Raw genomic sequence first — 57,671 nt, forward strand, 5'->3', positions numbered from 1 at the left:
CAAGTAACGGGTAATCTATTTTTTGGCTCAATAACCTCGTTTAAAGAAGGGTTTAATCCACATAACGACCCACAAAATGTGTGTATAGATTTTGCCAATGCCAGAGTGTGCGACCAATCAGGTATTGAAGCCATACATGGTTTAAGTGAGCGTTATAAAGCATTAGATAAAACGTTGTATTTGCGCCATTTGAGCCCAGAGTCTGCCAAGTTATTACAAAAAGCCGGTGATTTAGTTGAGGTTAACATTGTTGAAGACCCTAAATACCCTGTAGCCAACGACGCTATGGCGTAACACGTCACTTAGATAACTCACTAAAAAAGCTCGGAATTTCCCGAGCTTTTTATTTTTAAGTCAATTGTTTAAATTATTTTAAGCTGGTAAGTTAGGCACGTATATGGACACCCCCACATAAAAGGATGTAACTATGCCTCTTGTACAACTTATTCTATTTATTGTTTTTGCTGTGTTAACCACACTTGGTTTAAAAAGAATAACCGTAACTTAATGCTATTTGGCTTCATTGCTATATCGTTCACATTTGTAGGGCTCGACTTTTTGATAGGCGTAGATGAAGGGAAGTCAGGCATTAATTAATCAAAAAATTTTAGCTTGAAAATTAAAGGGACTTTAATGCGCTTATACATACTGATTATTTCTTTAGTTATTTTTTTAAGTGGGTGCCAGAGCTATATTGCTTATCAAATAACTAAGCCTCCGCAGAAAGTTCTCCCTAAAGAATTTGAGAGCTCTATCGCTTTATCTGGAGTACAAACCCATTACTGTAGCAGCGAAGTAGATTGTCTTGATTTTAGGTTTATCTCACCTAAGGATATCGAAAGCTACCTACTCGATGGTAATACACTTTCGCTAAGTTTGATTGTTGAAGGAAGCACTGAAGATGAGGTTTTTGAATACCAACTTACTTCAGATAATTTATCAAACAACCAAAATAGCGGGCTTTTAATCATCTTTCCGGGGTATGGCGTAGACAGCTTGATTTACACCATGCAAGCAAGATGGCTTAGCCATGTCACTGGAAAAAATGTGATAGTGATGCCTGCAAGTAATCAATACGAGAAGTTTAGATTTGGCTTAAACTCGCTTGATGTGCTAGTCAATTATGTAAATAAAGAAAACTACACTGATATTTCCTTAATTAGTTACTCAATGGGCGCAATTGCGGGAGTTGAGTTGGCATCTAAGCTGAACATTAGTAAGCATATACTTTATGCCCCAATGATTAATTTTGAGGCCGCACTAACCACAATTGCTAACTTATCACACCCTATTTATAGCAAACTATTAGGCGATGATTATTTAAATGAAGTCGCGGCTAAGATAATTGAAAAAAGTGAAGTACCTCTTACTAAACTCGACATATTAAATAATCTAAATAAGACCCCGCATGCTAGGCAAACTTACATCTTTTCAAGTAATGCAGACAAAGTGAGTCCATATAATAGGTTGCTTACTCTTGACAACTCAAAAGTGAGCATGTATGAGGTAAAAGATTTAAATCACATTGAAATGGTTTCTTTAATTTCCACACAACAAAGGAATGTGCTCCTTTCCTTGCTTGATGGATAACTTTGCCAACATTCCTAATAATTGAGAAAAATATTGCTCGTTTTTTATCCCTAATACGTTATGGTATTTAAATAATAAATATACATAATAAAGTTAAGGAGCAGCCATGAATACCCCGCAATCAGATCATATCCCGCAAGAAGCCTTTGATTGGTACGACGAATACGCCCACGGTTTAATGGACCGACGTACATTTATGAAAAAACTAGGTGGGTTAGCTGCACTTGGTTTTTCAATGAGCGTACTAACCAGTGCCCTGTTACCTAATTATGCGTTTGCAGAGCAAGTATCATTTAACGATGATGATATTAAAGCCACCTACGAAGAATTTGATTCGCCAAACGGGCATGGTAAAGGCAAAGGCTACTTAGCTGTACCTAGCAAAATTGAAGGTAAACTGCCGGTTGTATTAGTTATTCACGAAAACCGTGGTTTAAACCCATATATTAAAGATGTAGCAAGGCGCTTAGCCAAAAAAGGCTTTATTGCCTTTGCACCCGACGCACTCTTTGCGCTTGGTGGCTACCCGGGCAATGACGATGAAGGCCGCGCCATGCAAAAAACCATGGACAGAGCTAAAATTCAAAACGATTTTGTAGCTGGGGCTCACTTTTTAAAAAATCATTCTAATAGTAACGGCAAACTGGGAGCTGTAGGCTTTTGTTTTGGTGGTTATATTGTTAATTACTTAGCGGCGGTTGAGAGTGGCTTACTGAGCGCGGGCGTGCCCTTTTATGGCACACCTGCCAGTGAGTCACTGCACAAAAATATTAAAGCGCCTTTAATGATTCAATTAGGTGAGCTTGATAAACGCGTTAACGCTACATGGCCTGATTATGAAAAAAGCTTAAAAGCTAACAATGTTGAGTACATTATGCACATGTACGAAGGCGCTAATCATGGTTTTCATAACGACTCTACTGGGCGTTATGATGAGCAAAAAGCAGAACTTGCTTGGCAGCGTACCTTAGCGTTTTTTAATGAAAAACTAAGTTAATAATAAGGTAATGCCACCAGCTTAAAATGGGTGGCATTTTTTAAGTTAATTGAGCTCTGTAATGTGTAGAAGCTCACCAGATGGTCCCCATAAATAAATCACTTTACCCCACGGCTCTTGTTTTATCCCTTCAAAGCGAATATCAAAGTGAGTTAACTTACTAATAGTGTTAAAGGCTTCGTATATATTTAATACACACACTTGCAGCATTAAATTTTCAGCAAATTCTTGGTTGTAGTAACGCTTAATACCAATCGACTTAAATATTTAATCATTCTAACGTGCTAAATAGAGCGCTAACAGCGTTATAAATTTCTTATGTAGAACAACTACATGACGATATTTATGCCTTGTTATCACGCTATTTATCTGCCGCTATAAATGCCTAATAACTTAACACGATTGGTATAAAAACAAACTACATTCACCTGATGTTGCAATACTTAAATCAGCTGATGCAGGCTCAATAGTAAAGCCATGCGCCTGATAAAAGTCGCACGATTGCTGATAATTTTTACACGGCACAAACACTCTAATAACATCAACTTGCATTATCAGTCCTTCATTAGCCAAGCACGCTTTTATCAATAATCCCTTTTGCAATAAGGGCTTTTAAAATACCGGCGCTTTTTTCTCTAAAGGCATCGCGAAGTAAGCGCACCGCCGGAGTGATTGACTGCCTACTTGGGCACACCAACCAAAGCTCTGTAGGCGTGGGTTTAAAGTTTGGCATAACACTTATGACATTACCGGCAAGTAATTCATTAGACATATCTAAGCACGATTTAACCGCCAGCCCCTTGCCCGACACACACCAGCGCCTTACTAAATCGCCATCGTTAGCCGCATGGCCACCGTGCAATTTTACTTTAAACTCTTCGCTGGCATCGCTAAATACCCATACATCTTTAATTATATCTTGCAGTTGATAAAACAGCCCTTTATGTTCTGTTAAATCATGTGGATGAGCAGGCGTGCCATGTGTATCAAGGTAGCTTTGTGCTGCGCATAAAATACGCGGTACATCGCAAATTTTAAAACCGTACATGCTGGCATCGTTAGGTTTACCATAACGCAGTGCAATGTCGACCGAGTCACGATAAAAGTCGATATTACTGTCGCTTATATTGGCGCGCAAGCTGAGCTGAGTGTGGGTTTGCATGAACTCGTCAAGCCAGGGGATCACAATGTTGCGCCCTAAATCAGAAGAAAGCGCAATACGCAGCTCACCATCAATTATATCGTCATCGCTTTTAAGTGTATTTTTGGCTTGTTCAAGCATTGCCAATGCTTGCTGGCATTGCGGAATGTAACGCTCGCCGGCTGCAGAAAGCCTTAAATGGCGAGTGGTGCGTATAAATAGTTCAAAACCTAAAGCCTGCTCTACCCTTTTAACAGCAGCACTTGCTGTGGCGGTGCGCATATCTAAATTTGATGCTGCAGCAGTAATACTTTTAAACTCTGCCACTTTTAAAATTACCTGTAAGTCTTCTAAAAGCATTGTGTTTTAATCCATTATCAACTTAATAATTTAATTATTATTTTTGGCAAAATTAAGCGCTTTAGGTTTGCTTACAGTGTATTGAGCAATCAAAAAGTGATTTATTGTCTATTTATATTTGACAATGCTTATCTATTGCGCGGTTTATCAATATAAAGGCAAATATTACACTGTACCCAACAGCTAGTCACTAACCACTATTTATTAAATTAGGACAATCTTTAAGGCGTTTATTAGTAAACCCAGCTTTTGGGCAGTAATAGTATGTTTAAAAAGAAAATTTGTTTAAAGCAATCGCTCGCTTTATCAATTGACTAATATTATTTGATAAAGATTCAATTATTACCCTATTTATCGCATAAAAATTCTCACCTATTATTCACCTCAACGAAAGCGAAGTCATTTAGGCTATTTAAATCGCTTTACTCTATTTTTTAGCATAACGGGTATCACAGTATGAAACGATTAAAAACCACCTTAGCAATAGCAACCCTGTCATTAGCCGCAAGTGCTTTTTCAAGCGCCTATGCAGCAGACGTTGGCCCTCTTGAAACGGTGACTACTTTTAATAAATATCGCGGCGCAGGTATAACTATAACACCTGCAGGGCGAATGATTGTAAGCATGCACCCGCTTGATGCACCAAAAACGCGAGTAGTTGAAATTATGGCAAACGGTGCTCAACAACCTTTCCCTAGCGAAGATTGGGCTGACGGCCCCGAGCTTGGCAAAGTTGGCCTTGCAGCCGTCATTGGCGTACATAGCGACAGCAAAGGTGTGGTGTGGATTTTAGACATGGGCAGCGAGCAAGTAGCCCCAAAACTAATTGCCTGGGACAGCGTTGCCAATACCTTAGTTAATACCATTGAATTAAATAAAGACGCTGTACTTGATAACTCGTTTTTACAAGACTTTGTTATTGATGAACGTAACGACAAAATTTACATTGCCGATATGTCTTTTGGTAACTTTATGGGCGCCACTAAACCTGCGTTTATTGTTGTTGATTTAAAAACCGGCGAATCAACGCGTGTACTTGAGGGCAATGCTAAGCTAATGCCAGAGGAACGCGATATTGTCATCGAAGCCTCTCCTGTTGCGTCTAAATCAGCAAAAGGTGAAACAACAAACCTACGTTTTGGTTTAAACCCAATTACCATTGATGATAAAAATGAATGGGTATACTTTGGCGCATTTACAGGCACAAGTGTTTACCGTATTCCGGCAAAAACGCTCGCTGATAGCACGTATTCAGATGCTAAAAAAGCAAAAAGCATTGAAGTGTTTGGCCCTAAAAACCCAAGCGATGGCATGACCTACGCGCCAGGTGGCGGTATTTTAGTAACCGACCTTGAAAACAATGCCATTGGCTTAACGACTAAAGGCCACTACGAAATAATTGTTCAAGACAAACGATTATCATGGCCTGATAGCCTAGCAGTGAGCAATGGTTGGATTTATGTAACACAAGATCAGCTCCACCAGCACCCTGCATTTAGCCAAGGCTTTGGTAATGCAAAACCACCTTACGTATTAACGCGTTTTCGCTTTAATCAAAAATAATTAATTATTTTTATAAGCCAGCCATCCCCGCTGGCTTTTTAGGAGTTAAGTTATGCTACTCGACACCCCTATTTGTGACTTTGGCTGGCAAGCGCCCAACTTTACGTTAAAAACCCCGCAAGGCGAGCCTTTTACCTTAGCCGACAACCTAGGCGAAAATGCCTTGTTAATCATGTTTATTTGTAACCATTGCCCTTATGTGCAACGTATTGCAAGGCGCTTAAGCGAAGATACCGCGTTATTAATAAACGAAGGTATAAATGTGTTAGCTATTATGTCGAACGACTATAAAAGCGTCCCTGCTGACTCCCCAGCTAATATGGAAAAATTTGCTAAGCAGCACGGCTTTTTGTTTCCCTACCTTGTTGATGAAAACCAACGCGTAGGCAAACAGTATGGCGCGGTTTGCACGCCTGATTTTTTTGGTTTCAATAAACATGGGGCACTGCAATACCGTGGCCGCTTAGACGATGCAAAAATGAATGACGATGCACATCGCACTCCTGAGTTAGTTAATGCCATGCGCCAAATTGCGGCCACAGGCAAAGGTCCTGAGCAGCAAACACCCAGCATGGGCTGCTCTATAAAATGGAGTAATTCATTATGAGTACAGTACATTTAAAATTGGGCGTAACCGATTTATCGTTTCACCATGTTACGGCCTCTTTAGTGAGCCATGTTTTAACTGATATGGGCTTTAACGTTGAGCGTATTTATGCGCCGCATCAAGATAACTTTAAAAACCTTAAATCTGGTGAAGTAGATTTACTCGCCTCAGCATGGCTACCTTCAAGCCACGGTATTTATAAAGCCGATGTTGAACAAGTTATGCCACTCGTTGAGCTTGGCTTACATTATGAGCCTTATGCACACTGGGGCGTACCAGATTACGTACCGCAAAGTGCAGTGAACGAAATTAGTGATTTGTTAAAACCAGATGTGCTTTCAAAAATGCAAAAAACAATTCAGGGCATTAATGCCGGTGCTGGTATTACCCGTTTTTCTATTAATATGATGAAAGAATATGGGCTGACGAGCGCAGGATATGAGTTTTTAACCGGCACAGAGCATGACTGTTTTAGCGCGTTTGAAAACGCCGTCGCCACCCAAACCTGGTGCGTAGTGCCGTTATGGAAACCACAATTTTTGCATTACAAGCACACAATACGTGAGCTTAAAGAACCACAAGGGTTACTTGGCGTTGTTGATAGAGCTGTTTTACTCCTACGAGAAGATAAACAAGCGCTGTTTAACCAAGCACAGTTAAACACCCTTGATAAATTACGCTTTTCAAATGAGATCATTGCCGAGCTTGACTATAAAGTATGCAAAAACTTACAACCTCTCGATGACGTAACGCGTAATTGGCTCAATAACAATCCAATTAAAAAGTAATTTGTGCTTTGTTTTTTTTAAAAAGGCTCAATATAGACACTACTTGGCTAAAATAGCCACTTAACGGAGATAACCATGACCCATCCAATTATTAATGATTTAGAAAAACGTTATACAACTAAACGCTACACAACCAAGCGTATTCCTCAAGATGATCTAGATGTAATTTACGAAGCTATGCGTCTTTCTCCTTCATCGATTAACTCGCAGCCGTGGAAATTTATTGTTATTGAATCAGACGAAGCTAAAGAGCGTATGCACTCTACGTTTGCTAATAAATTTCAATTTAATCAGCCGCATATTAAAACTGCATCACACGTTATTTTATTTGCTTACAACCCTAAATATAAACGTGATGACTACGCACAAGTCATTGATGCAGACATTAAAAATGGCCGAACTCAAAGTGAAAACCGCGAACAAGCGTTTGGCGCGTTTGCTTTTGTTGACATGAATACCGATGAGCAAGGCAACAATGCAATGTGGACCAAAGCGCAAACTTACATTGCCCTGGGCAACACAATGCACGCCGCAGCACGCTTAGGCGTTGATTCAACACCTATGGAAGGTGTAGATGCACAGCTTATTGGTGAAGTGTTTGAACAAGAGCTCGATGGCTATATTTGTGATGTAGCGTTGGTACTTGGCTACCACGATGACAGTGAAGATTATAACGCTAAGTTACCTAAATCTCGCTTAGCAAAAGAGCAAGTTATACAGGTTTTATAAAAACCTATTAAAAAAGCTTAGTGCTAATGAGTGCTAAGCTTTTATATTCATTTTATTTTTTAGCAATAGCTTGCAGTACCGACGCTAAACCTGTGTGGTATGTGCCTTCAAACACTTCTCGCTTTAGCTCTTCTAAATGTACAAAGCTAAGCTCGGCTAAGTCATCTTGTAAATCGCTTTTTGAGGTTTTAGTATCGACACTTGGGCCGCCTCCGGTATTATAATTTACTTGCTCAGGCGTATAGGCCTCAAGTAAAAATACCCCACCTAGCTTTAAACCTTTAACAGCGCGCTTATATACCGCTGAACGCACGGCACTTGGTAAAGGGCAATAAATAGACACTACCGCATCCCATTTTTCTTTTTCGAAATCAAACTTCGCTAAATCGGCGTGTACTAGCTCAATGTTTACGCTGTGCTCTTTGGCAAGCTTTGCCGCTTTTTCAAGCCCTACTTTTGAGCCATCAACCGCGGTAACGCTGTAACCCATTTTTGCCAAAAAAACCGCATTTCGCCCCTCACCTTCGGCTAAGCTAATAACATTACCTTTAGGTAATTGCTTATAGTGCTCGGCTAAAAAATCGTTTGGCTGTTTGCCATAAGCGTATTGCTGAGTGTTATACCTTTCATCCCACATAATAGCTCCTGGTATTATTTTGCGTATTCATAGCGTTGAATAAGCCTGCTTAATAATTCCACTAATAATATGTAGTGTAAATAGGTAACTAATTTTTTAATGTTGTTAATATACTACTCAGCCATGCTCACGCACACTGCTAAGTGCTGGATTAAAAGGGGTGATTTTCAGAGCTAAATAAAAAAAGCCAGTGACGAGGTCACCGGCCAAAAGAAGGCAATACGAAGGGAGTCGTACTGGCTGTTAAAACTTTTTCAGTATTCGCTATCTTAATAACGGCACATGAGATTCTAATGCCTGATAGTTCATCCATTGGTTTAATTGCTCTGGCCAGGTAATGGTTGGCTCACAATATAAACCGCGTAATATATAAAAATAAATAGCGCTATCAAGCAAGCTTAATGACGTTTTACCATTTTTAATATTGAGCTGTTTTTCGGTGCCAATTAAAAATTCATTTACTTGTAAAACGATCTCAGGAGTTGATGCTATTAGGTTTACAAAGTTAAGCTCTGTCGATTGCTTGTTATCTTCCCACGCTATGCGGCTAGATTCTGTTTTAAACTCTTTTAAATCAAGTAATGGCCAGCGCGGCAAACCAATTTGCAATAAAGGCGCAAACGAGCCACCTTGCCACTCTATAGCCCCTTGCGTTGGCTTGTTTGATTCGCTAGAACCAGCAAGTTTAATAAACAGGCTAATAATTTCGTTACTTTCACTCATAATAGTGCCGTCATCTTTTTCAAGAATAGGTACTATTTTTTTACCAATTAGTTTTGTTGGTGTTTCAGTGTCGTCGTAATCAAGTACAACGTCATCAAGCTTAATGCCTAATTTACCTGCTACATATTTAACACGCGCACAAAAAGGACAATGAGAGTAACTGTATAGTTTCATAATTAATTAAAGCCTAAAGCGGGTTAAGTACCTATGGCCGTAAGGTACCCAAATAGTCAGCGCAGAAAAACCGCATTTAGGTTGAAACTTTATCTTGTAAAAATTGATAATCACGCTTTAATACCAGTCCGCATAATTAAGTGATCTATTTTGAGGATGGATAAACGTGTTGATAGCAAGGCAAAAAATTCGCTATTTAGTCGTTCTAAATGAGAATTTTTTAACGCAGATAGCGACACGTTTAGCCCCTGAAAATGATTAAGCGTTAATGCGGATTGGTATAAGTAGTAAATAAAATAAAAAAACACGCCATAAAGGCGTGCTTAATTTACACATTATAGTTAGCGCCCTATTACGCCCTCAGCTAAAGGTTTAAATCTAAATATGTAATAGGGTGCTTTATTTTGAGCATTGCCGTTATTAAGTTGTGCCGAAAGCGGCAATTGCGCAGCGCCGGTGTACATGTAACCCTCAGGTCCAATGCTTACACCATCTGGCCAAATCATGTTTTTATCGTACGTGTAATCACGGTACGTACGTGTTTTGGCGTCAATAACGCCCACAGTACGCTCACCTACTATGGTTAAATATAAATTATCATCAGCATCAATACTTAAACCACCGTTTACTGGTTTTTGTGCGTATTGCTCTACACGTTCGCCTAGTTGTTTATCGGTTAATTGCTCGTTAGCAATATCGGCCATTTTAATACGGTAAACATACTTTTTATTAAGCGGAGCAAAGTAAAGCCATTGCTGCGCGTTATCAAGCACAATGCCATCGGCCCCAATAAAGGCATTAAGTTGCTTTTGGTTATCAGTCCCTTCATCAATCATTATTGGCATTGTGTAATCGGGTAATGCACTTTCGTGACCTTGCAGTACTCGCCGGCTCTTACCTGTTTTAGTATTAACGATAATAAGGGCGGCTTGCTTGCCATTTCCGCCATCTGCAATACCTTCATCAGCGATCACCAATGTATTGTATTTGCTCGATATAGCTAAATCATTAAGTTGAGATTGAGCAACCGATATAGGGCTAGGTAAGTAAATAATTTTATTAAGTTTATTGTTTAGCGCATCCCATGCTATCAGCTTTGGCGTAATACGCGGCTGCGCCTGGCCTGAGTCGAGTATCCATACATTACCTCTGTCATCTGCCCTTACCCCTAATACCCAATTTAAATAGTTAGCGGGATTTTTTAAGCTGCCATCACTTTTATAAGGGGTTTGCATTTGCGCATTAGGAAATGGCACCACATCACCACTTTTTAAAAGCTCCCCCACTTTTACTTTTGGGTTATAAAAAGGGTGATAACTAAAAATAAAGCGCTTGTTTTGTGTATACGTAATACCGCCCACAGCACCGTCGGTTTGTGCGTAAACCTCAGCGGGTACCGTGTCATTTGCAAAAGCCGAGGCACTTATTAGCAAGGCTATAGCGCTTAGCCCTAATTTAGATTTATTTAAAAACATAATTTGCCCTACTTTTGCTTAATGTAATTAGCTGTGCCGTCTATCCAGTCTTGTCGAGCTGGGGCAAAAAAATCAATATCTACCGTATCTTGGGTAAAGTGAAATTCGTGCGGTACATTGGCCGGAATCACCATCATGTCGCCCGCTTTCATAAGGTATTGTTTACCGCCAGAAAACACTTTAGCTTCGCCTGACATGATCCACGTTACTTGTTCATTAGGGTGTTTATGAAGCGGTACTTTTCCGCCTTTTTTAGCCACCCATTTTACAAACGTTGATTGCGTACCATGAAAATATTGGCGTGTTAAATATGGGCCCATTTGCTCTTTGGGTTGGCTATCGAGATTAAGTAAAAAAGGGGCATTGGTAATGTGCTGATTATAACTATCCATTATGCCCATTTGGGGTGCAGGCGTTATTTGCTGTTCAAGTTTACTTTGCGCTGCCCATACGCCACTGCTTGTTAAAGCAGTTGCTAATAAAAGCGTGTTAATTTTCATAGTTTCACCTAAATAATAAACTGTGTGCGGCTGCACTGACTATTTAGGTAAAGTTTACAGGCTGAGGATTTTTGAAAAAGCCGCCTAGGCAAGAAAAATTATCAAATAAAAACGAGTAATTAATTACTTATTACAAAATATAAACACAGCAATAAAGCTGGGTTTTACTTAGGTAATGCTTAAAAAACCTTAACTGACCTTTAATTCTTGCATTTGTATGTACTGTACTAAGTCTTCAATCGTTACCACTGTCATGCTGTGTTTATTAGCATAATCACTTACCTGTGGTAAACGCGCCATGGTGCCATCAGGATTAGTGAGTTCACAAATAACCCCAAACGGTTTTAAACCAGCCAGCTGCATTAAATCAACAGATGCCTCGGTGTGGCCGCGGCGAACTAAAACCCCACCTGTTTGTGCTTTTAAGCCAAATACATGGCCTGGGCGCGATAAATCACTGGGTTTGGCATTATCGGCAGTGGCGGCTTTAATCGTTGTTACTCGATCGGCGGCCGATACGCCGGTTGTAACACCGTGTTTAGCCTCTATTGTGACTGTGTAGGCTGTATTATTTTGGCTGGTGTTGTGAGTTACCATTTGCGGTAGCTCGAGCTGCTTAATACGCTCATCGCCCATACACAGGCACACAATACCGCTGCCTTCGCGGATCATTTCCGCCATTTGTTGGGTGGTTAAATGCTCGGCAGAAAAAACAAAATCACCTTCGTTTTCGCGGTTCTCGTCATCAACAACAAGTACGCCTTGGCCTTGCTGCAAAGCAGCTATGGCGCTTTCTACGCGGGTGTGGCTTTCGCCAAATTGGCTAAGTAAAGACTGAATCATTATTATATTCCACATAAAAATAAATAGATTCAGGACACTGAAAGGCATGGCAAAACACACAAACTAAATTGCGCACTTTTTGCCACTAAACAGCTTATACCAATCCGCTTAATTAAGTGATTTATTTTGAGGTTGGAAAAACGTGTCGCTCAAAATGATTAAGTATTATTGCGAATTGGTATTAAACACGCAGCCACAGGCCACGTGTTTGCATACGCTACAAGCTATATTCTCTTTCATCCGGACTATAACCGTCGGCTCTGGCATCTCACCAGATCTGCTTGACCTTTATTTAATACATTAAAAAACGATTATTAAATAAAGCGCTCGCGGGCTCGTTTTATTCAAAAACTAATGAGTAAAACATACCGCCGGTGGGGACTTTCACCCCGCCCTGAGAATGTACCGTGAACTTATCTGTTCACGGCCTGCGCATTATACGCGTGTATTTATACGTTATTCAAAAATAAATGTTAAATAAGCTCAGTATTTAGTGAGGCATTGAGTACTTTACCTTGGTTAATATCGGCCGTGAGTGAGCATTTTGCGCCATTAACTAAGTTTAAATTTGGCTGCACATGGCCAATATCAGCATCTATTATTACCGGGAATAAGCACCCACCCAATGCCACATCTAGCGCATGGCGGTAATCAAATGCATCGTGACGACTTTGTGTTATTTCACTGCGCCCTAAAATAAGGCCGTTAATATCATCAAATACACCGGCAAGTTTGAGCGACAGTAAAAATCGCGCCACGGTGGTAGGGGTAAGCTCTGAATTTTCTAGGTATAAAATTAGCCCTTCGTTCGCACTGTGTTTTTTAAAGTCGTGCAATGCTAAAAATGGCGAATCCAGCAATAATCCTACCGTATCAAGGCAGCCGCCAAATAAGCGCCCAGACATCTCTATTGTGCGCTCATCGGTGTAATTTAGGCACTGCCACTGGGTAGGCTCGCTTGGCGCTAGCAGCTCATCGGGGTTTTGTGCGTAATTGGGTTTATTTTTTTGATAATAAGCAGAAGGTCCTTGCTCAAATTTACTTCCCGACTCGTAGGTAATGGTTTCAAAAATTTGTAAGCTGTAGGGGTTTGTTTCATCAGGGTGGAGCTGCATTAGATTGGCACTATGAAGTGTTGCCCATTGGCACTTAGCCGTAAGTGCACAGGCAATTGTGCTCACATCAGAAAAACCCACCAGCCATTTAGGTTTGGCCTCTTTTATGGCATTAAAATCCAGTAGTGGCAAAATTTCCATTGCCAGCTCTCCGCCCATTGGCGGCATAATGGCGGCAACCTCATCGTCTAGCAAAAAGCCCATTAATTGCTTGGCATGCGCTTTTGCATCTAATTCATCGCGGGGTTTATTTTGGCGTAAAAACTCCCCTTCTACTACCTCGTAACCACGGTGTTTTAAACCGTCTATCACTCTATCTAATCGTGCATGGTATTTTTCTTTTAAGCCCGACGAAAGCGAGCAAATAGCAATTTTAGAGCCTACTTTTAAAGGCGCTGGATAAAGTATATTAGCCATGAATGTTCCTTTTAATAAAGTGATTCCAGTGTGTAAAAGCCGTTATGCATTTACACATTACCTATATGAATGTACCTATATCAACACGCACACTCTTTATGCAATATGAATAAGCGTAGAGTGTGTTTAGCATTTATGCAGTCACCATTTTATTTATAAATTTTTTAACGGGTAATGGCACGCGCTTTTTTAGCAATCCACTTATGCCAATCCGTTTAACTCAGCTCTTTATTTTGAGGGGTGGTGTTATATATGGGGTTTATGAGGATAAGTTGGCATTAGCTAGTTTTTAGGCATAAAAAAACCGATGCAATTGCATCGGTTTTTGCTTGTACATTACTGTGAGCTAAATATTAAAGATACTCAACGTCAATGATTTCGTACTCAACGTCGCCTTTAGGCGTTTTAATGGTCACAGCATCATCTGTTTGTTTACCAATTAAACCGCGCGCAATCGGTGAGTTAACAGAAATTAAGTTATTTTTAATATCTGCTTCGTCATCACCCACAATACGGTAGGTTACTTCGGCATCTGTTTCTACATTTACAATAGTGACAGTAGTACCAAAAATAACTTTACCTGTATTAGGCATTTTAGTTACGTCAATAATTTGCACATTTGAAAGCTTAGCTTCAATTTCTTGAATACGGCCTTCACAAAAACCCTGTTGCTCACGCGCTGCGTGGTATTCAGCGTTTTCTTTTAAGTCACCATGTTCACGTGCAATCGCAATATCATTTACGATTTTAGGACGGGTAACTGTTTTTAATTCGTTAAGCTCTTCGCGCAGTAACTCTGCGCCACGAACTGTCATCGGAATTGATTGCATACTTTTCTCACTTAACACCAAGGCCTAGTGGCCTTGGTACATTTCCTTAGTTCAATCGCTGGTGTAGCTCTTGAACTGACGTCACTTTACTACGGTCGTCCGCTTGGTTAGCAGTACAGTTAGCAAATGCCGCGTTCAAGGTTGTCGTGTAGTTGGTTTTGTTTTGCAATGCACCACGACGCAACACCTTCGAATCTTCGATCGCTTGGCGACCTTCGGTGGTATTTACGATATAGCTGTACTCTTTATTCTTGATGTTATCAAGAATATGCGGGCGGCCTTCATATACTTTGTTTACACGGCGTACTTCAATACCGGCCTCTTTTAAAGCCTCTGCTGTGCCACCTGTTGCATCAATTTCAAAACCAAGGTCTGTCATGGTTTTAGCAAGTTCTACAACACGAGACTTATCGCTGTTACGTACAGATAGTAACGCGCGACCACCGCGTGGTAAAGTGTTGCTTGCACCTAATTGTGCTTTTGCGAACGCTTCGGCGAAAGTATCGCCAACACCCATTACTTCACCTGTAGAGCGCATCTCTGGACCACGAATAGGATCCACACCTTGGAACTTAGCAAACGGTAAAACAACTTCTTTAACGCTGTAATACGGTGGAATTACTTCTTTAGTAATGCCTTGGCTTGCTAAAGACTGACCCGCCATACAACGCGCGGCTACTTTTGCAAGTGCAATACCGGTCGCTTTAGATACAAACGGTACAGTACGCGCCGCACGTGGATTCACTTCAATTAAGTACACTTTGCCATCTTTTACAGCAAATTGTGTATTCATTAAGCCCACTACGCCAAGCTCAAGTGCCATATCGGTTACTTGTTTGCGCATAACATCTTGCACTTCTTGTGATAAAGAGTGTGCAGGTAATGAACATGCTGAGTCACCCGAGTGAACACCCGCTTGCTCAATGTGCTCCATTATGCCGCCAATAATTACTTGCTCGCCGTCACAAATTGCATCAACGTCAACTTCGATTGCATTATCTAAGAAGTGATCAAGTAGTACCGGCGCTTCATTTGAAGCTTGTACCGCTTCGGTCATGTAACGACGTAAGTCTTGCTCATCGTAAACAATTTCCATTGCACGGCCACCCAGTACGTACGATGGACGCACAACCAGTGGGAAGCCAATTTCACCTGATTTAAGTAATGCTTCTTCAGTTGATGTAACTGTTGCGTTTTCTGGTTGTAGTAAATCAAGACGCTCTACTAACTGTTGGAAACGCTCACGGTCTTCTGCGCGGTCAATCGCATCTGGTGAAGTACCAATTACTGGCACACCATTCGCTTCAAGTTCACGTGCTAGTTTAAGTGGTGTTTGGCCACCGTACTGTACAATCACACCTTTTGGTTTTTCAACACGTACAATTTCTAATACGTCTTCAAGTGTAATTGGTTCAAAGAATAGACGGTCAGAGGTATCGTAATCGGTAGAAACCGTTTCAGGGTTACAGTTAACCATGATGGTTTCATAGCCGTCTTCACGTAGTGCAAGGGCTGCGTGTACACAACAGTAGTCAAACTCAATGCCTTGGCCGATACGGTTAGGACCGCCACCAATAACCATGATTTTGTCTTTGTCTGACGGGTTCGCTTCACACTCTTCATCATACGTTGAGTACATGTAAGCTGTGTCTGAGCTAAATTCAGCAGCACAGGTATCAACACGCTTGTACACAGGTACAATGTTTAACTGATGACGCTTTTTGCGAATTTCGGCTTCAGATACACCAGCAATTTCAGCAATACGTGGGTCGGCGAAGCCTTTACGTTTAAGTTTACGTAAAAACTCGGCATTTAAGCCGGCCATGCCACCTTCAGCAATTTTAGCTTCGTCTTTTAAAATGTCTTCTATTTGTACTAAGTACCAAGGGTCAACTTTGGTAAGTTCAAATACCTCTTCTACGCTCATACCGTGGCGCATTGCATCGGCAATGTACCAAATACGCTCAGCGCCTGGCTCGCGTAGTTCACGGATGATTTTTTCGCGCGCTTTCGGGTCATCAAGTGCCACAATTGGGTTAAAGCCCGTTGCGCCTACTTCAAGACCGCGTAATGCTTTGTGTAACGATTCTTGCTGGTTACGACCAATCGCCATTACTTCGCCCACTGATTTCATTTGCGTTGTTAAACGGTCGTTCGAGCCGGCAAATTTTTCAAAGTTAAAGCGAGGAATTTTTGTTACTACGTAGTCGATTGATGGTTCAAATGACGCTGGTGTTTTACCACCCGTAATGTCGTTTTGAAGTTCATCTAACGTGTAACCAATTGCTAACTTAGCGGCAATTTTAGCAATAGGGAAACCCGTTGCTTTAGATGCCAGTGCTGATGAGCGAGATACACGTGGGTTCATCTCAATGATAACCATACGGCCATCATCAGGGTTTACACCAAACTGTACGTTTGAACCACCGGTTTCAACACCAATTTCGCGCAGTACCGCCATAGAGGCATTACGCATTAATTGGTATTCTTTGTCGGTTAGGGTTTGTGCTGGTGCAACGGTGATTGAATCACCAGTGTGTACACCCATTGGGTCAAAGTTTTCGATAGAACATACAATGATACAGTTGTCTTTTTTGTCGCGAACAACTTCCATTTCATATTCTTTCCAGCCAATCAGTGATTCATCAATCAGCAACTCACTTGTTGGTGATAAATCTAGGCCGCGCTCACAGATTTCGTTAAATTCTTCCATGTTGTAAGCCACACCGCCACCAGTGCCACCCATAGTGAAAGAAGGACGAATAATACACGGAAAACCAATACGTGTTAGCGTATCGTGTGCTTCATCCATAGAGTGAGCAATTTCAGCACGTGGACATTCAAGGCCAATGTTTTTCATGGCTACGTCAAAGCGTTCACGGTTCTCTGCTTTGTCGATTGCATCGGCGGTTGCGCCAATTAGCTCAACGCCGTGTTTAGCCAGTACACCGTGCTTATCTAAATCAAGTGCACAGTTTAATGCCGTTTGACCACCCATTGTTGGTAGTACTGCATCTGGTTTTTCTTTTTCAATAATTTTTTCTACCACTTCCCAATGAATAGGTTCGATGTACGTTGCATCGGCCATTTCTGGGTCAGTCATGATAGTTGCTGGGTTTGAGTTAACTAATATAACTCTAAAGCCTTCTTCTCTAAGTGCTTTACACGCTTGAGCACCAGAGTAATCAAATTCACAAGCTTGACCAATTACAATTGGGCCTGCGCCTAAGATAAGAATGCTTTTTAAATCGGTACGTTTTGGCATTATTACTCCAGTTAAATTAGTTATTACGCGCTTGCATCAGGTCGATGAAGTGGTCAAATAATGGGGCTGCATCGTGCGGGCCTGGGCTTGCTTCTGGGTGACCTTGGAAGCTAAACGCTGGCTTATCAGTACGATGAATACCTTGTAGTGTTCCATCAAATAACGATTTGTGCGTGGCACGTAAGTTACTTGGTAGTGTGTCTTCATCGGCAGCAAAACCGTGGTTTTGTGCGGTGATCATTACTACATCGCGGTCTAAGTCTTTTACTGGGTGGTTACCACCGTGGTGGCCAAATTTCATTTTTACTGTTTTAGCACCTGAGGCCAGTGCTAATAATTGATGCCCTAAACAAATACCAAAAATTGGTGTGTCGGTTTCTAAAAAGGTTTTAATTGCATCAATAGCGTAAGTACATGGCTCTGGATCGCCAGGACCATTAGATAAGAAGATACCATCTGGGTTTAAAGCAAGTACATCGGCGGCTGAGGTTTGCGCTGGTACAACGGTTAATTTACAACCGCGATCAACTAGCATACGTAAAATATTACGTTTAACACCGAAGTCGTAGGCTACTACATGAAACTTTTCATCATCGCTGCTAAGGGTTTTAAATCCTTGGCCTAATGTCCAGCTTGGTTCGCGCCACTCAAAATTTTCCTTGGTTGAGACAACTTTTGCTAAATCCATACCTTTTAAACCTGGGAAGGTTTGCGCGGCTTGTAACGCTTTGTTTTCGTCTAACTCGTCACCTGCAATAATACAGCCGTTTTGTGCGCCTTTGTCGCGCAAAATACGGGTAAGCTTTCTGGTGTCGATGTCCGCAATACCTAAAATATTACGTTGTTTTAAGTAATCATCTAACGATTGCTCGTTACGAAAGTTACTTGCTAGCAGTGGCAAATCACGGATCACTAGGCCTTTAGCCCAAATTTGATTCGCTTCTTCGTCTTCGCTGTTGGTACCCGTATTGCCGATATGTGGGTACGTCAAAGTTACGATTTGTTCCGCGTATGATGGATCAGTCAAAATTTCTTGATAACCAGTCATAGACGTATTGAATACTACTTCACCGACTGACATGCCGTCAGCGCCGATTGCAGTACCGCGAAACACTGTGCCGTCTTCTAGGACTAACAGAGCGGATTTAGTCAAGTTAAACCTCCTAACAGTAAAAAACGGGAGTAAGCAAATGCTTAACACCCCGCCAATACCCAGAGGGATCGTCAAAACCAGATTTTTTTGTGAGCTTAAATTGTTTTACGCAGTCTTAAATGATGCCGATATAAAACGCTAAACCTTCAATCATTTTTCTTGCCTAAAACTCTTTTCATTCCCACTGAAACCCCTGGTTTTACTAGCCACTTGGGTATAATTGGAAACACGCATTTAGTAATTTTTGGCAAATTGGCTGCATTCTACATGAAGATGCTATTTAGGTCTAACGTTATTTAGATAAATACTACAAATAAGTCGCTTTAGGCAAAAATAGACCCAAACAGCTAAAAAAGTAACTAAACTACTTCAGATCTAGCACATCTTGCATATCATAAAGTCCTGCTGGTTTATTTTGTAACCACTGCGCAGCCCTTATAGCTCCTAATGCAAAGGTCATTCGCGAACTTGCTTTGTGGGTTAATTCAAGCCTTTCGCCCATAGTTGCGAAATAGGCGGTGTGTTCACCTACTATGTCCCCGCCTCTTAGTACTGAATAGCCAATTTCATTTTGTGATTTTGCGGTTTCTACTTGGCTGCGGTCGTATACCGCTACTTCATCGTGATCCCACCCTTTAGCCTGTGCAATAGATTCACCAATGGCTAATGCTGTGCCCGAGGGCGCATCTATTTTATGACGATGATGTGCTTCAAAAACTTCTATATCTAGGTCATCACCAAACTTAGTGGCCGCTGTTTGCACTAGGTTAAGTAGCACATTAACGCCAACGCTGTAGTTACGCGCAAACACAATAGGAATATGTTTAGCAGCATTTTCTAATAATGCCATGTCTTCGCTAGTTAAACCTGTGGTGCCTATAACCATAGGCAGTTTTTTATCGAGCGCTGTTTTTAAGTGATTGCGCATACCTGCTGGTAACGTGAAATCGATAAGTACATCAACATCAGCAACCTTGCTCTCGTCGCTAAAGCTAATGGATTTGTCGGCTGCACTGTTTACTTGATTTACATTAATACCCAATAACGATGAGCTGCTGCGAACATACGCACCACCAAGTTGTGTTTGCTCTTTAATTGTCGCGGCTTCTAATAGGGCTAAGCCCATTCTGCCGTTAGCACCAAAAACACCTATTCGATTCATTGTTATTGCCTTAATCTGATTTAGTTGGATCTGTTGTTGCGTACCCTGACTAATTTGCCGCCCTAAACTTGCTTTGAGCAATTATTAGCCGCATATAATCGCACACCGGTAGATATTATCTAAAAGTCGTGCAATAGTCAGGTAAGCCCTTAATTAAATAATAATAACAATACCAGTTTACTTTAGCCATCTATACATTTAAACTTCTCTTTCGCGTCGATTTGGTCTTTGGCTTGCGGGCGCTGTGGTCATCTACTTTTTTATTAAAGAGTGATCTACTAAATTCAGCTAAAAGAGGAGTTTTGGCTGTGGTTATATTAACTGGTTATGAGGAATACAATGCAGCCAACATTTAATAAAAACAAAGCAATTCTATCTTTGCTTCCCCTTCTTACCTTTGTAGCCCTTTTTTTAGGCTCAGGTTTATATTTACAATCGCAAGGGGTTGATTACGCTTTTTACCAGCTCCCAGCGCCGGTTGCTATACTACCCGCTATTATGCTTGCCTTTATTTTAAACAAAGGCACTGTAAACCAATGTGTTGAAACCTTTATTAAAGGCGCAGGACACAACAACATTATTACCATGTGTTTAATTTATTTACTTGCTGGTGCATTTTCGGCAGTAGCAAGTGCCACCGGTGGTGTGGATGCGGTTGTAAACGCTGGCTTGTCACTTATTCCCCCGTCGCTGTTATTACCTGGGCTATTTTTAATTGCTGCGGTTGTCTCTACTGCAATGGGTACATCAATGGGTACCATTGGTGCTATAGGGCCAATTGCTTATGCGGTATCCGTTAAAACAGGCATCGACCCTGCGCTAATGGCCGGTACTATAGTATCGGGCGCAATGTTTGGTGATAACCTTTCTATTATTTCAGACACAACCATTGCTGCAACGCGTACGCAAGGCTGTGAAATGAAAGACAAGTTTAAAGAAAACTTAAAAATAGCGGTTCCTGCTGCCGTATTAACCATTGCTTTGTTGCTTTATTTAACGCCTGCTCCACAAGCAGTAGAAACTAAAGATTTTGATTTATTATTAGTGCTGCCTTATGCCTTTATTTTAGTATTGGCTGTTGCCGGTATGAACGTGTTTGTGGTGCTATTTAGCGGTATTGTATTTGCTGCGCTAATGGGCTTTACCGGCAGCTACGAAGGCGCAAGCTTTGTAAAAGATATTTACAAAGGTTTTACCGATATGCAGGAAATATTTTTACTTTCTATGTTTATTGGTGGCTTATCTGAATTTATTCGTATTAACGGCGGCCTTGATTTTCTGGCACAAAAAATTCAAGCCATTACAAAAGTGATTGCCAAGTGGCACCGCAAAGTAGCTGATCAGCTTGGTATAGCTGCATTGGTATTAACCAGCAACGTGTGTATAGCCAATAACACGGTATCCATTATTGTTGCAGGTCCTATTGCTAAAAAACTTGCTGATGATGGCGAAATAAGTGGTAAACGCTCTGCAAGTTTACTTGATATTTTTGCTTGTGTTACGCAAGGCTCACTGCCCTATGGTGCTCAAGCATTACTGTTAGGTGCTACGTTTAAAATTAGCCCGTGGGAAGTGTCAACGTCATCTTACTACTGCTTTATCTTAGCCTTTACTGCCATTGCCGTTATTTGTTTGCGCCGCAATAAAGCCTAAATTTTGTGCAAAATCTTATGTTGCAGCTTAATAAATAAGCTGCAACATATGTTAAAATAATAATCTACAAATCAATACCTTGTGCTATAATGCGCGCTTTCGCGTGTCACTAAAATTATAGTTAAATACAGATTATGAAATATAAAAAAATACTTCCCCTCGTTACCCTTACGTCAATCGCTTTATCATCTTCTGCCCTTGCTGCTAATTGGAGCAGTACCGCATTACATGTTAATAATGGCGACCAAAAAAACCCATTTACCAAGCAAGAATCAGACACTACTGTTTACTCGCTGCAACATGCATCGGGCTATGATTACGGTGATAACTTTTTCTTTATTGATTACAGCAAAGACGATACAACCGACGGCTACCAAGATAGCGACTTTTACGGCGAATGGTATTCTACGGTAAGCTTATCGGCTATTAGCGGTGAGAAAATTGGCGCAGGTGCATTATTAGATGTAGGCCTTACTGGCGGAATTAACGTTGCCGGCGATGCCAAAATGATGAAATACCTACCGGGTGTTAAATTAAGCTGGGATGTACCTGGGTTCAACTTTTTTCAAACACTTGTCACTGCCTATATTGATGACAGTGAAGGCGTAGCCAAAGGCGGTGCCCCTATTGAAACTAACAGCTGGATGTTTGATGTAGCCTTTGAATACCCGTTTACCGTAGGCTCGCAAAAATTTAGCTTTAAAGGACACGCTGAGTACATTGCAGAGCGCGAAGATGAGTTTGGTAACGACGTAGAAGCGTGGATACTTGCACAGCCTATTTTAGTATGGGATATGGGGCACGCGTTAGAAATGAAAGAAAACACCCTATTACTGGGTATGGAACTGCAATACTGGCACAACAAGCTAGGCACTGAGGTCACTGAATCGGTTCCACAAATACACGTTGAGTGGACTTTTTAAGTCCATCCAGTGTAAACAGAGTCAACATTACTTTTAAACGGAGCACTTAAACAGTGCTCTTTTTTTTGCCATGAAAACTATTTAATTGAACACCCTTTAATACTTAGTTATTGTCTTACTTTAATTAAAGCCGTGTGCTTGCCTTTAATAGGAGTAAGGAAATGCCAGCGATTAAAGTTATTTGTTTGTCTGCATTATTAGCCTTTACTAATAATGCATTTGCCAGTAGTACAGAACCCTCTAAAATCCTCTCTTACGATGCACTTTTAACAGATTACCAGTATGATTTTAAAGTAAATTATTTTGATATTGCATCACAAAAGCAATCGCTAAAGATGGCGTATATTTATTTAAAACCCACGCAAAAAAATATGCCAACAGTGACGCTAATGCACGGTAAAAACTTTAATGCCGACTACTGGAGCCCCACAGCTCGTTACTTACAGTCGCTTGGGTTTGGGGTGCTGATACCCGATCAAATTGGTTTTGGTAAGTCTTCAAAGCCCACTAACTATCAATATTCATTTGCGGCGCTTGCGCATCATACACATGCATTAATGGACTCGCTAAATCTTGAAAAGTCGATTGTTGTTGGCCACTCTATGGGGGGAATGCTAGCGAGCCGTTTTGCATTAATGTACCCAGATACAACCACTAAACTGATTTTGCTTAATCCAATAGGGCTTGAAAACTACTTACACTATGTAAAATACAAAGACACCAACTTTTTTTATAAAAATGAGCTTAACAAAACGCCCGAAGGTGTTAAAAAGTACCAGCAAAAAAACTATTACGATGGTCAATGGAATGCTAAGTATTCAGCATTAACCGACTTTATTACAGGGCAAATACAAGGCCCAGATAAAGAGCAAATTGCTTGGGTTAACGCTAAAACCTACGATATGATTTTTACCCAACCGGTGATCACTGAATTTAAAGACTTAACCGTCCCCGTTAAATTAATTATTGGTACGCGTGACAGAACAGGCCCTGGCCGAAACTGGAAAAAAGACGGGATAGATTATCAGCTGGGGCGTTACGACAAATTAGGAAAACACGCTGCTGCGCTTATTCCTGATGCGCAACTGTTTGAACTTGATAATTTAGGGCATTTACCGCAAGTAGAAGATTTTGAGCGATTTAAGGCAGTGTTTAAACAAGCACTAAATAAGTAATAGCTTTATGCCTAATAAAATAAAGCCCCTGTAAGTAAACTGCTTACAGGGGCTTTTTATATAAAACTAATTTACAGCGTACATTGCGGGTTTTTACCCTGCGATTTAGCCGTACTTTGCTCGCTAAGAGCTTCGCTCATTTGTGCTTGTAAATTATTAATTCGATTGCTCGGTGCAGGGTGAGTAGATAAAAACTCAGGTGTGCTACCACTGCCTGCTGCGCTCATATTTTGCCAAAGCGTGACCGACTCTTGTGGGTTAAAGCCAGCCTGCGCCATTAAATCTAAGCCAATGGTATCGGCCTCTGATTCGTGTGAACGGCTAAACGGTAAAACTACGCCGTACTGCGCCCCTAAGCCTAAACCTTGCATAATTTCGTTGCGGTATTGTACGTTGCCCATTTCAAGCGCAGCGCTGCCTAATTGCATACCGGTATCTAAAATTGAGCTTTGTGATACACGCTCATTTGAATGCTCTGCTATAACGTGGCCCACTTCGTGCCCTAGTACAGTTGCAAGCTGATCTTGATTGGTGGCTATTTTTAATAACCCCGTATGAACACCTATGTAGCCACCAGGTAATGCAAAGGCATTTGCCGACTCATCTTCAAATACCACGACTTCCCAATTTTGTGAGGCGTATTCTTTTGGTAAAACAGCCACGACCTTTTCAGCAATACAATTTACATACGCATTGGTTTTTGCATCTTTATTGATTGGCTGTGATTCCTTCATTTGAGCAAAACTTGCGGTGCCCATTTCACTCATTTGTTGCTCTGAATACAGCGCAATTTGAGTACGCCCCGTAGGCGATGTTTTACAGCCGGCTAAAACTGCGGTTGCGAGTAAGGCAAGGGCTAGTTTTTTCATGGTGTTTCCTTCAAGTCTTTAATTTTTATTAGTTGTAGAATAGCAAACACGGTGCCAGTTTAGAATCTTTGCTCTTTATTACGCCGCTTTTTATTTTTAATAAATAAATGACCTTGCCAGACAAACTAAGTTTATACCCTTGCATAGCCCTGTTACACTATAAGCCTTGTTTTTAGTGAATGTTGAGTGACTACATGGACGCCTCGGCCTCGTCTTTTAATACCCGAATTTTGTTACCCTTGTTAGCCAGTATTGTTGCTATTACGCCGCTGGCTATAGACATGTACTTACCGGCCATGTTGGTTATTGCGAACGATTTACAAACCACTATGCCAAATGTACAAATTTCGCTAAGTATTTATTTGGCTGGCTACTCGCTAGGCATGTTATTTTTTGGCCCTATTGCCGATCAACTCGGACGACGAAAACTAGCCCGTATTGGCTTAACCTTATTTGGTGCAAGCTCATTTGCGCTGGCTTTTACCACCGAAATACACACCTTTTGGGTACTTAGAGCCGTGCAAGCATTCACCGGCGCGGCAGCTACGGTGGTTGTGCCTGGCGTAATTAGGCATATTTATCAAAAAAACACCGCTAAAGGCATGTCGTATGTATCTATGATTATGATGGTAGCGCCCTTAGTTGCCCCCTCTGTGGGGTCGTTTATTTTAGGGTTCTCGGTATGGTCAACCATATTTTTGGTTCTTGCTGCCTATAGCTTTTTAATTTTAGCGTTTGTACAAGTGTATTTAATTGATATCCCCATTCATAAAAATGAGAAAAAAGGCCTAGCCTTGTTTTTCGACAGCTATAAAACGGTACTTAGTAATAAAGATGCACGTGCAGACATATTGAGCTCTATGTTTGTCTCGTTTGGCTTTTTTTGCTTTTTAACCTCAGTGCCTTTTGTATACCTAGATTTATATAATGTATCTGAGCAATTATTTGGTATTTTATTCGCATTTAATGTCATGGCACTTATGTGTGGTAACTTTTTAAATACACGAATTGTACCAAGAATTGGCTCTCGAAAAATGCTGTACATAGGGCTTGTATGTGGCTTTGCCTCTGGGCTGGCACTGCTTACGTTTAGCTTGTTGCAGCTTTCTTTATATTACATTGTAGCGGCCATTGCGCCTTTAATGATGAGCCTAGGGGTAACAGCAAGCAATGCTGATTCATTAATATTAATGAAGTTTGAAAAAAACACCGGTACCGCCACCGCTGTTATTGGGACGCTGCGCTTTGGCAGTGGCGCGCTCGTTGGTCCATTGCTTGCGGTAGTGCATGCAAAAAGTGCAGTGCCGTTTTCAAGCTTAATGTTTAGCGCCGTGCTATTAACTATGCTGGTGCAGTTAATCCACTATAAAATAGACAAAAAAAATGCCTCATAATGAGGCATTTTTTATAAACAGTGACTAATTAAGCGTCTGCTGCTTTAGATACCATAACCATTGCAGGGCGTAATAAACGACCATTTAATGTGTATCCTTTTTGCATTACTGCAAGTACCGTGTTTGGTGAAACATCGTTACTTGGTTGGATAGACATTGCTTGGTGGAATTCTGGATTGAATTGCTCACCCTGTGGGTTAACAATTTCAACGCCAAACTTTGCAACCGCATCGTTAAAGCTTTTAACTGTCATATCAATACCTTCAAGCAATGGCTTTAGGGTTTCGTTTTCTTTATCAGAAAACTCAATAGCGCGCTCTAGGTTATCGATTACTGGAAGTAATTCGTTAGCAAACTTTTCCAGTGCAAATTTATGTGCTTTTTCTACATCTTGTGCAGCACGACGACGAATGTTATCTACATCTGCGGCGGCGCGTACAACGCTGTCTTTTTGATCCGCAATGGTTTGCTTAGCGGCTTCAAGCTCTGCGTATAGCATTGCAATTTCAGCTTCAGGGCTTTGCTCTTGGTCTGCTTCGTGTTGCTCTGCGGCTTCTACTGCTGCTTCAACATCAGCTTCCATTTGAGCTACTTCTTCGTTTAGTTCTACTTCTTGCTCTGGGTTTTGTGTCTGCTCAGACATAAAATACGTGCTCCAATTCTTTACAACTGCGGTAATTATGGGGATTGAATAAAAAGATTCAAGAGTTAGATGGCTCTAATAATTTAAATTCTTGGATTAATTGTTCAATTTGCGCCGATTTAGGGCAAATTACGCAAAAGCGGCTTTGATACTCTTGATTTTGAAAGTACGGCACACTAATTACTATCAGCTCATTGCACTCTGTAAACGGTAAGTTTTCAGTGTTTAAAACTGATACCCCGTTTTTAAATGCGAGTTTATCTTCGACAAAATTTAAAAATGAAACGCCAATATTTAAGCTTTGTTCGCAATCGACCTTTTTATATAAATAGTTTTCGCCTACTACAATACTGTTATCTGATCCAAGCTTATGACTTAGCTGGCGCGTCCACTGTGTCAGTGAGTCATGGCAATTACGCGGTGCGGTGTTTGCCATTGCTTGCATTCTGTACAAACCTTCCATTAAGGTTTGTTGGCTAAATACTGTGTTTAACCAAGTTGCAAATTGATAACGCACGGCATCTGAGGAATCATCAGGTTTGTTGATACAAATATTGTGGCTTTGCCCTGCTCTATCTATTAGCAGTACAAGCCAATCGTTAGAATCAAACTCAAGTACTTCTACTCTAAACACTTGTTGCGAGCTTGCTTGTGGTAAGCCTACACAACAACATACTTGATACTTTTTACTTAATCCATGGGCCAGCTCCACAAGTTGTGCTTGTTTTGGCTGCCAGTAATTAGCTATTTCAGCTAACGGAAAAAACTCATCAAACCAATAATCAAACCCTTGGTTTGTAGGCACACGCCCTGCCGATGTATGAGGGGAATATAACAAGCCTACTTTTTCAAGTCGCGCCATAGCATTTCGTACCGTGGCAGAACAAACCGCCATGCCTTTTTGCTTCGCTATTTTTGTTGATGGAACGGGTAACCCTTCACCATTACAATAAAGGCTCATCACTGCTGAAAAAATTTGTTGATCTCGCGGGTTTATATTCATGTTATCTACATCTTGTTGCATGAAAGAGATATCGGGGCAGTTAAAACAAATTCAAGCCTAAAGCACGCTTTAAGTGAATATGTTGTTGCATGCATTACAATAAAACACTGCTGCAACTATTTTTAAGCATTAAATACAAAAATTAAAGGGGTAATTTAATCTGTTGAGCCAATAATCAGCTCTTAGGTGAGCTTGACAATATACAGGCGTAATTGAATCATTATCATATTGGTAAATCTGTGTTTTCAAACACTTCTGTTTTGAGTTACCCTACAAAAATATTATTACTTTTTATTGCAGCCGTTATGCACTCACCGTTTAAAACTATTGGCCTTATAGGTAAACCAAACCACCCTAAAGCTGCGGCTACGTTACAGCGTTTACATACTTTTTTATCGGCTCTTGGCTTTACCGTGATTGTAGAAAAGCGCACCGGTGGGCAGTTATCGGATGTCCCTGATACTCATCAAGTTGACCTTGTTAGCTTAGGCGAGCAAGCCGACCTTGCTATTGTTGTAGGGGGTGATGGCAATATGCTTGGTGCTGCTCGCGTACTGGCACGCTTTGACGTAGCTGTAATAGGCGTAAACAGAGGTAATTTAGGGTTTTTAACCGACTTAAACCCAGAGGGCTTTGAAGGTAGCCTAGAGCAAGTGTTAAGCGGCGAATATTTAGAAGAAAAACGCTTTTTGCTCGAGGTAGAAGTATACCGCCATAACGAACTGAAAAGTGCGAATTCAGCCGTTAACGAAGCGGTTCTACACGCCGACAAAGTTGCCCACATGATTGAGTTTGAAGCTTTTATTAATAATGACTTTGTGTTTTCTCAGCGCTCTGATGGCTTAATTGTATCAACCCCTACCGGCTCTACAGCTTATTCTTTATCGGGTGGCGGGCCCATTTTAACACCTGAGCTTAATGCAATTTCGTTAGTGCCTATGTTTCCGCATACATTATCAAGCAGACCCTTAGTGGTTGATGCCGATAACGAGGTACGCTTAAAGTTAAGCCTTGAGAACACCGACAGCTTACAAGTCAGTTGCGACAGCCATGTAGTGCTTGCCGTTTTACCCGGCGATGAAGTGGTTATTAAAAAAGCCGACAGAAAACTGCGCTTAATTCACCCAAAAAACTACTCTTACTACAACGTTTTACGTACTAAACTTAATTGGGGCAGCCGTTTATACTAATTTTATTGCCAAGCGTAGTGCTTTAGCGCAAAATACAAGACAAATAAAAATTAATCAAACTAGGAATATCTAGCAATGACTTATGTTGTTATCTTTGCTTTGTTATTACTTATCACTTTGCTTGGCGCTTATATTAGAGTTGAAAACAATAGAAAAAAAGCGTTAGAAACCAAGAAAAAACAATTTAACGAACGTGTTGCCCAAGTAAACACTCGCCTCAAAACCAAGCTAAACAATTTATTAGAAGCCAAAATAATAAGACCTAAGTATGTAGCGCAAATTCAGGCTATTGTGACCAATTTTTTTGTGGTTCAGCCCCATACTGATGAAAACCTACAGCATTTAGAAGATATTAGCGACAGCTTAGTGAGCACGCTTTCGATTGAGTTTCAAAAAGCACTGCAAAGTGAAAACGCCCAAGCGCTTCAAGATAATATACAGTACTTTGTGAGTGAGTTACCCCAGCAAGGCATACTATATAATAAAGCGTTTTATCATGAGATTTTACCCTCATTGATTGTACAAATTAAAACTGACACACCTGTAAACCCAAGCGAAAGCCTTGAAAATACTGACGAAACCTCTTCTGATGAAAGTACTGACTCTGATAGTCAGTTTTCTCAAAATGCGAGCGTTGCTTAAAAAGTAAAAAAATTAATTTGCAAAAAACCTAAACACTGTATAAATTAACAGTTAATTCACTGGATGGATGAACAGTATGTTAATTGGTTTAGAAATTAAAAATTTTGCAATTGTAAGTAACTTAAGCACAGAGTGGCATAACGGCATGACGGCGATCACGGGTGAAACCGGCGCGGGTAAATCGATTGCCATTGATGCACTTTCACTGTGTTTAGGCGAGCGCGCTGAAGCGTCGGCGGTTCGCCCTGGCACAGATAAAGCAGAAGTGTGCGCACAGTTTGATTTAACTGCCCTTCCTCTTGCTAAAGCATTTTTAGAACAACACATGCTAACGAGTAACGACAACGAATGCCTACTTAGACGCGTTGTATGTAAAAATGGCCGCAGCAAAAGCTATATAAATGGCAGCGCTGTTACAGCAGCTCAACTGAAAGAGCTCGGACAGTATTTAATTTCTATACACGGACAGCACGCTCATCAGCACCTTTTAAAAGCTGAACACCAGCTGCAACTGCTAGACGCCTACGCAGGCCATAACCAGCTTGTAAAAGCGGTTAGCCAAAGCTTTAAATTATATGCAAACCTGCAAAAAGAATTTAAACAGCTTGAGCAACAGCAATTACAACAAGCCGCTCAAAAACAATTACTCGAATACCAAGTTGCCGAATTAGATGAGTTTGCCTTACAAGACGGCGAGTTTGAACAAATAGAAGCCGAACATTACAAGCTAAGTAATAGCCAAACCATTTTAGAAGCCTGCCAGCGCGAACTTCAACATTTATACGAAAGTGATGAGCAAAATGCCTGTTCAATGCTGCAACACAGCGCTCAGCAATTTGCCGAGCTTGCAAATTATGACGAAAGCTTAGCAAGTGTAGCTGCATTATTAGATGAAGCCGCAGTGCAAGTTGAAGAAGCAAGCAGAGAAGTAAGAAACTACGCAGAGCAAGCCGACTTAGACCCTGCTCGATTAACAGAAGTAGAAGCGCGCTTAAGTGGCGCGATGGACTTAGCCCGTAAGCATCATATAAAGCCTCAAGAGCTGGTTGAGTTTCATCAAGGTTTAACACAAGAGCTAGAATCAATTAGTAACAATAGCTCACGTTTGGCGCAATTAGACGATGAAATAACTAATGCGCTAAGTGCATACCAGCACGCCAGTGATCAGCTAAGCGAAAGTCGCCATAAATATGCTAATACATTAAATCAATTAATTAGTGAAAGCATGGCTAATTTATCGATGGAAAATGGGGTCTTTGAAATTCAGCTTACCCAAGAAGCTGAGCGCCAACCCAATGCATTAGGTTTTGATAGCGTCTCGTTTTTGGTCTCTACTAATCCTGGGCAGCCATTACAACCTTTAGCTAAAGTTGCCTCGGGTGGTGAGCTGTCGCGTATTAGCCTTGCCATACAGGTGATCATTGCCCAAAAAGTGACAACGCCAACGCTTATTTTTGACGAAGTGGATGTAGGTATATCAGGTCCTACCGCCTCCTCTGTAGGGAAGTTACTACGCCAACTAGGAAAATCAACACAGGTTATTTGTGTAACCCATTTACCCCAGGTTGCAAGTAGTGCGCATCAGCAGTTTTTTGTAGCAAAAGAAATAGCACAAGGCGAGACCTTTACTCAAATGCTCAGCCTAAATAAAGATGGCCGTATTAATGAAATTGCACGCTTACTTGGTGGCGATAATATAAGTAGAACCGCTAAAGCAAATGCTAAAGAGCTTATTATGGCGCACGCCTAAGTTATACTTTTGCTACAACAGTGGAGAGACGTTTTAAATGCAAAGCATGCTGATAAATTTTTGCCATGTTACTGGGTGGCTACTTGTTGTTTTGAGCTTTTTGCTTATTGGGTTTAGTAAGTTTAAGCACGCAGAATTTAAGCTAAAACTCTTTAGCTTTTTAAAACTTATATTGGTTTATCAAGTAACGGTGAGTGTTTGGCAGTGGTTTATTATTGGCAACATAGTGGCTAATAATCAATGGTTACTTTTATTAGCACAGATACTGTGCAGTGCAATGTGCTATTTAAGTTTACAGCGGCGAAAAAGTAAAAGCCGCCCCAACCTTGATAGTTTTTCTATGGATTAACTAACGCAAGCGTTAAGAGCAAGTTCTATTTTTACCTTGCTCTTTTGCTTTGTATAATCGCTCGTCGGCAAGCTTTATGTCTTGGGCTATGGTTGTATCTAACTGGCTTTGCACAAGCCCCATACTTATAGTTAATACCACCGATTTTCTATTCATGCGCACTGGATTTTTTTGTAATTCGGCATGAATTTTTTCTGCAATACTTTGCCCCTGTTCTTTGTCGCTGTTTGGTAGTGCAATTAAAAACTCTTCACCGCCCCACCGAGAAGCAATACCTTGTTTTGGCATGCTCTTTTTTAAAATATTGGCAAGTTGGGTTAACGCTTCATCACCAAAGTCGTGGCCGTAGTTATCATTAATGTTTTTGAAATTATCAACATCAGCTAGCAAAATTACATACGCCTGCTTAGTTTTTTTATGAAGATGTTTAAGCTCAGCAAGTTCTTTCATCATAAAACGTCTGTTAGGTAAATCAGTTAAGTGATCTATTGTGGCAAGGCGCTCATTTTTTTGACTCAGCGCGACTATTTTTTCGTTGTATTTTTCGCGTGAGCGCTCATAAAAACCACTTAATAAAGCAACAATAATAAAAGAAATGACCACCCTTAGTGGAAGTGCTTCAGGCTGATAATCATAAATATTAAAGTTATCTGTAATAATAAAGCCGGCGATCACGGCAAATAAAAAGGCAACAATATCAAATGTTCCTTTTTTAAGGCCTCTAATAGAGTAAGTCACCGGTGATACAATAAATATCCAAATTGGCCCAGTACCTTCAGCTCCGCCCGAGATCACTAAATACAGCATTAAACAGTAAAGGTTATATAAAATGGTGGTCGCTGATTTTTCGACTGCGCGGTAAAGACTAAAAGCCCACGCATAAAAACCAGCTGAAACTAGCAGCATAATACCAAGCACTACATCAGCATTAGACAGTGCATTACACGCCATAGCGAAGGTAGCTATAAATCCGATGGTCGAAAAAAAGCGAACAATTAGCTTTCTTTCTCTGTTGTCTGAGTATGCATTCATATTATTATTTTTTATTTGCAAGCGAGCTTTAAAAGCTCATTTCCCGAGGATTTAAAAAGAATTTAGCAGCAAGTTTGTACTGAAATAGTACTTTAAGCAAGATTTACACGTTAATTATTGGTTAATGACAATTTTTTAATACTTTTTTATTTGAAAAAAGCAAAAAAAAAGCAAGCCAGTTGGCTTGCCTTTATTATATTTAAAACTTAACGAGATAATTAAACCTCTAAATAATCCATAATACCTTCAGCAGCGTTACGCCCTTCAAAAATAGCCGTTACCACTAAATCAGAGCCTCGCACTATATCGCCACCTGCAAATATTTTCGGATTAGTTGTTTGATGAGTAAATTCACCTTGCTCTGGTGCGTTAATGCCGCCCCAGTGGTTAATTTCTACATCATACTTTTCTAACCAGTCCATTTTGTGTGGTTTAAAGCCAAACGCCATGATAACCTGGTCTGCCTCAAGTACGTGCTCAGAGCCTGGTACAACTTCCGCTCGGCTACGGCCGTTTTCATCAGGCTCACCCAGTTGTGTTTTAACCATTTTAACGCCTGCAACATGGCCATTATCATCAAGTACAATACCCGTTGGCTGTACATTAAAGGTAAAGTTTACACCTTCTTCTTTAGCGTTTTTAACTTCACGCTTAGAGCCTGGCATATTTTCTTCATCACGACGATAAGCACAAGTTACTTTAGCTGCATTTTGGCGAATAGACGTTCGCACACAGTCCATCGCGGTATCACCACCGCCAAGTACCACAACCTTTTGATTGGCCATATCAATGCACGCTTGGTTTTTTTCATCGTAACCCATAACGCGATTTGTGTTACCAATTAAAAATGGCAGTGCGTCGTGTACGCCTGGCGCGTCTTCGTTTTCAAGACCAGCACGCATACTCTGATACGTACCTACACCTAAAAATACCGCGTCGTAGTCAGCTAAAATTTCGTCCATAGTGATATCTACACCCACTTCAACGTTTAGCTTAAATTCCACACCCATTTCGGTGAAAATTTCACGGCGCTTTTGCATTACTTCTTTTTCAAGTTTAAAAGAAGGGATACCAAAAGTAAGTAATCCACCAATCTCTGGGTGACGGTCAAAAACCACTGGCTTTACACCGTTACGTACTAAAATATCTGCGCACCCTAAACCAGCCGGACCCGCACCAATAATAGCCACTTTTTTATCCGTCCATGTCACGTATGACATGTCTGGTTTCCAGCCCATTTTAAAAGCGGTATCGGTAATGTATTTTTCAATATTACCTATCGTTACTGCGCCAAACTCTTCATCAAGCGTACATGAACCTTCACACAGTCTGTCTTGTGGACATACGCGTCCACACACTTCAGGTAAACTGTTTGTACGATGAGAAAGCTCAGCCGCTTCTAAAATACGGCCAGTTCTAATTAATTTTAACCACTGCGGAATGTAGTTATGCACTGGGCATTTCCATTCACAGTAAGGGTTACCACAATCTAAACAACGGTCAGCTTGTGAATTTACCTGATTCTCAGAAAAGGGTTCGTAAATTTCCACGAAAGATTTTTTACGCGACGAGATTGGTTTTTTGCGCGGATCAACACGCTGCACGTCTATAAATTGATATACATTTTCGCTCATACTGCCCCCTTATTGCGCTTGAACACGAAGTTCTGCGCTACTGCGAGCGCGGTGCCCGAGTAAACTTTTTACATCACTTGATTTTGGTTTAACTAGTTTGAACATAGGTAAGTACAGTTCAAAATTAGCTAAAATGGTTTCTGCTCGACATGAACCCGTAAGTTCTAAATGCTCGGCAATTAGGCCACGCAGATGCTCTTGGTGCGAACTTAAATCATCAAGTGTTACTACTTCTACAAGCTCTGGATTAATGCGTTTTTCAAAGTCACTTCGCTCATCTAAAATATAAGCAAAACCACCTGTCATACCCGCACCAAAGTTAACGCCTACATTACCTAGCACACATACAACGCCGCCAGTCATGTATTCACAGCCGTTATCACCTACGCCTTCAACAACGGCTTGCACGCCAGAGTTACGCACTGCAAAACGCTCACCAGCACAGCCTGCGGCAAATAACTTACCACCCGTAGCACCGTACAAACATGTGTTACCTGCAATGGTCGCTTTATGACTTTCAAACGATGATCCCAGTGGTGGACGTATCACAAGCTTACCGCCTGCCATGCCTTTACCCACGTAGTCGTTTGCATCGCCAATAAGGGTCATTTCAAGGCCACCGGCATTCCAAACACCAAATGATTGCCCTGCTGTACCATGTAGCTCAATAGATACTGGATCTGCTGCCATACCTTGATTGCCGTGCTTAGAGGCTATGTAACCCGACAGCATTGCGCCCACTGAACGGTCTGTATTACATATCCGGCTCACGAGCGAAATACCCGATGAGGTATCAATCGCTTGTTGCGCTTTACCTAGTAACGTTTCGTTAAGTTCACCTAAATAGTGCGAGCTATTTGGTACGCTACAAAATAAGGTTTCGCCCGTTGGGTTATTTGGCTGAGCAATTACAGACGATAAATCTATTTTCTTTTGCTTCGCTGTTTTACCTTCAATCGCTTCTAATAAGTCTAAACGGCCAATTAAGTCAGTTAGATTAGCAACACCTAAGCTTGCCATAATTTCACGTGCTTCTTGGGCTATAAACTTAAAGTAGTTCATCGCCATTTCTGGTAAGCCGTGGTAATGCTTTTGACGAAGTGTTTCATCTTGCGTTGCAACACCGGTCGCACAGTTATTTAAATGACAAATACGTAAGTATTTACAACCTAGCGCCACCATTGGGCCTGTACCAAAGCCAAAGCTCTCTGCACCTAAAATAGCGGCTTTAATGATATCTAAACCTGTTTTTAAACCACCATCTGTTTGCAGACGAATACGGTGACGAAGACCATTTTCAACAAGCGCTTGCTGGGTTTCTGCAAGGCCAAGCTCCCATGGGCTACCCGCGTATTTAACTGACGTTAATGGGCTTGCACCGGTACCACCATCGTAACCTGAGATAGTAATTAAGTCGGCGTACGCTTTAGCTACACCTGTGGCAATTGTGCCTACACCCGGCTCAGATACTAACTTCACCGATATCATCGCTTCTGGGTTTACTTGTTTTAAATCGAATATTAGCTGGGCTAAATCTTCAATTGAGTAAATATCGTGATGCGGTGGTGGTGAAATTAATGTTACACCGGGTACCGAATAACGAAGTTTTGCAATATACGGCGTTACTTTTTCGCCTGGTAATTGCCCGCCTTCGCCAGGTTTAGCACCCTGCGCCACTTTAATTTGAATTACATCAGCATTACGAAGGTAGTGCGGCGTTACACCAAAACGACCCGAGGCAACTTGTTTAATACGTGAGTTTTTCTCGGTGTTGTAGCGCAACTTATCTTCACCGCCTTCACCTGAATTTGAACACCCGCCTAAGCGGTTCATTGCAATGGCAAGCGCTTCATGCGCCTCAGGCGAAAGTGCACCAATACTCATAGCTGCAGAGTCAAAGCGCTGGTATAAAAATTCAGCCGGCTCAACATCATCAATGCTAATGCCTTTTTCAGGTAATTTAAGCGCTAACATATCGCGCAGCGTTGCAATAGGACGGTTATTAACTAAATCAGCATAGGCTGCGTAGTCTTTATAATCGCCTGAACGTACGGCCTTTTGTAGCGTTTGAATAACATCTGGGTTGTAAGCGTGGTATTCACCACCGTGAACGTATTTTAATAAACCGCCATGGCTGAGTAATTTACGTTTACTAAAAGCAAGTTTATGAAGCTTTTGCTGATCAATATCAAAATCGCTAAAACAGGCGCCTTTAATACGACTTGCCACACCTTTAAAGCACATGTCTACCATAGCATCAGATAGACCAACCGCTTCAAAAAGCATTGAACAACGGTACGATGCAATTGTGCTTATGCCCATCTTAGACATAATTTTGTACAAGCCTTTATTAATGGCTTTTCGGTACGAAAGCGTCACTTCGCAGTACGATTTATCAATCACTTTACTGTCGCTCATCGCAACCAGTGACTCGTATGCAAGGTATGGGTAAATTGCGGTTGCACCAAAACCAAGTAATACGGCAAATTGGTGTGCATCGCGTACGCTACCCGTTTCAATAATAATATTAGACTCACAACGTAAGTTATTATCTACTAAACGTTTTTGTACAGCACCTACCGCCATAGCAGCAGGAATTGGTAATTGGGTTTCGCTAAAGTTACGGTCAGATAAAATAAGCATTACACAGCCGGCTGCTGCTTTTTCTTGTGCAGCGTCGCAAATACGTGCAACCGCTTTTTCTAAACCTTCCTCTGCTGTGTATGTAATATCAATTTTACAGTAGCTGTAATGCTCGTCATCGGCATTAAGTAGCTGCTGCATGTCAGCATACATTAAAATTGGCGTATCAAACTGTAGGCGCTTAGCGTGGCCTGTGGTTTCATTAAATACGTTTTGCTCACTACCAATACACGTTGCCAGTGACATTACGTGGTTTTCACGCAGCGGATCGATTGGCGGGTTAGTCACTTGCGCAAACTTTTGGCGGAAGTAATCGTACAATGAACGATGCCCTTCGCTTAGTACTGCAAATGGCGTGTCATCACCCATAGAGCCTGTTGCTTCTTGGCCGTTTTCACCCATTACGCGAATAACACTATCGAGCTCTTCGTTAGTGTAACCAAACATTTTTTGGTATTTAACAAGTGTTTCGTCATCAAATGAGCGATTACCCGCATCTTGCTCGGTAAGCTCTTCAAACGGGGTTAAACGCTTAACGTTTTCTTCAAGCCATGACTTATAAGGATGACGCGATTTTAAATCTTGGTCGATTTCGTCTGAGTGCCAAATCTTGCCTAATTTAGTATCAATTACTAACAGCTCACCTGGCCCTACACGGCCTTTTTCGACCACTTCATCTGCAGTGTAATCCCAAATCCCTACCTCAGAGGCAAGTGTAATAAAGCCATCTTGGGTAATAACATAGCGCGCTGGACGCAGACCATTTCTGTCAAGGTTACAGGCTGCAAAACGCCCATCAGACATAACAATGCCCGCAGGGCCATCCCACGGTTCCATATGCATAGAGTTAAAGTCGTAAAATGCGCGTAAGTCATCATCCATAGCACGGTTTTTCTGCCATGCAGGTGGCACAAGCATACGCATAGCACGGAATAAATCCATGCCACCGGCTAAAAACAGCTCCAGCATGTTATCTAAGCTTGAAGAGTCAGAGCCGGTTTCGTTTACAAACGGCGCTGCACTTTGTAAATCAGGAATAAGTGGCGATGAAAACTTATACGAACGTGCACGAGCCCATTGGCGGTTACCTTCAATGGTATTAATTTCACCATTATGCGCTAAATACCTAAATGGTTGTGCTAAAGGCCAACGCGGCTGAGTATTAGTAGAAAAACGCTGATGGAATACACAAATAGCGCTGGTCATACGAATATCAGCTAAGTCTAAATAAAAGTTAGGCAAATCTGCAGGCATCATAAGGCCTTTATAGATAGTCACTAACCCCGATAAACTCGCAATATAGAACGACTCATCCTCTGCTAAACGCTTTTCTGCACGGCGACGTGCTACATATAAACGTCGCTCTAAATCTTTAGAGCGCCATCCTTCAGGCGCACTAACAAAAATTTGCTCAAAACCAGGTAATTGCTGTGTAGCAATTGGCCCTAGCATTGAAGGGTCAGTAGGCACTTCACGCCAACCGAGTATTTTAAGTGTTTCTTGTTCTAATTCTTCACATAAAACCTGTTTTGCAGCTTGTGCTAAAACGGGATCTGAATTTAAGAAAACCATGCCTACGGCGTAATTTTTACCTAAGTGCCAATTATGCTCACTCGCAATAGCACGGAAAAAACTGTCAGGTTTTTGTAGTAATAAACCACAGCCGTCACCTGTTTTACCATCGGCAGAAATACCACCGCGGTGCTGCATGCGATCAAGTCCAGTAATAGCTGTACGAATAAGCCGATGACTAGCTTGACCATTTACTTGGGCTATTAAGCCAAAGCCACAATTATCTTTTTCTAATGTTGAGTCGTATAACATAGACCCCTCCCTTGCTGCACTGTTAACGTGAATGAACTGCTCGACGATTTGCTAACAGACGCACAAAACTAGCCTCTATAGTAAATAGAGTCAATATTATTTTGAATACATATTCACATTCTTGAATATTTCTCACTTCAAGGCAAGGTTTCTTTTTTACCCATAAGTTTTAACAATTAGCGCTTATTTGCGCGTTATTTTTTCATGACACTGGTGTCAATTTTAACATTTTGTAAAAACAAAGGCGTTAAAGCAATACCCTTTACGTAAACGTAAAGCACCAAAGCAATGAATAAATATTCACTAATTTCCCACAGGTTCAGTTAACATTTAGATAGTTTAATGCGTTTTAAATAAATTAGAGGTTTAGGATCACGCTTTTTTAGCGTTCATTAGTATAGTTATTAATTGTGGTGTCGTTTTTAGTGCAGATGTAGTGAATTTTTATTTAATGCCAATTCGCTTGATTGAGCGAACTATTGTAAGGCTGGAAAAACGTGTTGATAGCTGGGCAAAAAACTCGCTATTTAGTTGTTCTAAAAAGAATTTTTAAGCGCAGATAGCGACACGTTTAGCCCCGCAAAATGATTACGTCTTATTGCGCATTGATATAAAACTCATATTTTAATTAAAATTCGCGCTTATATTAAGTAGCTTTGTTGCTTACTTATCCTGACTAGGTGCACCTAAACAAGGAGCAAGGGGTGAGTTTGCAAACTATTGAGCACAAATTAATAGTTATAATCACCCACTGATGGGCTGAACAAGAGATTAAGACGTAATAAAGTTATATATAGGCACAAAAAAGCCACGTAAAACGTGGCTTGAATAATCTAGCAAAGTAGCAATTACTCTGCGTCAGCTTCTTTATACTTAGCTGCAGTTTCAGTGATCAGTGGCTGTAATTCACCACGTTGAAACATTTCAATGATAATGTCACAACCACCTACTAATTCGCCCTCAACCCAAAGCTGTGGGAAAGTAGGCCAATTTGCGTATGCTGGTAACTCAGCGCGAATATCTGGATTAAGTAAAATATCAACATAGGCAAATGGTTCGCCACATGACATTAGAGCTTGTGACGCTTGTGAAGAAAAACCACAATTTGGTAATTTAGGCGACCCTTTCATGTAAAGGATAATTGGGTTTTCTGAAATCTGCTGTTTAATTTTATCAATGGTTTCCATCTACAACCTCAAAATGACGATAGCTTGATATACCTAGGGCTTGAAAATAAATCATTGTGGCCACAGATATATAACTTAAAATGGGCAAATAAAGCCGCAATTGAAATAGTCTTTAGCAATAGCATTGCTGTTTGCTTAAACTTGAGTAAAATACTCAACAATTATAGTAACACTATATTTTCGTTTGGTATAGGTAAGTGGTCTGTTCTATCAGGCATTACGTACTATCAAGCGAGTTATCAACCAAAAGAAGATGGAGATAAAAAAATGGCATTTGAACTACCGTCACTACCATATGCAATTGATGCACTTGAGCCTCATATTTCACAAGAAACTCTTGAGTATCACCACGGTAAGCACCACAACACATACGTTGTTAAATTAAACGGTTTAATTCCAGGTACTGAATTTGAAAATAAATCTTTAGAAGAGATTGTTTGTTCATCTGAAGGTGGCGTATTTAACAACGCTGCACAAATTTGGAACCACACTTTCTACTGGAACTGTCTATCTCCAAATGGCGGCGGCGAGCCAACAGGTGCTATCGCTGACGCTATTAACGCTAAATGGGGCTCTTTTGACGCGTTTAAAGATGCATTAAACGACAAAGCGGTTAATAACTTTGGTTCTAGCTGGACATGGTTAGTTAAACTAGCTGACGGTTCATTAGATATCGTAAACACGTCTAACGCAGCAACGCCGCTTACAGACGAAGGTGTTACACCAATCCTAACTGTGGATTTATGGGAACACGCTTACTACATTGATTACCGTAACGTTCGTCCTGATTACCTTAAAGGTTTTTGGGCGCTTGTTAACTGGGAATTCGCGAACGCTAACTTCGCTTAATTAGCTATTATACGCTGATTTAAAAAGACGCCTCGGCGTCTTTTTTTATGCCTTTATAAAATTAAAACCGCCTTTATACGCGCGAAATTGCTAATTTAGCCACATGATCTTTTTTCACTTAAATTTTTAATTTTATTGCACAAAAATATCAATCTCTGACTAAACTTTAAAAAGTAAGCACCTTTTTAAAGCGGGTTTCGGAGGTTATTATGACTATTTTTGAGCACTACCAAGCACGATACGAAGCAGCACAAGAAGAAGAATACAGCATTAGCGAATTTCTAGAAATTTGTAAAAATGACAAATCAGCTTATGCCAGCGCCCCTGAGCGTTTACTTATGGCAATAGGCGAGCCGCAAATGGTTGATACTGCAACCGATGCACGTTTAAGCCGGTTATTTTCTAATAGAGTGGTTGCACGCTACCCTGCCTTTGCAGACTTTTACGGCATGGAAGATGCTATAGAACAAATTGTCTCCTATCTAAAGCATGCGGCTCAAGGCCTAGAAGAATGCAAACAAGTCCTTTATTTACTCGGCCCTGTTGGGGGAGGAAAATCTTCAATTGCAGAGAAACTAAAATATTTAATGCAACAAGTGCCTATCTATTCAATTAAAGGCTCTCCGGTAAACGATCACCCGCTCAGTTTGTTTGACCCAGTAGAAGATGCCAGCGTTCTCGAAAAAGAATACGGTATTAAACCACGTTATTTAAAAACGATTATGTCGCCATGGGCTGGTAAACGATTAAAAGAATTTAACGGCGATATTAGCCAATTTAGAGTCATCAAACGCTACCCCTCTATTTTAAATCAAATAGGTATAGCCAAAACCGAGCCCGGTGATGAAAATAATCAAGATATTTCTGCATTGGTGGGCAAAGTAGATATTCGCCAGCTTGAGCACTTTGCTCAAAACGACCCCGATGCCTACGCTTACTCAGGCTCTTTATGTTTAGCAAACCAAGGTTTAATGGAGTTTGTAGAAATGTTTAAAGCCCCTATCAAGGTGCTGCATCCACTCCTTACCGCAACACAAGAGGGTAACTACAACGGTACCGAAGGTATTAGCGCTCTGCCCTTTAACGGCATGATTTTAGCCCACTCAAATGAGTCAGAATGGCAAACATTCAAAAATAATAAAAACAATGAAGCGTTTTTAGATCGTGTTTATATTGTAAAGGTCCCTTATTGCCTGCGCGTTACCGAAGAAATAAAAATCTACGACAAACTTATTCAACATAGTGAACTTGCCAGTGCACCGTGTGCACCAGGTACGCTTAAAGCGTTAGCGCAATTTACTACCTTATCTCGATTAAAAGAGCCTGAAAACTCTAGTATTTACTCAAAAATGCGGGTCTATGATGGTGAAACCCTAAAAGATACCGACCCCAAAGCAAAATCTTATCAGGAGTATCGTGATTACGCAGGGGTAGATGAAGGCATGACCGGCCTTTCCACTCGTTTTGCTTTTAAGATTTTGTCGCGCGTATTTAATTTTGATACTACCGAGGTTGCAGCTAATCCGGTGCATTTATTTTATGTTTTGGAGCAACAAATAGAGCGTGAACAATTTAGCGCCGAAGTGGAAGAGCGCTATTTAAGTTTTTTAAAAGGCTATTTAATTCCGCAATATGTTGAGTTTATTGGTAAAGAACTACAAACCGCGTATTTAGAGTCATACTCTGAATATGGCCAAAATATTTTTGACCGCTATGTGATTTATGCTGATTTTTGGATACAAGATCAAGAATACAGAGACCCAGATACAGGACAGTTATTTGACCGCGCCTCGTTAAATGCAGAACTTGAAAAAATAGAAAAACCCGCCGGCATTTCTAATCCTAAAGATTTTAGGAACGAAATAGTTAACTTTGTATTACGTGCACGCGCTCACAATAATGGTAAAAACCCGTTATGGACAAGCTACGAAAAACTACGCACTGTGATTGAGAAAAAAATGTTCTCAAATACCGAAGATCTACTCCCTGTTATTTCCTTTAATACAAAAACCTCCGCTGAGGATCAACAAAAACACGAGGACTTTGTTAACCGCATGGTTGAAAAAGGCTACACGCAAAAACAAGTGCGTTTACTTTCTGAGTGGTATTTACGGGTTAGAAAATCGCAGTAACCTTCATGTAGTTTAGGGGGAACAGTATGGCGCATTTTATAGATAGACGCTTAAATGGTAAAAACAAAAGCACGCTTAATCGTCAGCGCTTTATTAGGCGCTATAAAAAGCAAATAAAAGAAGCAGTGTCTGATGCGGTTAATAAACGCAGCGTTACCGACTCTAGTTCAGGGGAAAGTATATCTATCCCGCAACGAGATATTAGCGAGCCCATTTTTCACCAAGGTAAAGGGGGCGACAGAGAACAAATTCACCCTGGCAACGATCAATTTTCAACAGGTGACAAAATTGAGCGCCCTAAAGGCGGCCAAGGTGGTGGCGCAGGCGATGGCGATGCAAGTGATTCAGGCGAAGGCCAAGATGACTTTGTGTTTTCTATTTCTAAAGATGAATACCTTGATTTACTCTTTGAAGACCTAGAGCTGCCCAACTTACAAGAAAACCAGCTAGATAAGCTTGTACAAATGAAAACTCATCGGGCTGGTTTTTGTAGCGATGGTATGCCCAGTAATATTGATATAGTACGCTCATTACAGGGCTCACTCGCTAGAAGAGTCGCCATGAGTGCGGGTAAAAAAAGACGCCTAGCAGAGCTTGAAGGTCAACTTGCGATGGAGCGTGAGCAAGCCGACAGCGACCAAGCCATCATTGCGTTATTACAAGAGGAAATTGAACAACTTAAACAGCAAATAAAAGCCGTACCATTTATTGATAATTACGACTTACGTTTTCGTAATTATGAAAAACGCCCCCACCCCACCAGCAAAGCCGTTATGTTTTGTATTATGGATGTATCGGGCTCGATGGATCAGGCCACAAAAGACATGGCAAAGCGTTTTTATATTTTGCTGTATCAATTTTTGACCCGAAGTTATAAAGACATTGAGGTGGTGTATATACGCCACCACACACAAGCTAAAGAGGTCGACGAACAAGAGTTTTTTTATTCTCAAGAAACTGGCGGCACTATTGTCTCCAGTGCCCTTAAATTAATGAACGAAATAATAAAAGAGCGCTATGATTCAGAGCAATGGAATATATACACAGCGCAAGCATCTGACGGCGATAACTGGGCAGACGATACCCCACACTGTGGTGAAATATTACGTAATAAGCTACTTAATGCGGTACGCTACTTTGCCTATATAGAAATTACCACGCGTGCGCACCAAAGCTTGTGGCGCGAATACCAAAACATCACCCAAACCCATAGCAACTTTGCAATACAACATATTCAAAGTGTTGAAGACATTTACCCTATGTTTAGGGAGCTATTTAAAAAAAATCGTCAACAACAAGGGGCTGCTTAGCCTAAGCGAGGTTTACTATGAGCACTGAACGAATTAGCGATGGCCCAGATTGGACCTTTGAGCTGCTTGAGCAATACCAAACTGAAATAGCCCGTGTTGCAGCGCATTACCGCTTAGACACTTACCCTAACCAAATTGAGGTAATAACAGCCGAGCAAATGATGGATGCTTATTCAAGCGTAGGTATGCCTATAGGCTACAGCCATTGGTCATATGGTAAAAAATTTATACAAACCGAACAAAATTATAAGCGTGGGCAAATGGGGCTGGCTTACGAAATTGTGATTAATTCAAACCCCTGCATTGCTTATTTAATGGAAGAAAACACACTCCCTATGCAGGCACTGGTTATGGCGCATGCCTGTTATGGCCATAACTCATTTTTTAAAGGAAACTACTTATTTAAAACATGGACTGACGCCGACTCCATCATAGATTACTTAGTGTTTGCTAAAAATTACATTAGCCGCTGCGAAGAAAAATACGGTATTACACAAGTAGAAAGCTTAATTGATTCGTGTCACGCATTGATGAATTACGGCGTAGATAGATATAAACGCCCGCAGCAAATTTCCCTTTTTGAAGAGCAAAAACGCCAAAAAGAGCGTGAAGACTACATGCAATCTCAAGTAAACGAGCTATGGCGCACTATCCCCGCTCAACAGCAGGAAGCTAAAAAGCAAGAGAGGCATTTTCCGCAAGAGCCGCAAGAAAACATTTTATACTTTATTGAGAAAAACGCGCCTCTATTAGAGTCTTGGCAGCGAGAAATAATACGTATTGTGCGAAAGATATCGCAATATTTTTATCCGCAAAAACAAACCCAAGTGATGAACGAAGGCTGGGCCACCTTTTGGCACTATACCATTTTGAACCACTTATATGATGAAGGTAAATTAACCGACTCCTTTATGATGGAGTTTTTGCAAAGCCATACCAACGTGGTTTATCAGCCACCTTATAACAGCAATTACTATTCAGGTATAAACCCGTATGCACTGGGTTTTAATATGATGGTGGATATTCGCCGTATTTGCGAAAACCCAACAGATGAGGATAGACGCTGGTTTCCTGAATATGCAGGCACTAATTGGCTAGACACACTGCATTTTGCGATGGAAAACTTTAAAGATGAAAGCTTCATAAGCCAATTTCTATCACCTAAGTTAATTCGTGATTTTAAGCTATTTACTATTGTCGATCACAGCAGTAATCCACATCTAGAGGTAGGCGCAATACATGATGATAGCGGTTATCAGGCTGTACGCGAAGCGCTTTCAGCGCAATATAATTTGAGTAATCACGAACCTAACATTCAAGTATATAATGTTGATGTTAGAGGCGATCGTTCTTTAACGTTGCGTTATGTTCCTCACAATAACATCCCCCTTGCTGACTCGCATAAAGAAGTGCTAAAACACCTTTACAGGTTATGGGGATTCAAGGTTCAATTAGAGCAAGAGACCAGTACAGGCGATGTGTCTACTCTTGGCCAATGCCCAGCAGATGATACTCGCCATACTACAGAGTAAATAAAAATTGCTGATAAAAACGGCACTTTAACCAAGCCCTTGTTAAGTATTGACTGCCAAAGCTTGCAGCACAATTAGGTGCATCCTTGGTTACTTTAATTTAGCAGTAATATTACCGCTGCCTTAATTTTAGCAGCGCATAAAAAATGACGCTTATGCGTCATTTTTTATATCCTCAAAATCGGTTACTCTGTTACGGCCATGCTCTTTTGAGTGATACAGGGCTTTGTCAGCGGCTTCAATCCACCGCTCATGTTTTGCAAAGTCAGGGCTATTTCCTGCAAAACCAACACTCACAGTCATCTCTATTTTTGTGTTTTTATAGACAAAAGGGTTGGCTTCTATTAACGCTCTTATGCGCTCGGCAAAAGTTGCTGCGCCTTGCTTGTCGGTATCGAGTAAAGTAACAACAAACTCCTCCCCACCATAACGCCCTGCTATATCGGTTTCGCGAAGCGTCGTTCGTAGCAGTTCTGAAAGGTGGCGTAGCGCTTCATCGCCACAGCTATGGCCATGCTCATCATTAATTTTTTTAAAGTGATCGATATCAAACATCAATAATGTGCTGCTGCCACCGCTGCGCTTAACACGCAAAAACTCTTGGTGCAGTGTGCTTTCCCAATGCCCACGGTTAAACAATTGCGTTAAGCTGTCGGTTTGGCTTACTTGCTCCAAACGCTTATTTAAATCTTCTAATTCTTTTTTATTGACCGCCACATCGGTAACATCATAAATAATGATACAAATATGACTTACCTCACCCAGTGTATTGGTAAGTGGAATAAAGGTCGCATTTTGGTACATGTAATCCGCTTTACCGGTAATGGGACGGTAGTTTTTAAAACGAAAGATGTATGGTTGTTGCTCCCAGATAGTAAAAGAGCGGTTTTTAAGTACAAATACAGACTCTGACTTGCTTCTAAACCATTTCTCATCAATCGAAGGAAATAAATCAAATAGGTCTTTGTCTTTTACAGCACTTGGTAATAGCCCAGAATGGTTTTCCATAAAGCCATTCCACACACACACTTTATAATTTCTATCCAGTACAACCAGGCCCACATCAACCGTGTTAAACATATCCATTAACCAATGGATCTCATTCATTTCTAAATCAGCGGCCATAACTTAGTCTTCTAATAGGTAAGCAACTTTGTATTTCAAAGTTTTAAGTGAATCTTCGGTAAATAACAGCATAAGATCGCAGTTAATATCGTGGTTTTCGATGCCGTAGCTTATTTCTATCGCTAAGGTTCTTTGCCAACGAGATTTATTTGATTTAACCAATTCAGATACATCGCGATGTTGGCCAAGTACAATGGGATGACCTTGGCTAAAAGACATATCTAGCTGTTTAGAAAGCCCCGTTAAAATTGAGCCTATTAAAATATTACTAATATCCATAAGTAGCTCAAGCTCAACTTTGTCGTTCAGCTCACCGTCGTAATTCATCAGTGACGCAATTTCTTTAAAGCTTGAATCATTTAATAAAAGTAATGCCTCGCCCGATACGCCACCACCAATAAAGCCTTGGCACACCCCTGATGTGGCAGCATTATTGTCAATTGACTGCAGCGCCATATCAAGTTCATTAACTTCAAGCACATTCACATTCGGAATTGGCAGCTCTACAAACACATTCAAAAGCCGTGCAAGCAAATCACCTGCTTGGCCCATAGCAACATTTGTAAGCTCTTGGTATATATCGCGCACATCTGGGTCTACTTGTTCACCTAAAGAATGAGCAAGACGCTCGCGCATGGCTTTATCTTTAATGCCATGATGCTCGATAATATCGGCAAGTTTTTCAGGTGAGCAAGGTTTTTGGATAAAATCAATGGCGCCTAATTCAAGTACGCGTTGGTGCGCATTTGGCTGAATATCGCCAGATACAACCACGGTTAGAATATTAAGGCCTTGCTCTTTCATGGCCATAAGGACTTCGTAACCGTCCATTTCAGGCATGTTTAAATCAAGAAAAAGGATTTCGGGCTCGATTATTTTTAGTTTTTTGATGCAATCAACACCATCTTGAGCAAACTCTACTTTAATATCCCAGTCATCTGGTAAAGAGCGGGCTAGCTGGCGCCTCGCTAATTTTGAGTCGTCACATATTAATACGGATGTTGACATACTATCTCTCTATTATTTAACCCAATGTTGTCAATAGGCCTTACGACTTTATTAAAGATACATTTTGTAACTACATGTTAATAAAAGTTCTTGCAGTTTACAATTTATATATCACAGAACTTATTATTACTTTTACAGTGATATTTAATCGCTTGGTCAGTGATATTGAGTATAATACACTCAAACCTATTGCGTTAATTTAAAAGGAAATAACCTATGGTACGCTCTCTTATTTTTGCACTAAGCACACTGGCTTTAAGCTCAGTTGGGCACGCATCACAGTACCCAGAAAACACGCTTGATGCAGGTAAGGTCTCTGCTCAGGGTAAGCCTGTCACTTTGTTAGGTAAAGGTGTAAGTGTAGGTGATAATGCGCCAAATTTTAAAGTGGTTGATGGTGGTTTTGCCCCTGTAAATCTTAATGATTATAAAGGGCAAGCTGTATTAATCAGTGTAGTGCCAAGTTTAGATACTGGCATTTGTAGCTTACAAACCAAACATTTTAATGAAAAAGTAGCGACGCAATTTCCTGCTATCGCAATACTGACCATCAGTGCCGATTTACCTTTTGCTCAAAAACGCTTTTGTAATGCTGAAAACATCGACAAAGTAACAGCTCTTTCTGACTCTGTATGGCGAGACTTTGGCCAAAAATATGGCTTAATTATAAAAGATATGGGGCTACTAACTCGCGCTGTGCTTATTTTAGATAAAAGCCATACAGTGATATACAAACAGCTCGTGTCTAATTTATCTACCGAGCCAAACTACGACCCAGTAATAGAAAAGCTAAAAACGTTATAGGTAACAGGGCGTGTTGACCTTTGGTGGTTTAATTTTAAATTGTTAAAAGCTACTAAATACAAAAAAACCGCCCAAGAGCGGTTTTTTAATACCTAAGCTGTGTTTAGATTATATTAACCTAAAAGCTCTGCTAGTTGCTGGCTTACTGTTTCAACAGCTTGCGTACCATCAATTTTATGGTACTGCGTGTTACCTGCTTGCGCTTCAGCTTGGTAGTAATCAACCAATGGCATAGTTTGCTCATGGTAAATAGCTAAACGTTTACGAACTGTTTCTTCCGTGTCATCTGCACGAATAATAAGCTCTTCGCCTGTTTCATCGTCTTTACCTTCCACTTTTGGTGGGTTATAAACAACGTGATAAACACGGCCAGAGCCAGGATGTACGCGACGTCCACCCATACGCTCAACAATTACTTCATCAGCAACGTCAAACTCAATAACGTGATCAACCACAACGCCATTTTCTTTCATTGCATCTGCTTGTGGAATGGTACGTGGGAAGCCATCAAGTAAAAAGCCTTGTTCGCAGTCTGGTTTAGCAATACGCTCTTTCACTAAACCAATGATGATATCGTCAGAAATTAACTGACCTGCATCCATTACTTTTTTCGCTTCTAAGCCAAGTGGTGTACCTTCTTTAATGGCTGCACGAAGCATATCACCGGTAGAAATTTGTGGAATACCGTATTTGTCCATTAAAAACTGAGCTTGAGTACCTTTACCAGCACCTGGCGCGCCCAAAAGAATAATGCGCATATCATTGTCCCCTAGTATGGATATTTATTTTAAAGCCTGAATTCTTCCACAAGCGCTGCAGATACTCAAGCAACTTATACTAATTGCCTACTTTAGAGCACATAAAAAAAGGAAGCATACGCTTCCTTTATAATTGTGGTTATATTTTAGGCTCTTTTAGCAATTAAAATAGCCTGTTAGCCTTACTTATTTAAATCAAGCATTAACTTGTTTAAACGTGTTACGAACCCGGTAGGATCTTTTAATGTACCGCGTTCAGCAAGTAAAGCTTGGTCTAGTAATACATGAGACCACTGTGCAAACTTATCTTCGTCTTGCTCATCGTTTAAGTGCTTAACTAACTGATGCTCAGGGTTAAGCTCAAACACTGGCTTAGCCTCTGGTACAGGTTGCCCTACTGACTCCATAAGCTTTTGCATTTGCGAGCTCATGTCGTTCTCATCGCTAACCACACAGGCAGGAGAGTCTGTTAAGCGATGCGTAAAGCGTACTTCTTTAACTTCTTCGCCTAGCGCTGTTTTAATGCGCTCAATTAAGCCTTCTACTTCTTTTTCAGACTCTTCTTGCGCTTTTTTTGTTTCTTCGTCGTCAAGCTTACCTAAATCAAGGTCGCCACGGGTAATTGACTGGAATGATTTTTCGTTAAACTCAGTTAAATGGCTCATCATCCACTCATCAACACGGTCACTTAGTAATAATACTTCGATGCCTTTTTTGCGGAAGATTTCTAAGTGCGGCGAGTTTTTAGCCGCTGTAAACGAATCAGCAACCACGTAGTAAATTTTATCTTGCTCATCGTTCATACGCTCAATGTATTGCTCCAGCGATACATCTTGTGTTTCTGAGTCAGTATGCGTAGATGAGAAGCGTAACAATTTAGCAATGGCTTCTTTATTCGCTGTATCTTCTGCTGGGCCTTCTTTGATTACTTGGCCAAACTCGTTCCAAAATGTTTGATAGTCTTCGGCTTTGTTTTTAGCCATACGCTCTAGCATTTTTAAGATACGAGACGTACACCCTTTACGAATCGCTTGCGTTACTTTGTTATCTTGTAAAATTTCACGCGATACATTTAGTGGTAAATCGTTTGAATCAAGCAAGCCTTTTACAAAGCGCAGGTAGCTTGGCATAAACTGCTCAGCGTCATCCATAATAAAGACACGTTGAACATACAGTTTTAAGCCACTTTGGCGCTCACGGTTCCATAAATCGAACGGCGCTTTTTTAGGGATATACAATAAGCTTGTGTACTCAGTTTTACCTTCTACTTTATTGTGCGCCCAGTTTAGCGGCTCTTCCCAATCATGGCTTACATGCTTGTAAAACTCTTTGTATTCTTCATCAGAAACCTCTGACTTATCACGTGTCCATAAAGCGGTTGCACGGTTAATGCTTTCCCACTCACCTGGAACTGCTGGGATTTTTTCGCCGTCTTCGCCTTCAGACTCAGGCACTTCTGCTTTATACATTTGTACAGGCGTAGAAATATGATCTGAGTATTTAGTAACGATGCTACGTAAACGGTATTCATCCGCGTATTCTTTTTCTTCTTCACGCAGGTGTAAAATGATATCCGTACCACGGCCTTCTTTTTCAATTTCTTGTAACGTGTACTCACCTTCACCTTGTGATTGCCACTCGTACGCTTGTGTTTCACCCGCTTTACGCGTGCGCACTGTCACTTCATCAGCCACAATAAATGCCGAGTAAAAACCAACACCAAATTGACCAATTAATTGCGAGTCTTTACTTTGGTCACCGGTTAGGTTTTTGAAAAACTCAGCAGTACCCGACTTAGCAATAGTTCCTAAAGAGCTAATCACTTCTTCACGCGTCATACCAATACCATTGTCAGATATGGTAATTGTGTTCGCTTCTTTATCTGCGCTAATACGTACACGTAAATCGGCATCACCTTGGTAAAGGTCGCCATTTGAAAGCGCTAAAAAGCGTAGCTTATCGGCGGCATCTGATGCATTTGATACAAGCTCACGTAAAAATATTTCTTTATTCGAATATAACGAATGAATCATTAAGTTTAATAGTTGTTTTACTTCTGTTTGAAAGCCTAATGTTTCTTTTTGTGCTGCAGTCATTTATGTATCTCCAATTAGCAAAGTGTCTGCGTTATGCACTTAATATGGGGTGAGGTGGAGTAACTTCAAGGGAAAAATTTAAAAAAGCAGCTTTTGCGCTGACATAAATAAAAAGCCACATAAAAATGTGGCTTTTAGAGTTAAATTACGGTGTATTTTTAGCGTGCTGGGCTTTTAAAGCACTGACTTGTTCGTGTAAATAATTAGCATTTACCTGCTCAGCGCCAATCGGCTCTCCCACACTCACCGATACTAACGACCATTTAAGGCGTGGTAGTTGCCACTTGGCTTTACGGCTAAACATACTGCCCCACAAGCCACCTAAGTGAACGGGCACAACAGGCACAGGTGTGCGCGCTATAATGCGCTCAATGCCCCGCCTAAACATGTCCATTTCACCATTACTTGTTAGTTTTCCTTCAGGAAAAATACCAACTAACTCACCGCGTTCAAGCGCTGCGGCAACCTCATCAAATGCTTTTGCAAACGCCTTTGGGTTGGCTTTTTCGCTATCAATTGGAATAGCTTTTGCCATTTTAAATAGCCAATGCAGGGCTTTTGAGTAATAAATGGGGGCAAACACCATAAAGCGTATAGGCCTAGGCGAAGTGGCTAAAATAAACATCCAATCTACAAAGCTTACATGGTTAGCTACAATAACGGCTGCGCCTTCACTTGGAATATTTTCATGCCCTTTTGTGCGCACGCGATACATGCATATGGCTAAAATATAGATAACAAAGCGCAAGAAAAATTCCGGCACCTTAGTGTAAATATAAATAGAGATAAGCAAATTAAGCGCCGCCAAAAGCAATAGTAACGACGAGATATGCCACTCTAAAACAGAGAGCGTTACAATACTTAATATGGCACTGCCAACCATAAAGAGCGCATTAAGCACATTATTAGCAGCTATCACCCGTGAACGACTTGCCTCCTCGGTACGCTGTTGAATAAGCGCATACAGCGGCACAGTATAAAAGCCGGATGCAATACCAATACCTGCCATCCAAACAAAATGCCATACCATGTCGCCTGTATTAAGCACTTGTTTAAGCGTTAATAAATTTTCAGAGGGCGCGATATATTGACTAATAGCCGGCTCTTGGCTTAATAAATACAAAAATAGCGTAATTAAAATAGCGCCAAAAGGTACAATGCCCAGCTCAATACGTGAGCGCGAGAGCTTTTCGCACAACAAAGACCCCACGGCAATGCTTAGCGAAAACACCACCAGCGCACTGGTTACAACGAGTTCATCGCCACCCATTACATGCTTAACGTAATTAGGTAATGCCGTTAAAATAACCGCGCCTATTAGCCAAAACCAGCTTATACCCAACACCGATTTACCAACCGATTCTGTTTGAGCATTAAGCGCTTTAAATACATTTTTAGTGGATGAAAAAATATTATAGGTAAAGTGCAAATTAGGATTATTGGCTTGGCTTATAGGAATAAAGCGGCTGCTGAAAAAGCCAAGTACCGCAAGTGCCAGCACGGCAATACTAATAATTGTTGGACCTGTTGTTTGAGTAATGTAATAGGTGCCAAAAATAGTACCAATTAAAATAGCTACAAAAGTGGCAGACTCAACCAAGCCATTGGCTTTTGTTAATTCGTTAGGTGCCACATGCTGCGGTAATATTGAATACTTAAGCGGGCCAAAAAAAGTACTCTGCAAGCCCATAAAAAAAACGGTGGTCAGCATTAGCCACACATATTGCGTAAAAATAGAGGCTGCGCCAATAACCATAATCGGTATTTCGCAAAATTTAACAAGCCGGATCAGCTTTGATTTTTCTGTTTTTTCGGCTAATTGCCCCGCCATTCCTGAAAATAAAAAAAACGGTAATATAAATAAGCCCGCTGCAAGGTTTGAATACAGCGCACCATCGCCAAGGGTTGCAGCTTGAAACACTAACAATATAAGCACGGATTGCTTATACACATTATCATTCATAGCCGACAAAAACTGCGTTACAAATAGCGGTAAAAAGCGCTTACTGCTGAGTAAGCCGCCTTTATTGTCGTGTTTATTATTTTGCATAGTACTCCTTACTAATCAGATAAATTACTGATGTTTTTATACCAACTTGAGCGATATTTTTAAGGCGCGTAAGCCGTGCAACTATCACGTTATCTAGTTGTTGTTAGTCAATAATTTATAACACAACGTCGCCAAGTTTAACTCATTTATTAATTTAATATGATTACCAACAAACTCACACTCGTTATACGGTAATTAAATAGCAAACACAAAAAAGCCCACATATTTTACTATGTAGGCTTTTAAAACGATTTCAGATAGTTGTGTTAGTCCTGCATAACCGCTCGGCGGCCACTAAATGCATGCATTAACGTTGTGCCATCTACTAAATCAAGCTCGCCACCAACAGGTATACCATGCGCTATACGCGAGGCCCCTACTTTATATTTATGGCAAAGCTGGGCAATATAATGTGCAGTGGTTTCGCCCTCAACCGTGGGGTTGGTAGCTAAAATCACTTCGTTAATACCGCCGTGCGAGAGCTTTTGTTCAAGTATATCAAGGCCTATTTCTTTAGGGCCAATACCGTCAATTGGCGATAAATGCCCCATAAGTACAAAATATAAACCAAGGTATTGGCCTGTTTGCTCTATTGCCAACACATCGGTAGGCGACTCAACAACACACAGCACACCACTGTCTTGGCGTTTTGTACTTAAGCATATATCACACTGCGCTTGCTCAGTAAAAGTGCGGCACGACTGACAATGCCCAACCGCGCCCATGGCTTTGGTCAATGCGTTACCAAGTTGAGTACCGCCTTTACGATCGCGCTCTAACAAATGAAACGCAATGCGCTGAGCCGACTTAGGACCAATACCCGGTTGGCAACGTAGCGCTTCTATAAGCTGCGTTAAACTATCTGAAAGTTGCATATTTGCTTAAAACGGCATTTTCATACCTGGTGGTAATTGCATACCGCCAGTTACTTTGCCCATACGCTCTTGCGTTTCGTCAGCAACGCGGCGAACAGCATCGTTACATGCTGCAGCAAGTAAATCTTCAATCATGTCTTTGTCGTCTTCCATAAGGCTTTCATCAAGCTCAACACGACGCACATTATGATTACCAAGCATGGTTACTTTTACAAGGCCTGCGCCGGCTTCGCCAACAACTTCCATTGTCGCGATTTCGTCTTGGGCTTTTTGCATGCGCTCTTGCATTTGCTGCGCTTGCTTCATCATGTTACCCATTCCACCTTTAAACATAATTTTCTCTCTTTCTTTTAAACTCTAGTTGTCATGAAGATAAGGGCGATTGTATTTAATTACAATGCCTGAATACTGTTTTCGTCAATTTCGGCGCTAAATAGCTGCTGAAATTGTACTATGTTTTCATCAGATGTGATCACATCAATTGCTTGCTGATGACGCCCTGCATCTATTTTTTGCTGAATTAAATAAGGCGAGTCAATCACCCCTTTTGCAAAGTTAATACTCAGCGATACGTTATGCCCGTATATGCTTGATAACGCCGCATCGAGCTTTTGCCTAAGCATGGGCGTATCTAAGTGTTTTTGCGATTCATCCACGTCAATATGTAAACTGTCGCCTTGCTTAGTAAAAATCGAGTGTAATGCAAATTGGCGCATTCGCCCACCAAGCCCCATACGCTTAATTAAATAAGCCCACTCATCTTGCTGATGCGCAAATTTAATCTCGCTAATTGGGCTTTGAAAATCATCAGGAACCGGTATAACGGGCTCTTGCTCTATTACCTCAGGCTTTTTTTGCGGGTTAATTTGCTCAAGCAGCTCAGGCGCTAAGTTTTCAGTAATTGTTTGATGCTTTTCTTTAAAATCAACCTTACGCGCTGGCTGGCTTTGCGTTACTGGCTCAGCTGGCGTTTGGCTCCCTGTTACTGGGAGCGTTGGCTTTTTTTCGCTATCGCCTTGCGCATGGTCATGCCATGGCGGTGAATCGTTTTGTGACTCACTCGCTTGCGGGCTTGTATTGTGTGGCTTTGCTTCGCTGTTAGGCGTAGCTTGGGCAGGTGTTTTTGGTGTTTGCGCTTGCTCAGGGGTATTTACACTCCCCCCAGAAAGCCTGCCAGCCCCAGATATATTTCTATCCCGTAAAATTCGCGCAATTGCTGATTGTGCTTGAGCTTCTTGTTCACGCACACTGCTATCTTTAGCATCGGCGTTTTCAGGCACGGGTTGTGTGTGTTGCGCTACAGGTGCAGGGTTATAACCTTGATCTACCGCACTGCTCATAACATCATCAAATTGTGCAGCTAAGCTTTGCTCCATATTACTGTGTTGCAGATAAGCATCGTCTTCACTTTGGCGCTCAGCAGCATCGTCACTCTTAGCAATGTGCTCACTTTGCTGCACAGGGCTCGGTATATCGTTTTGCGGGCTTTGAGCCGCAGCTGATGCGCTGTTGCTGTGTTGCTCACTTGGCGAGCGTGTTAGCTGCTCTGTGGGCGGTTGCTCTACTGGTTCATCACTTGTTTGGCTTTGCGCAGTGCTTTGATTTTGGCTTTTCTCAACCATTACTTGCGGAGCAGGGGTTTCGGCTTGCGATGGTGTTTTATTTTTATTTAATATATCACGCAGCGCATCGGCACGGCCTTTACTACTGGTAGGCGCAGGCGTTGCTGCACTTGGTGTGTCACTAGGCTCAGGAAGCGATTGAGCAGGCGTTGTACCTGCAGATTCAAATGCTAATAAACGCAGCATTATCATTTCAAAGCCTAAACGAGGCTCTGGCGCCCATTGTAAGTCTTTTTTACCGTTTAATAGTAACTGGTAATAAACCTGCATTTGTTGAGCCTGGGTGTGCTGTGCAACATGGCTAATATAATCGGCATTTTTATCATCAAGTTGCGCTGCTTGCGGGACAAGCTGAGTTAATTGAATAAGGTGAGTTAATGCAATTAAATCATCAAGTAGTGCAATATAGTTAGGATTACGGCTCGCTACTTGGGCTATTTCGTCCATCAGTGCGCCACCATCTTGTGCTAACAAAGCAGCAAGCAAACTCTGGCTGTAATGTGTATCCATTAAACCAAGCATAGCTTGTACGGCTTGATTGTTTATGTCGCCGTTGGTTTGCGCAATAGCTTGATCTGTTAAGCTCAACGCGTCACGCATACTGCCATCGGCGGCTTTTGCAATAATACTTAGCGCATCTTTATCAAAATTTAATTCCTCTTGAGTAAGGACATGCTCAAGCTGAGTTTTAATTTCGCTTTGCGAAAGTGCATTTAAGTTAAACTGTAAACAGCGTGATAAAATGGTAACAGGTAACTTTTGCGGATCGGTGGTTGCTAGTAAAAATTTCACATGCTCTGGCGGCTCTTCCAACGTTTTTAATAACGCGTTAAAGCTATGCTTAGAGAGCATGTGTACTTCATCTATTAGGTATACTTTGTAACGTCCACGCGTGGGTGCATATTGAACGTTATCAAGAATTTCACGAGTATCTTCTACTTTGGTGCGAGAAGCGGCATCGATTTCAAGCAAGTCAATGTATCGCCCTGCTTCTATGTCAGTACAACTGCTACATTGCCCACAAGGAGATGCCGATATACCCTCATCACAATTTAAGCTTTTAGCAAAAATACGCGCAATGGTCGTTTTACCCACACCACGGGTTCCAGTGAATAAATAAGCGTGATGCAGTCTATTTTGCGTTAGCGCATTAACAAGCGCTTGCTTTACATGAGACTGGCCAACCAATTCATGAAAGGTTTGCGGACGCCATTTTCTCGCTAGAACCTGATAACTCATCAATTACTCGCCTTCAAACTCAACCAGTTTTAAGATTTTAATACCCATTTTTTCTATACGCTGCTCACCACCAAGCTCTGGTAATGAAACAACAAACGCTGCATCAGTGGCTGTGCCGCCTAATTTTGCAACTAGCTTTGCTGTGGCTTCAATTGTGCCACCGGTAGCTAATAAATCGTCAACTAATAATACTTTATCGCCTGGGACAATAGCATCAACATGAAGCTCTAATGTGTCTTCACCGTATTCAAGTAGGTAATCTTGGCGAATCACTTCGCGTGGTAGCTTGCC

General features: G+C 41.1%; 48 protein-coding genes and 1 riboswitch (2 of these 49 cut by a window edge). Of the genes, 19 read left to right on the forward strand and 29 right to left on the reverse strand.

The features are described 5' to 3' along the window. From PSH48_RS04000 to PSH48_RS04010, 3 genes are all read left to right on the forward strand, one after another. Positions 1 to 294: the final stretch of a SulP family inorganic anion transporter gene (locus tag PSH48_RS04000; protein ID WP_273610945.1), read on the forward strand. 1,500 nt of this gene lie to the left of the window's left edge; only the last 294 of its 1,794 coding nucleotides appear in the window; its start codon lies off the left edge, out of view; it ends in the stop codon at positions 292 to 294. Between the two features lie 339 nt (positions 295 to 633). Then, a complete protein-coding gene (locus tag PSH48_RS04005; RefSeq protein WP_273610946.1) occupies positions 634 to 1,590 on the forward strand; it encodes an alpha/beta hydrolase in 957 nt (318 codons plus the stop codon). 106 nt (positions 1,591 to 1,696) lie between these two features. Further along, positions 1,697 to 2,587 carry a dienelactone hydrolase family protein gene (locus tag PSH48_RS04010; protein WP_126007467.1) on the forward strand — a complete coding sequence of 297 codons (891 nt, stop codon included), beginning with the start codon at positions 1,697 to 1,699 and terminating at the stop codon, positions 2,585 to 2,587. Between the two features lie 45 nt (positions 2,588 to 2,632). On the opposite strand, the gene PSH48_RS04015 is transcribed toward PSH48_RS04010, so the two are convergent. From PSH48_RS04015 to PSH48_RS04025, 3 genes are all read right to left on the reverse strand, one after another. Further along, complete coding sequence (locus tag PSH48_RS04015) at positions 2,633 to 2,797, reverse strand: hypothetical protein (protein WP_223230616.1); 165 nt, start codon at positions 2,795 to 2,797, stop codon at positions 2,633 to 2,635. A 183-nt stretch (positions 2,798 to 2,980) separates the two neighbouring features. Then, positions 2,981 to 3,139 carry a hypothetical protein gene (locus PSH48_RS04020; RefSeq protein WP_273610947.1) on the reverse strand — a complete coding sequence of 53 codons (159 nt, stop codon included), beginning with the start codon at positions 3,137 to 3,139 and terminating at the stop codon, positions 2,981 to 2,983. A gap of 13 nt (positions 3,140 to 3,152) precedes the next feature. Then, entirely contained in the window at positions 3,153 to 4,088 is a 936-nt protein-coding gene (locus PSH48_RS04025) for a LysR family transcriptional regulator (protein WP_055255044.1), read from the reverse strand. A 456-nt stretch (positions 4,089 to 4,544) separates the two neighbouring features. Here PSH48_RS04025 and PSH48_RS04030 point away from each other — a divergent pair, with 456 nt between their 5' ends. The 4 genes from PSH48_RS04030 (at position 4,545) to PSH48_RS04045 (ending at position 7,775) form a co-directional block, all read left to right on the forward strand. Then, a complete protein-coding gene (locus tag PSH48_RS04030) occupies positions 4,545 to 5,651 on the forward strand; it encodes an L-dopachrome tautomerase-related protein (protein WP_138578693.1) in 1,107 nt (368 codons plus the stop codon). A gap of 52 nt (positions 5,652 to 5,703) precedes the next feature. Then, positions 5,704 to 6,258: a thioredoxin family protein gene (locus PSH48_RS04035; protein ID WP_096041521.1), complete on the forward strand. Its 555-nt coding sequence runs from the start codon at positions 5,704 to 5,706 to the stop codon at positions 6,256 to 6,258. After that, positions 6,255 to 7,046 (forward strand): glycine betaine ABC transporter substrate-binding protein, encoded by a 792-nt coding sequence (locus PSH48_RS04040; protein ID WP_264390743.1) that lies wholly within the window; start codon positions 6,255 to 6,257, stop codon positions 7,044 to 7,046. The genes PSH48_RS04035 and PSH48_RS04040 overlap by 4 nt, the downstream gene beginning before the upstream one ends. 75 nt (positions 7,047 to 7,121) lie before the next feature. Then, the gene (locus PSH48_RS04045; RefSeq protein ID WP_024033391.1) at positions 7,122 to 7,775 is read left to right on the forward strand and encodes a nitroreductase family protein; all 654 of its coding nucleotides are present in this window, start codon (positions 7,122 to 7,124) and stop codon (positions 7,773 to 7,775) included. A 52-nt stretch (positions 7,776 to 7,827) separates the two neighbouring features. Here the strand turns inward: PSH48_RS04045 and PSH48_RS04050 are convergent, their stop codons facing one another. The 10 genes from PSH48_RS04050 to dapB form a co-directional block, all read right to left on the reverse strand. Beyond that, positions 7,828 to 8,412 (reverse strand): class I SAM-dependent methyltransferase, encoded by a 585-nt coding sequence (locus PSH48_RS04050; RefSeq protein ID WP_273610948.1) that lies wholly within the window; start codon positions 8,410 to 8,412, stop codon positions 7,828 to 7,830. 264 nt (positions 8,413 to 8,676) lie between these two features. After that, positions 8,677 to 9,309 (reverse strand): glutaredoxin 2, encoded by a 633-nt coding sequence (grxB, locus tag PSH48_RS04055; RefSeq protein WP_273610949.1) that lies wholly within the window; start codon positions 9,307 to 9,309, stop codon positions 8,677 to 8,679. Positions 9,310 to 9,650: 341 nt separating this feature from the next. After that, the gene (locus PSH48_RS04060) at positions 9,651 to 10,784 is read right to left on the reverse strand and encodes an L-dopachrome tautomerase-related protein (RefSeq protein WP_029774289.1); all 1,134 of its coding nucleotides are present in this window, start codon (positions 10,782 to 10,784) and stop codon (positions 9,651 to 9,653) included. A gap of 8 nt (positions 10,785 to 10,792) precedes the next feature. Continuing rightward, positions 10,793 to 11,284 carry a cupin domain-containing protein gene (locus tag PSH48_RS04065; RefSeq protein WP_029774290.1) on the reverse strand — a complete coding sequence of 164 codons (492 nt, stop codon included), beginning with the start codon at positions 11,282 to 11,284 and terminating at the stop codon, positions 10,793 to 10,795. 189 nt (positions 11,285 to 11,473) lie between these two features. After that, a complete protein-coding gene (gene ribB / locus PSH48_RS04070; RefSeq protein WP_054983117.1) occupies positions 11,474 to 12,127 on the reverse strand; it encodes a 3,4-dihydroxy-2-butanone-4-phosphate synthase in 654 nt (217 codons plus the stop codon). A 224-nt stretch (positions 12,128 to 12,351) separates the two neighbouring features. Then, positions 12,352 to 12,533, reverse strand: a riboswitch (FMN riboswitch). Positions 12,534 to 12,600: 67 nt separating this feature from the next. After that, a complete protein-coding gene (locus tag PSH48_RS04075) occupies positions 12,601 to 13,659 on the reverse strand; it encodes a S66 family peptidase (protein ID WP_054983116.1) in 1,059 nt (352 codons plus the stop codon). Positions 13,660 to 14,012: 353 nt separating this feature from the next. Beyond that, positions 14,013 to 14,489 carry a transcription elongation factor GreA gene (gene greA, locus PSH48_RS04080; RefSeq protein ID WP_004588092.1) on the reverse strand — a complete coding sequence of 159 codons (477 nt, stop codon included), beginning with the start codon at positions 14,487 to 14,489 and terminating at the stop codon, positions 14,013 to 14,015. 46 nt (positions 14,490 to 14,535) lie between these two features. After that, positions 14,536 to 17,754 carry a carbamoyl-phosphate synthase large subunit gene (gene carB, locus PSH48_RS04085; RefSeq protein WP_248450822.1) on the reverse strand — a complete coding sequence of 1,073 codons (3,219 nt, stop codon included), beginning with the start codon at positions 17,752 to 17,754 and terminating at the stop codon, positions 14,536 to 14,538. A gap of 16 nt (positions 17,755 to 17,770) precedes the next feature. Beyond that, positions 17,771 to 18,907, reverse strand: a complete 1,137-nt coding sequence (gene carA, locus PSH48_RS04090; RefSeq protein WP_273610950.1) for a glutamine-hydrolyzing carbamoyl-phosphate synthase small subunit — start codon at positions 18,905 to 18,907, stop codon at positions 17,771 to 17,773. A gap of 364 nt (positions 18,908 to 19,271) precedes the next feature. Further along, positions 19,272 to 20,069, reverse strand: coding sequence for a 4-hydroxy-tetrahydrodipicolinate reductase (gene dapB, locus PSH48_RS04095; protein ID WP_096041514.1), 798 nt, complete (start codon positions 20,067 to 20,069; stop codon positions 19,272 to 19,274). Between the two features lie 339 nt (positions 20,070 to 20,408). On the opposite strand from dapB, the gene PSH48_RS04100 reads away from it, so the two are divergent. The 3 genes from PSH48_RS04100 to PSH48_RS04110 all read left to right on the forward strand — a co-directional run bounded on the left by PSH48_RS04100 (position 20,409) and on the right by PSH48_RS04110 (position 23,820). After that, on the forward strand, positions 20,409 to 21,722 hold the full coding sequence (locus tag PSH48_RS04100) for a Na+/H+ antiporter NhaC family protein (RefSeq protein ID WP_004588096.1): 1,314 nt from the start codon (positions 20,409 to 20,411) through the stop codon (positions 21,720 to 21,722). A 134-nt stretch (positions 21,723 to 21,856) separates the two neighbouring features. Further along, the gene (locus tag PSH48_RS04105) at positions 21,857 to 22,645 is read left to right on the forward strand and encodes a nucleoside-binding protein (protein ID WP_273610951.1); all 789 of its coding nucleotides are present in this window, start codon (positions 21,857 to 21,859) and stop codon (positions 22,643 to 22,645) included. A gap of 161 nt (positions 22,646 to 22,806) precedes the next feature. Next, positions 22,807 to 23,820, forward strand: a complete 1,014-nt coding sequence (locus tag PSH48_RS04110) for an alpha/beta fold hydrolase (RefSeq protein WP_273610952.1) — start codon at positions 22,807 to 22,809, stop codon at positions 23,818 to 23,820. 71 nt (positions 23,821 to 23,891) lie between these two features. Here PSH48_RS04110 and PSH48_RS04115 read toward each other — a convergent pair whose 3' ends face one another. Next, complete coding sequence (locus tag PSH48_RS04115) at positions 23,892 to 24,689, reverse strand: M48 family metallopeptidase (RefSeq protein WP_024033379.1); 798 nt, start codon at positions 24,687 to 24,689, stop codon at positions 23,892 to 23,894. Between the two features lie 194 nt (positions 24,690 to 24,883). On the opposite strand from PSH48_RS04115, the gene PSH48_RS04120 reads away from it, so the two are divergent. Further along, positions 24,884 to 26,083, forward strand: coding sequence for a Bcr/CflA family multidrug efflux MFS transporter (locus PSH48_RS04120; RefSeq protein WP_024033378.1), 1,200 nt, complete (start codon positions 24,884 to 24,886; stop codon positions 26,081 to 26,083). A gap of 28 nt (positions 26,084 to 26,111) precedes the next feature. On the opposite strand, the gene grpE is transcribed toward PSH48_RS04120, so the two are convergent. Both grpE and PSH48_RS04130 read right to left on the reverse strand, forming a co-directional pair. Then, the gene (gene grpE, locus PSH48_RS04125) at positions 26,112 to 26,726 is read right to left on the reverse strand and encodes a nucleotide exchange factor GrpE (RefSeq protein ID WP_024033377.1); all 615 of its coding nucleotides are present in this window, start codon (positions 26,724 to 26,726) and stop codon (positions 26,112 to 26,114) included. Positions 26,727 to 26,784: 58 nt separating this feature from the next. Continuing rightward, positions 26,785 to 27,750 (reverse strand): HrcA family transcriptional regulator, encoded by a 966-nt coding sequence (locus PSH48_RS04130; protein WP_031289855.1) that lies wholly within the window; start codon positions 27,748 to 27,750, stop codon positions 26,785 to 26,787. Between the two features lie 284 nt (positions 27,751 to 28,034). Here PSH48_RS04130 and nadK point away from each other — a divergent pair, with 284 nt between their 5' ends. The 3 genes from nadK (at position 28,035) to recN (ending at position 31,311) form a co-directional block, all read left to right on the forward strand. Beyond that, positions 28,035 to 28,919, forward strand: coding sequence for an NAD(+) kinase (gene nadK, locus PSH48_RS04135; protein ID WP_004588103.1), 885 nt, complete (start codon positions 28,035 to 28,037; stop codon positions 28,917 to 28,919). Positions 28,920 to 28,994: 75 nt separating this feature from the next. Then, complete coding sequence (locus PSH48_RS04140) at positions 28,995 to 29,561, forward strand: hypothetical protein (protein WP_273606902.1); 567 nt, start codon at positions 28,995 to 28,997, stop codon at positions 29,559 to 29,561. A gap of 76 nt (positions 29,562 to 29,637) precedes the next feature. Continuing rightward, on the forward strand, positions 29,638 to 31,311 hold the full coding sequence (recN, locus tag PSH48_RS04145; protein ID WP_273610953.1) for a DNA repair protein RecN: 1,674 nt from the start codon (positions 29,638 to 29,640) through the stop codon (positions 31,309 to 31,311). Positions 31,312 to 31,672: 361 nt separating this feature from the next. Here recN and PSH48_RS04150 read toward each other — a convergent pair whose 3' ends face one another. The 4 genes from PSH48_RS04150 to PSH48_RS04165 form a co-directional block, all read right to left on the reverse strand. Then, entirely contained in the window at positions 31,673 to 32,692 is a 1,020-nt protein-coding gene (locus PSH48_RS04150; protein WP_273610954.1) for a GGDEF domain-containing protein, read from the reverse strand. Between the two features lie 218 nt (positions 32,693 to 32,910). Beyond that, positions 32,911 to 34,326: an FAD-dependent oxidoreductase gene (locus PSH48_RS04155; protein ID WP_004588108.1), complete on the reverse strand. Its 1,416-nt coding sequence runs from the start codon at positions 34,324 to 34,326 to the stop codon at positions 32,911 to 32,913. Positions 34,327 to 34,335: 9 nt separating this feature from the next. Then, the gene (gltB, locus tag PSH48_RS04160; protein ID WP_273610955.1) at positions 34,336 to 38,793 is read right to left on the reverse strand and encodes a glutamate synthase large subunit; all 4,458 of its coding nucleotides are present in this window, start codon (positions 38,791 to 38,793) and stop codon (positions 34,336 to 34,338) included. A gap of 848 nt (positions 38,794 to 39,641) precedes the next feature. Continuing rightward, entirely contained in the window at positions 39,642 to 39,980 is a 339-nt protein-coding gene (locus PSH48_RS04165; RefSeq protein ID WP_004588110.1) for a Grx4 family monothiol glutaredoxin, read from the reverse strand. 267 nt (positions 39,981 to 40,247) lie between these two features. Here PSH48_RS04165 and PSH48_RS04170 point away from each other — a divergent pair, with 267 nt between their 5' ends. The 4 genes from PSH48_RS04170 to PSH48_RS04185 all read left to right on the forward strand — a co-directional run bounded on the left by PSH48_RS04170 (position 40,248) and on the right by PSH48_RS04185 (position 45,803). Continuing rightward, positions 40,248 to 40,829, forward strand: a complete 582-nt coding sequence (locus PSH48_RS04170; protein ID WP_004588111.1) for a Fe-Mn family superoxide dismutase — start codon at positions 40,248 to 40,250, stop codon at positions 40,827 to 40,829. 209 nt (positions 40,830 to 41,038) lie between these two features. Further along, complete coding sequence (locus PSH48_RS04175; protein WP_273610956.1) at positions 41,039 to 42,961, forward strand: PrkA family serine protein kinase; 1,923 nt, start codon at positions 41,039 to 41,041, stop codon at positions 42,959 to 42,961. 26 nt (positions 42,962 to 42,987) lie between these two features. Next, positions 42,988 to 44,271, forward strand: coding sequence for a YeaH/YhbH family protein (locus tag PSH48_RS04180; protein WP_273610957.1), 1,284 nt, complete (start codon positions 42,988 to 42,990; stop codon positions 44,269 to 44,271). A gap of 17 nt (positions 44,272 to 44,288) precedes the next feature. Beyond that, complete coding sequence (locus PSH48_RS04185) at positions 44,289 to 45,803, forward strand: SpoVR family protein (RefSeq protein WP_273606907.1); 1,515 nt, start codon at positions 44,289 to 44,291, stop codon at positions 45,801 to 45,803. A gap of 153 nt (positions 45,804 to 45,956) precedes the next feature. On the opposite strand, the gene PSH48_RS04190 is transcribed toward PSH48_RS04185, so the two are convergent. Then, positions 45,957 to 46,928, reverse strand: coding sequence for a sensor domain-containing diguanylate cyclase (locus PSH48_RS04190; RefSeq protein ID WP_004588115.1), 972 nt, complete (start codon positions 46,926 to 46,928; stop codon positions 45,957 to 45,959). Positions 46,929 to 46,931: 3 nt separating this feature from the next. After that, positions 46,932 to 47,936, reverse strand: a complete 1,005-nt coding sequence (locus tag PSH48_RS04195) for a response regulator (protein ID WP_004588116.1) — start codon at positions 47,934 to 47,936, stop codon at positions 46,932 to 46,934. A 216-nt stretch (positions 47,937 to 48,152) separates the two neighbouring features. Here PSH48_RS04195 and tpx point away from each other — a divergent pair, with 216 nt between their 5' ends. Beyond that, entirely contained in the window at positions 48,153 to 48,740 is a 588-nt protein-coding gene (gene tpx / locus PSH48_RS04200; protein ID WP_004588117.1) for a thiol peroxidase, read from the forward strand. Between the two features lie 113 nt (positions 48,741 to 48,853). Here tpx and adk read toward each other — a convergent pair whose 3' ends face one another. The 7 genes from adk to apt all read right to left on the reverse strand — a co-directional run. Further along, complete coding sequence (adk, locus tag PSH48_RS04205; protein ID WP_004588118.1) at positions 48,854 to 49,498, reverse strand: adenylate kinase; 645 nt, start codon at positions 49,496 to 49,498, stop codon at positions 48,854 to 48,856. A 182-nt stretch (positions 49,499 to 49,680) separates the two neighbouring features. Further along, positions 49,681 to 51,594, reverse strand: coding sequence for a molecular chaperone HtpG (gene htpG, locus PSH48_RS04210; protein WP_024033368.1), 1,914 nt, complete (start codon positions 51,592 to 51,594; stop codon positions 49,681 to 49,683). Between the two features lie 145 nt (positions 51,595 to 51,739). Beyond that, positions 51,740 to 53,644 (reverse strand): MFS transporter, encoded by a 1,905-nt coding sequence (locus tag PSH48_RS04215; RefSeq protein WP_273607551.1) that lies wholly within the window; start codon positions 53,642 to 53,644, stop codon positions 51,740 to 51,742. A gap of 266 nt (positions 53,645 to 53,910) precedes the next feature. After that, complete coding sequence (gene recR / locus PSH48_RS04220; RefSeq protein ID WP_004588121.1) at positions 53,911 to 54,519, reverse strand: recombination mediator RecR; 609 nt, start codon at positions 54,517 to 54,519, stop codon at positions 53,911 to 53,913. Between the two features lie 6 nt (positions 54,520 to 54,525). Continuing rightward, positions 54,526 to 54,852 (reverse strand): YbaB/EbfC family nucleoid-associated protein, encoded by a 327-nt coding sequence (locus tag PSH48_RS04225; RefSeq protein ID WP_004588122.1) that lies wholly within the window; start codon positions 54,850 to 54,852, stop codon positions 54,526 to 54,528. A 59-nt stretch (positions 54,853 to 54,911) separates the two neighbouring features. After that, positions 54,912 to 57,380, reverse strand: a complete 2,469-nt coding sequence (gene dnaX, locus PSH48_RS04230) for a DNA polymerase III subunit gamma/tau (protein WP_273610958.1) — start codon at positions 57,378 to 57,380, stop codon at positions 54,912 to 54,914. A gap of 3 nt (positions 57,381 to 57,383) precedes the next feature. Further along, positions 57,384 to 57,671 carry the 3' portion of an adenine phosphoribosyltransferase gene (gene apt, locus PSH48_RS04235; protein WP_004588124.1) on the reverse strand. Its footprint extends 258 nt past the window's final position, so 288 of the gene's 546 nt are visible here — the last part of the coding sequence; its start codon lies beyond the right edge, outside the window; its stop codon occupies positions 57,384 to 57,386.

This window comes from Pseudoalteromonas sp. Angola-4 (genome assembly GCF_028599265.1).
GTDB lineage: Bacteria > Pseudomonadota > Gammaproteobacteria > Enterobacterales > Alteromonadaceae > Pseudoalteromonas > Pseudoalteromonas atlantica.

Bases quoted from the DNA above. Each gene is read 5' to 3' on its own strand.
- PSH48_RS04005 (WP_273610946.1), top strand. From the start codon at position 634: ATGCGCTTATACATACTGATTATTTCTTTAGTTATTTTTTTAAGTGGG.
- PSH48_RS04010 (WP_126007467.1), top strand. From the start codon at position 1,697: ATGAATACCCCGCAATCAGATCATATCCCGCAAGAAGCCTTTGATTGG.
- PSH48_RS04015 (WP_223230616.1), bottom strand. From the start codon at position 2,797: ATGCTGCAAGTGTGTGTATTAAATATATACGAAGCCTTTAACACTATT.
- PSH48_RS04020 (WP_273610947.1), bottom strand. From the start codon at position 3,139: ATGCAAGTTGATGTTATTAGAGTGTTTGTGCCGTGTAAAAATTATCAG.
- PSH48_RS04025 (WP_055255044.1), bottom strand. From the start codon at position 4,088: ATGCTTTTAGAAGACTTACAGGTAATTTTAAAAGTGGCAGAGTTTAAA.
- PSH48_RS04030 (WP_138578693.1), top strand. From the start codon at position 4,545: ATGAAACGATTAAAAACCACCTTAGCAATAGCAACCCTGTCATTAGCC.
- PSH48_RS04035 (WP_096041521.1), top strand. From the start codon at position 5,704: ATGCTACTCGACACCCCTATTTGTGACTTTGGCTGGCAAGCGCCCAAC.
- PSH48_RS04040 (WP_264390743.1), top strand. From the start codon at position 6,255: ATGAGTACAGTACATTTAAAATTGGGCGTAACCGATTTATCGTTTCAC.
- PSH48_RS04045 (WP_024033391.1), top strand. From the start codon at position 7,122: ATGACCCATCCAATTATTAATGATTTAGAAAAACGTTATACAACTAAA.
- PSH48_RS04050 (WP_273610948.1), bottom strand. From the start codon at position 8,412: ATGTGGGATGAAAGGTATAACACTCAGCAATACGCTTATGGCAAACAG.
- grxB (WP_273610949.1), bottom strand. From the start codon at position 9,309: ATGAAACTATACAGTTACTCTCATTGTCCTTTTTGTGCGCGTGTTAAA.
- PSH48_RS04060 (WP_029774289.1), bottom strand. From the start codon at position 10,784: ATGTTTTTAAATAAATCTAAATTAGGGCTAAGCGCTATAGCCTTGCTA.
- PSH48_RS04065 (WP_029774290.1), bottom strand. From the start codon at position 11,284: ATGAAAATTAACACGCTTTTATTAGCAACTGCTTTAACAAGCAGTGGC.
- ribB (WP_054983117.1), bottom strand. From the start codon at position 12,127: ATGATTCAGTCTTTACTTAGCCAATTTGGCGAAAGCCACACCCGCGTA.
- PSH48_RS04075 (WP_054983116.1), bottom strand. From the start codon at position 13,659: ATGGCTAATATACTTTATCCAGCGCCTTTAAAAGTAGGCTCTAAAATT.
- greA (WP_004588092.1), bottom strand. From the start codon at position 14,489: ATGCAATCAATTCCGATGACAGTTCGTGGCGCAGAGTTACTGCGCGAA.
- carB (WP_248450822.1), bottom strand. From the start codon at position 17,754: ATGCCAAAACGTACCGATTTAAAAAGCATTCTTATCTTAGGCGCAGGC.
- dapB (WP_096041514.1), bottom strand. From the start codon at position 20,069: ATGAATCGAATAGGTGTTTTTGGTGCTAACGGCAGAATGGGCTTAGCC.
- PSH48_RS04100 (WP_004588096.1), top strand. From the start codon at position 20,409: ATGCAGCCAACATTTAATAAAAACAAAGCAATTCTATCTTTGCTTCCC.
- PSH48_RS04105 (WP_273610951.1), top strand. From the start codon at position 21,857: ATGAAATATAAAAAAATACTTCCCCTCGTTACCCTTACGTCAATCGCT.
- PSH48_RS04110 (WP_273610952.1), top strand. From the start codon at position 22,807: ATGCCAGCGATTAAAGTTATTTGTTTGTCTGCATTATTAGCCTTTACT.
- PSH48_RS04115 (WP_024033379.1), bottom strand. From the start codon at position 24,689: ATGAAAAAACTAGCCCTTGCCTTACTCGCAACCGCAGTTTTAGCCGGC.
- PSH48_RS04120 (WP_024033378.1), top strand. From the start codon at position 24,884: ATGGACGCCTCGGCCTCGTCTTTTAATACCCGAATTTTGTTACCCTTG.
- grpE (WP_024033377.1), bottom strand. From the start codon at position 26,726: ATGTCTGAGCAGACACAAAACCCAGAGCAAGAAGTAGAACTAAACGAA.
- PSH48_RS04130 (WP_031289855.1), bottom strand. From the start codon at position 27,750: ATGCAACAAGATGTAGATAACATGAATATAAACCCGCGAGATCAACAA.
- nadK (WP_004588103.1), top strand. From the start codon at position 28,035: ATGCACTCACCGTTTAAAACTATTGGCCTTATAGGTAAACCAAACCAC.
- PSH48_RS04140 (WP_273606902.1), top strand. From the start codon at position 28,995: ATGACTTATGTTGTTATCTTTGCTTTGTTATTACTTATCACTTTGCTT.
- recN (WP_273610953.1), top strand. From the start codon at position 29,638: ATGTTAATTGGTTTAGAAATTAAAAATTTTGCAATTGTAAGTAACTTA.
- PSH48_RS04150 (WP_273610954.1), bottom strand. From the start codon at position 32,692: ATGAATGCATACTCAGACAACAGAGAAAGAAAGCTAATTGTTCGCTTT.
- PSH48_RS04155 (WP_004588108.1), bottom strand. From the start codon at position 34,326: ATGAGCGAAAATGTATATCAATTTATAGACGTGCAGCGTGTTGATCCG.
- gltB (WP_273610955.1), bottom strand. From the start codon at position 38,793: ATGTTATACGACTCAACATTAGAAAAAGATAATTGTGGCTTTGGCTTA.
- PSH48_RS04165 (WP_004588110.1), bottom strand. From the start codon at position 39,980: ATGGAAACCATTGATAAAATTAAACAGCAGATTTCAGAAAACCCAATT.
- PSH48_RS04170 (WP_004588111.1), top strand. From the start codon at position 40,248: ATGGCATTTGAACTACCGTCACTACCATATGCAATTGATGCACTTGAG.
- PSH48_RS04175 (WP_273610956.1), top strand. From the start codon at position 41,039: ATGACTATTTTTGAGCACTACCAAGCACGATACGAAGCAGCACAAGAA.
- PSH48_RS04180 (WP_273610957.1), top strand. From the start codon at position 42,988: ATGGCGCATTTTATAGATAGACGCTTAAATGGTAAAAACAAAAGCACG.
- PSH48_RS04185 (WP_273606907.1), top strand. From the start codon at position 44,289: ATGAGCACTGAACGAATTAGCGATGGCCCAGATTGGACCTTTGAGCTG.
- PSH48_RS04190 (WP_004588115.1), bottom strand. From the start codon at position 46,928: ATGGCCGCTGATTTAGAAATGAATGAGATCCATTGGTTAATGGATATG.
- PSH48_RS04195 (WP_004588116.1), bottom strand. From the start codon at position 47,936: ATGTCAACATCCGTATTAATATGTGACGACTCAAAATTAGCGAGGCGC.
- tpx (WP_004588117.1), top strand. From the start codon at position 48,153: ATGGTACGCTCTCTTATTTTTGCACTAAGCACACTGGCTTTAAGCTCA.
- adk (WP_004588118.1), bottom strand. From the start codon at position 49,498: ATGCGCATTATTCTTTTGGGCGCGCCAGGTGCTGGTAAAGGTACTCAA.
- htpG (WP_024033368.1), bottom strand. From the start codon at position 51,594: ATGACTGCAGCACAAAAAGAAACATTAGGCTTTCAAACAGAAGTAAAA.
- PSH48_RS04215 (WP_273607551.1), bottom strand. From the start codon at position 53,644: ATGCAAAATAATAAACACGACAATAAAGGCGGCTTACTCAGCAGTAAG.
- recR (WP_004588121.1), bottom strand. From the start codon at position 54,519: ATGCAACTTTCAGATAGTTTAACGCAGCTTATAGAAGCGCTACGTTGC.
- PSH48_RS04225 (WP_004588122.1), bottom strand. From the start codon at position 54,852: ATGTTTAAAGGTGGAATGGGTAACATGATGAAGCAAGCGCAGCAAATG.
- dnaX (WP_273610958.1), bottom strand. From the start codon at position 57,380: ATGAGTTATCAGGTTCTAGCGAGAAAATGGCGTCCGCAAACCTTTCAT.